55 protein-coding genes and 1 pseudogene (2 of these 56 only partly in view) are annotated in these 57,671 nt (G+C 40.3%); 6 read left to right on the forward strand and 50 right to left on the reverse strand.

All coding sequences use genetic code 11. The features are described 5' to 3' along the window. From MHI18_RS06545 to uxaC, 4 genes are all read right to left on the reverse strand, one after another. Positions 1-1,330 carry the 5' portion of a tagaturonate reductase gene (locus MHI18_RS06545; RefSeq protein WP_340846581.1) on the reverse strand. It extends 107 nt beyond the left edge of the window, so the window shows 1,330 of its 1,437 coding nt (coding positions 1-1,330); its start codon is at positions 1,328-1,330; its stop codon lies off the left edge, out of view. Between the two features lie 60 nt (positions 1,331-1,390). Then, positions 1,391-2,383, reverse strand: a complete 993-nt coding sequence (locus MHI18_RS06550) for a LacI family DNA-binding transcriptional regulator (RefSeq protein ID WP_340846582.1) — start codon at positions 2,381-2,383, stop codon at positions 1,391-1,393. 63 nt (positions 2,384-2,446) lie between these two features. Then, positions 2,447-3,832, reverse strand: a complete 1,386-nt coding sequence (locus MHI18_RS06555; protein WP_340846583.1) for an MFS transporter — start codon at positions 3,830-3,832, stop codon at positions 2,447-2,449. Between the two features lie 126 nt (positions 3,833-3,958). Next, positions 3,959-5,362: a glucuronate isomerase gene (uxaC, locus tag MHI18_RS06560; protein WP_340846584.1), complete on the reverse strand. Its 1,404-nt coding sequence runs from the start codon at positions 5,360-5,362 to the stop codon at positions 3,959-3,961. Positions 5,363-5,599: 237 nt separating this feature from the next. Between uxaC and MHI18_RS06565 the strand changes: the two genes are divergently transcribed. Further along, positions 5,600-5,956, forward strand: a complete 357-nt coding sequence (locus MHI18_RS06565) for a hypothetical protein (RefSeq protein WP_340846585.1) — start codon at positions 5,600-5,602, stop codon at positions 5,954-5,956. 2 nt (positions 5,957-5,958) lie between these two features. Here MHI18_RS06565 and MHI18_RS06570 read toward each other — a convergent pair whose 3' ends face one another. Beyond that, positions 5,959-6,096, reverse strand: a complete 138-nt coding sequence (locus MHI18_RS06570) for a hypothetical protein (protein WP_340846586.1) — start codon at positions 6,094-6,096, stop codon at positions 5,959-5,961. 325 nt (positions 6,097-6,421) lie between these two features. Here MHI18_RS06570 and MHI18_RS06575 point away from each other — a divergent pair, with 325 nt between their 5' ends. Continuing rightward, positions 6,422-7,054 (forward strand): DUF2238 domain-containing protein, encoded by a 633-nt coding sequence (locus MHI18_RS06575; RefSeq protein WP_340847600.1) that lies wholly within the window; start codon positions 6,422-6,424, stop codon positions 7,052-7,054. Positions 7,055-7,125: 71 nt separating this feature from the next. Then, positions 7,126-7,761 carry a formyltransferase family protein gene (locus MHI18_RS06580; RefSeq protein WP_340846587.1) on the forward strand — a complete coding sequence of 212 codons (636 nt, stop codon included), beginning with the start codon at positions 7,126-7,128 and terminating at the stop codon, positions 7,759-7,761. Positions 7,762-7,803: 42 nt separating this feature from the next. Here MHI18_RS06580 and MHI18_RS06585 read toward each other — a convergent pair whose 3' ends face one another. The 7 genes from MHI18_RS06585 to MHI18_RS06615 all read right to left on the reverse strand — a co-directional run bounded on the left by MHI18_RS06585 (position 7,804) and on the right by MHI18_RS06615 (position 15,450). Next, positions 7,804-8,865 (reverse strand): Gfo/Idh/MocA family protein, encoded by a 1,062-nt coding sequence (locus MHI18_RS06585; RefSeq protein WP_340846588.1) that lies wholly within the window; start codon positions 8,863-8,865, stop codon positions 7,804-7,806. Further along, positions 8,858-9,862 carry a Gfo/Idh/MocA family protein gene (locus MHI18_RS06590; RefSeq protein WP_340846589.1) on the reverse strand — a complete coding sequence of 335 codons (1,005 nt, stop codon included), beginning with the start codon at positions 9,860-9,862 and terminating at the stop codon, positions 8,858-8,860. Before MHI18_RS06590 ends, MHI18_RS06585 begins: the two co-directional genes overlap by 8 nt. Before the next feature lie 13 nt (positions 9,863-9,875). Further along, entirely contained in the window at positions 9,876-10,958 is a 1,083-nt protein-coding gene (locus tag MHI18_RS06595) for a Gfo/Idh/MocA family protein (RefSeq protein WP_340846590.1), read from the reverse strand. Positions 10,959-10,980: 22 nt separating this feature from the next. Then, complete coding sequence (locus MHI18_RS06600; protein ID WP_340846591.1) at positions 10,981-11,814, reverse strand: carbohydrate ABC transporter permease; 834 nt, start codon at positions 11,812-11,814, stop codon at positions 10,981-10,983. A gap of 10 nt (positions 11,815-11,824) precedes the next feature. Beyond that, on the reverse strand, positions 11,825-12,757 hold the full coding sequence (locus MHI18_RS06605) for a carbohydrate ABC transporter permease (RefSeq protein ID WP_445669956.1): 933 nt from the start codon (positions 12,755-12,757) through the stop codon (positions 11,825-11,827). A gap of 61 nt (positions 12,758-12,818) precedes the next feature. Then, on the reverse strand, positions 12,819-14,114 hold the full coding sequence (locus MHI18_RS06610) for an ABC transporter substrate-binding protein (RefSeq protein ID WP_340846592.1): 1,296 nt from the start codon (positions 14,112-14,114) through the stop codon (positions 12,819-12,821). Between the two features lie 352 nt (positions 14,115-14,466). Further along, positions 14,467-15,450, reverse strand: coding sequence for a LacI family DNA-binding transcriptional regulator (locus MHI18_RS06615; RefSeq protein WP_340846593.1), 984 nt, complete (start codon positions 15,448-15,450; stop codon positions 14,467-14,469). Between the two features lie 163 nt (positions 15,451-15,613). On the opposite strand from MHI18_RS06615, the gene MHI18_RS22130 reads away from it, so the two are divergent. Next, a complete protein-coding gene (locus MHI18_RS22130; protein ID WP_445669985.1) occupies positions 15,614-16,213 on the forward strand; it encodes a YesL family protein in 600 nt (199 codons plus the stop codon). Between the two features lie 28 nt (positions 16,214-16,241). Here the strand turns inward: MHI18_RS22130 and MHI18_RS06620 are convergent, their stop codons facing one another. The 14 genes and pseudogenes from MHI18_RS06620 to MHI18_RS06685 form a co-directional block, all read right to left on the reverse strand. Then, on the reverse strand, positions 16,242-17,009 hold the full coding sequence (locus tag MHI18_RS06620; RefSeq protein ID WP_340846594.1) for a toxic anion resistance protein: 768 nt from the start codon (positions 17,007-17,009) through the stop codon (positions 16,242-16,244). Continuing rightward, positions 17,006-17,644, reverse strand: a complete 639-nt coding sequence (locus MHI18_RS06625) for a 5-bromo-4-chloroindolyl phosphate hydrolysis family protein (protein ID WP_040373793.1) — start codon at positions 17,642-17,644, stop codon at positions 17,006-17,008. The genes MHI18_RS06620 and MHI18_RS06625 overlap by 4 nt, the downstream gene beginning before the upstream one ends. A 760-nt stretch (positions 17,645-18,404) precedes the next feature. Then, positions 18,405-18,908, reverse strand: coding sequence for a VanZ family protein (locus tag MHI18_RS06630; protein WP_340846595.1), 504 nt, complete (start codon positions 18,906-18,908; stop codon positions 18,405-18,407). 25 nt (positions 18,909-18,933) lie between these two features. Next, positions 18,934-19,908, reverse strand: a complete 975-nt coding sequence (gene galE / locus MHI18_RS06635; RefSeq protein ID WP_340846597.1) for a UDP-glucose 4-epimerase GalE — start codon at positions 19,906-19,908, stop codon at positions 18,934-18,936. A gap of 28 nt (positions 19,909-19,936) precedes the next feature. Then, positions 19,937-21,151: a polysaccharide pyruvyl transferase family protein gene (locus tag MHI18_RS06640; RefSeq protein WP_340846598.1), complete on the reverse strand. Its 1,215-nt coding sequence runs from the start codon at positions 21,149-21,151 to the stop codon at positions 19,937-19,939. Positions 21,152-21,153: 2 nt separating this feature from the next. Next, positions 21,154-22,698 (reverse strand): murein biosynthesis integral membrane protein MurJ, encoded by a 1,545-nt coding sequence (gene murJ, locus MHI18_RS06645; RefSeq protein ID WP_340846599.1) that lies wholly within the window; start codon positions 22,696-22,698, stop codon positions 21,154-21,156. A 3-nt stretch (positions 22,699-22,701) separates the two neighbouring features. Beyond that, positions 22,702-23,769 carry a glycosyltransferase family 4 protein gene (locus MHI18_RS06650; RefSeq protein ID WP_340846600.1) on the reverse strand — a complete coding sequence of 356 codons (1,068 nt, stop codon included), beginning with the start codon at positions 23,767-23,769 and terminating at the stop codon, positions 22,702-22,704. A 26-nt stretch (positions 23,770-23,795) separates the two neighbouring features. Further along, entirely contained in the window at positions 23,796-24,275 is a 480-nt protein-coding gene (gene pssE, locus MHI18_RS06655) for a PssE/Cps14G family polysaccharide biosynthesis glycosyltransferase (protein WP_340846601.1), read from the reverse strand. Continuing rightward, positions 24,272-24,727, reverse strand: coding sequence for a PssD/Cps14F family polysaccharide biosynthesis glycosyltransferase (pssD, locus tag MHI18_RS06660; RefSeq protein WP_340846602.1), 456 nt, complete (start codon positions 24,725-24,727; stop codon positions 24,272-24,274). Before pssD ends, pssE begins: the two co-directional genes overlap by 4 nt. Before the next feature lie 26 nt (positions 24,728-24,753). Further along, positions 24,754-26,073, reverse strand: a complete 1,320-nt coding sequence (locus tag MHI18_RS06665) for a UDP-glucose dehydrogenase family protein (RefSeq protein WP_340846603.1) — start codon at positions 26,071-26,073, stop codon at positions 24,754-24,756. Positions 26,074-26,124: 51 nt separating this feature from the next. Then, entirely contained in the window at positions 26,125-26,802 is a 678-nt protein-coding gene (locus MHI18_RS06670) for a sugar transferase (RefSeq protein WP_445669957.1), read from the reverse strand. A 14-nt stretch (positions 26,803-26,816) separates the two neighbouring features. Then, the gene (gene galU / locus MHI18_RS06675; RefSeq protein WP_040372326.1) at positions 26,817-27,710 is read right to left on the reverse strand and encodes a UTP--glucose-1-phosphate uridylyltransferase GalU; all 894 of its coding nucleotides are present in this window, start codon (positions 27,708-27,710) and stop codon (positions 26,817-26,819) included. A gap of 999 nt (positions 27,711-28,709) precedes the next feature. After that, positions 28,710-29,924 carry an acyltransferase family protein gene (locus tag MHI18_RS06680; protein WP_340846604.1) on the reverse strand — a complete coding sequence of 405 codons (1,215 nt, stop codon included), beginning with the start codon at positions 29,922-29,924 and terminating at the stop codon, positions 28,710-28,712. 368 nt (positions 29,925-30,292) lie between these two features. Next, a pseudogene (locus MHI18_RS06685) lies at positions 30,293-30,843 on the reverse strand (hypothetical protein). A gap of 829 nt (positions 30,844-31,672) precedes the next feature. On the opposite strand from MHI18_RS06685, the gene nagZ reads away from it, so the two are divergent. After that, on the forward strand, positions 31,673-32,926 hold the full coding sequence (nagZ, locus tag MHI18_RS06690) for a beta-N-acetylhexosaminidase (protein WP_340846605.1): 1,254 nt from the start codon (positions 31,673-31,675) through the stop codon (positions 32,924-32,926). 72 nt (positions 32,927-32,998) lie between these two features. On the opposite strand, the gene MHI18_RS06695 is transcribed toward nagZ, so the two are convergent. Both MHI18_RS06695 and manA read right to left on the reverse strand, forming a co-directional pair. Continuing rightward, positions 32,999-34,462, reverse strand: coding sequence for a hypothetical protein (locus MHI18_RS06695; protein ID WP_340846606.1), 1,464 nt, complete (start codon positions 34,460-34,462; stop codon positions 32,999-33,001). Positions 34,463-34,660: 198 nt separating this feature from the next. Then, on the reverse strand, positions 34,661-35,629 hold the full coding sequence (manA, locus tag MHI18_RS06700) for a mannose-6-phosphate isomerase, class I (protein ID WP_340846607.1): 969 nt from the start codon (positions 35,627-35,629) through the stop codon (positions 34,661-34,663). A 310-nt stretch (positions 35,630-35,939) separates the two neighbouring features. Between manA and MHI18_RS06705 the strand changes: the two genes are divergently transcribed. Then, positions 35,940-36,617: a hypothetical protein gene (locus tag MHI18_RS06705; protein WP_340846608.1), complete on the forward strand. Its 678-nt coding sequence runs from the start codon at positions 35,940-35,942 to the stop codon at positions 36,615-36,617. Positions 36,618-36,621: 4 nt separating this feature from the next. Here MHI18_RS06705 and MHI18_RS22135 read toward each other — a convergent pair whose 3' ends face one another. From MHI18_RS22135 to MHI18_RS06810, 22 genes are all read right to left on the reverse strand, one after another. Beyond that, positions 36,622-36,855, reverse strand: coding sequence for a Spo0E family sporulation regulatory protein-aspartic acid phosphatase (locus tag MHI18_RS22135; RefSeq protein WP_445669958.1), 234 nt, complete (start codon positions 36,853-36,855; stop codon positions 36,622-36,624). Positions 36,856-36,979: 124 nt separating this feature from the next. After that, positions 36,980-37,504, reverse strand: a complete 525-nt coding sequence (locus tag MHI18_RS06710; protein ID WP_340846609.1) for an FmdE family protein — start codon at positions 37,502-37,504, stop codon at positions 36,980-36,982. 12 nt (positions 37,505-37,516) lie between these two features. Next, the gene (locus MHI18_RS06715) at positions 37,517-38,311 is read right to left on the reverse strand and encodes an S-layer homology domain-containing protein (RefSeq protein ID WP_340846610.1); all 795 of its coding nucleotides are present in this window, start codon (positions 38,309-38,311) and stop codon (positions 37,517-37,519) included. Between the two features lie 15 nt (positions 38,312-38,326). Then, positions 38,327-39,262 carry a hypothetical protein gene (locus MHI18_RS06720; RefSeq protein ID WP_340846611.1) on the reverse strand — a complete coding sequence of 312 codons (936 nt, stop codon included), beginning with the start codon at positions 39,260-39,262 and terminating at the stop codon, positions 38,327-38,329. Further along, positions 39,255-40,118, reverse strand: coding sequence for a cell division protein FtsX (locus MHI18_RS06725; RefSeq protein WP_340846612.1), 864 nt, complete (start codon positions 40,116-40,118; stop codon positions 39,255-39,257). Before MHI18_RS06725 ends, MHI18_RS06720 begins: the two co-directional genes overlap by 8 nt. Further along, the gene (locus MHI18_RS06730) at positions 40,105-40,755 is read right to left on the reverse strand and encodes a cell division ATP-binding protein FtsE (protein ID WP_340846613.1); all 651 of its coding nucleotides are present in this window, start codon (positions 40,753-40,755) and stop codon (positions 40,105-40,107) included. The genes MHI18_RS06725 and MHI18_RS06730 overlap by 14 nt, the downstream gene beginning before the upstream one ends. Before the next feature lies 1 nt (position 40,756). Next, positions 40,757-41,365 carry a hypothetical protein gene (locus tag MHI18_RS06735; protein WP_340846614.1) on the reverse strand — a complete coding sequence of 203 codons (609 nt, stop codon included), beginning with the start codon at positions 41,363-41,365 and terminating at the stop codon, positions 40,757-40,759. Then, a complete protein-coding gene (locus MHI18_RS06740) occupies positions 41,362-41,994 on the reverse strand; it encodes a phosphate starvation-inducible protein PhoH (RefSeq protein WP_340846615.1) in 633 nt (210 codons plus the stop codon). The genes MHI18_RS06735 and MHI18_RS06740 overlap by 4 nt, the downstream gene beginning before the upstream one ends. Next, positions 41,994-42,782 (reverse strand): ABC transporter ATP-binding protein, encoded by a 789-nt coding sequence (locus MHI18_RS06745; RefSeq protein ID WP_340846617.1) that lies wholly within the window; start codon positions 42,780-42,782, stop codon positions 41,994-41,996. The genes MHI18_RS06740 and MHI18_RS06745 overlap by 1 nt, the downstream gene beginning before the upstream one ends. Next, a complete protein-coding gene (locus MHI18_RS06750; protein ID WP_340846618.1) occupies positions 42,779-44,470 on the reverse strand; it encodes a dipeptide/oligopeptide/nickel ABC transporter permease/ATP-binding protein in 1,692 nt (563 codons plus the stop codon). Before MHI18_RS06750 ends, MHI18_RS06745 begins: the two co-directional genes overlap by 4 nt. After that, the gene (locus tag MHI18_RS06755; RefSeq protein ID WP_340846619.1) at positions 44,463-45,479 is read right to left on the reverse strand and encodes an ABC transporter permease; all 1,017 of its coding nucleotides are present in this window, start codon (positions 45,477-45,479) and stop codon (positions 44,463-44,465) included. The genes MHI18_RS06750 and MHI18_RS06755 overlap by 8 nt, the downstream gene beginning before the upstream one ends. 15 nt (positions 45,480-45,494) lie before the next feature. Continuing rightward, positions 45,495-47,120, reverse strand: coding sequence for an ABC transporter substrate-binding protein (locus MHI18_RS06760; RefSeq protein WP_340846620.1), 1,626 nt, complete (start codon positions 47,118-47,120; stop codon positions 45,495-45,497). A 649-nt stretch (positions 47,121-47,769) separates the two neighbouring features. Further along, the gene (locus MHI18_RS06765; RefSeq protein WP_340846621.1) at positions 47,770-48,681 is read right to left on the reverse strand and encodes a LysR family transcriptional regulator; all 912 of its coding nucleotides are present in this window, start codon (positions 48,679-48,681) and stop codon (positions 47,770-47,772) included. A 127-nt stretch (positions 48,682-48,808) separates the two neighbouring features. Then, complete coding sequence (locus tag MHI18_RS06770; protein ID WP_340846622.1) at positions 48,809-49,516, reverse strand: ABC transporter ATP-binding protein; 708 nt, start codon at positions 49,514-49,516, stop codon at positions 48,809-48,811. Next, the gene (locus tag MHI18_RS06775) at positions 49,516-50,295 is read right to left on the reverse strand and encodes an ABC transporter ATP-binding protein (protein ID WP_340846623.1); all 780 of its coding nucleotides are present in this window, start codon (positions 50,293-50,295) and stop codon (positions 49,516-49,518) included. Before MHI18_RS06775 ends, MHI18_RS06770 begins: the two co-directional genes overlap by 1 nt. After that, the gene (locus MHI18_RS06780; RefSeq protein WP_340846624.1) at positions 50,270-51,238 is read right to left on the reverse strand and encodes a branched-chain amino acid ABC transporter permease; all 969 of its coding nucleotides are present in this window, start codon (positions 51,236-51,238) and stop codon (positions 50,270-50,272) included. Before MHI18_RS06780 ends, MHI18_RS06775 begins: the two co-directional genes overlap by 26 nt. A gap of 12 nt (positions 51,239-51,250) precedes the next feature. Beyond that, entirely contained in the window at positions 51,251-52,129 is an 879-nt protein-coding gene (locus MHI18_RS06785; RefSeq protein ID WP_340846625.1) for a branched-chain amino acid ABC transporter permease, read from the reverse strand. Positions 52,130-52,191: 62 nt separating this feature from the next. After that, complete coding sequence (locus MHI18_RS06790; RefSeq protein WP_340846626.1) at positions 52,192-53,364, reverse strand: ABC transporter substrate-binding protein; 1,173 nt, start codon at positions 53,362-53,364, stop codon at positions 52,192-52,194. A 345-nt stretch (positions 53,365-53,709) separates the two neighbouring features. Continuing rightward, positions 53,710-55,317 carry a thiamine pyrophosphate-binding protein gene (locus MHI18_RS06795; protein ID WP_340846627.1) on the reverse strand — a complete coding sequence of 536 codons (1,608 nt, stop codon included), beginning with the start codon at positions 55,315-55,317 and terminating at the stop codon, positions 53,710-53,712. A 444-nt stretch (positions 55,318-55,761) separates the two neighbouring features. After that, on the reverse strand, positions 55,762-56,523 hold the full coding sequence (locus MHI18_RS06800; protein WP_340846628.1) for a tRNA threonylcarbamoyladenosine dehydratase: 762 nt from the start codon (positions 56,521-56,523) through the stop codon (positions 55,762-55,764). 89 nt (positions 56,524-56,612) lie between these two features. Continuing rightward, positions 56,613-57,557 carry a right-handed parallel beta-helix repeat-containing protein gene (locus tag MHI18_RS06805; RefSeq protein WP_340846629.1) on the reverse strand — a complete coding sequence of 315 codons (945 nt, stop codon included), beginning with the start codon at positions 57,555-57,557 and terminating at the stop codon, positions 56,613-56,615. Beyond that, positions 57,554-57,671, reverse strand: partial view of a DUF6270 domain-containing protein gene (locus tag MHI18_RS06810; protein WP_340846630.1) — the 3' portion only. It continues 1,334 nt past the right edge of the window; only the last 118 of its 1,452 coding nucleotides appear in the window; its start codon lies beyond the right edge, outside the window; it ends in the stop codon at positions 57,554-57,556. The genes MHI18_RS06805 and MHI18_RS06810 overlap by 4 nt, the downstream gene beginning before the upstream one ends.

Here is a 57,671-nt window from a genome sequence, read left to right on the forward strand (position 1 = left end):
TTAAATTCATTCCCCAAATACCTTCGTTACTCAGACAGCTTTCGACAAATTGCTGGAGTGTCATCTTTTGCTCATCCACTGCTCTCCATGATGCGGCAAACCAGTCTAGCACAGCTGCATCGTCTTCTCTTTCCCCCCGATAAAAGCTTAATAAGGCGGCTAAGGAAAAAACGATTCGCTGCGGCAGTTCTTTTTTCTTCTCTAGGTAATCCAAGAGAGTTGGTAAAATCCTCGCTGTAAATTTAGAGGTTGAATTTAAGCTTATGCTTAGTAAATAATGCTTAAAGTATGGATTTCTAAACCGATTAATTACATCATTAGCGAACACCTTTACATCAGAGTTGAGCGTCGGCACAATTTCTTCATAAATCAGTTCATGAATATAACGGCCGACTTCCTCGTCCTCCACCGCTTCTGCTACCGTTTCCAATCCAGCTAAATAACCAATCGGGGTCATCGCTGTATGAGCCCCATTTAAAATCCTCACTTTTTGTGTACGGTAAGGCGTTAAATCATCGACAATAAACGTGTTTAAAGCCACTTGATCAATGGGGAATTCATCCTTAATCCACTGCGGACCTTCAATCACCCACTGATGGTACTGTTCGCCGACCACGACTAAATCGTCTTGATACCCTAACTCTTCTGTAATTTCATCAATATTGTCTTTTGGGAAACCAGGTACGATACGGTCTACTAAACTATTACAAAATGTGTTGTTTTGCATAATCCATGAAACAAACTCTTCACCCAGATTCCAGAGCTCTGCATATTGAAGAACGATTTCTCTCAACTTAATTCCGTTCTCTTCAATTAATTCACAAGGAATCACAATACAGCCTTTTTGCTGATCTCCGTTGAATGCTTGAAAACGGTGGTATAAGAACGCTGTTAGTTTTCCTGGAAAACTAATCTGCGGCCGGTCTTCTAACCTGTCCTTCGGTTCAAAATAAATCCCTGCTTCGGTTGTATTCGAAATAACGAATCGCAGCTCTTCACTGTGTGCTAATTCGATATATTGGTGATAATCAGTAAACAAATCAATGCCTCTGCTAATCGTATCAACGATCATATGTTCATTAACGGCTTTATTCTCTTTCATTCCTTGCAGGTATAAAGTAAATAAGCCCTCTTGTTCATTGAGTCCGACAATTTTATTCGTTCCCTTTGGCTGAACAACCACCACACTTCCGTTAAAATTGGTTTCCTTATTCAGAACATATAACTGCCAATCGACAAAGGCGCGTAAGAAATTCCCTTCTCCAAACTGAAGGACCTTTTCAGGATAGACAGGATAGTCTTTGCCTATTTTTCTACTTAATTTCTCCACTTTTATTTTTCCTCCTCTCAAAATGCACACGTTAACAATTTAGGTAACCCTAAACGGGTCTCATTCGTTCACGGAATTCCGAACTATTAATTCCGTATTAACAAAGATAAGTTCGCCGCGTTCACTCGGCTGCTCCATCAAATCTACTAATTTTTCAGCTCCAATAATACTAATCTCTTCAATCGGTCTCTTCACCGTGGTTAATTGCGGCGTGGTATATTGGGCAAAACCAATATCATCGAATCCGATAATTGATACATCATCTGGAACCTTTAACTGATGAGCAAAGACTGAATTCATTGCTCCGAGCGCCATATCATCGTTGGAACAAAATACAGCAGTCGGCGGCTTTTCCATCGAAAGCAGCTTTTCCATTGCCTGATACCCGCTCTGCATATCATAATTCCCTTTGACCATATACTCACTTTTAATCGGAATTTGATAATCAATCAACGCTTTTACGTACCCGTCTCTACGTTTGAGAGTTGAATTGAATCCTTCCTTCCCTTCAATAATCGCAATGTCTTGATGCCCTTTTTGTATCAAATGTTCAACCGCCTGATACGCACCTTCGCGATCATTCGATAAGATATTAATCAGTTTCTTTTCATCCACTTGCCGGTTTAAGACAACGAGCGGGATCTTTTTTTGAAGAACGTGGTAAATGAAGATATTATCCTCATCACTTTGACTCACTAAAATGATTCCATCGAACCGTCCGCTGTTAATGGTCGAAAAATCGTGGTAATCATCAATCCCCCGGACAAACAAATTTAACTGTTCATTAATCACACTGTTAACACCTTTTATCGTATCTGAAAAGAAGCTGGGTGACGTTCCGTTTGAAATGCTTGTAAAAAATAAACCGATTGTATGTGATTTCTTCAGCACGAGATTTTTCGCATTATAATTCGGCGTATAATCCAGTTGAGAAGCTAAATCCAGAATTTTTTTTCTTGTATCCTCTTTAATCAATGGACTATTATTTAACGCCCTTGATACCGTTGTATGCGATACATTTAATAAGCTAGCAATATCTTTTATCGTTACCATTCTACTCATCCTTTAAAGTCACGAAGTATACTTCTGATAAGCATACCATATTTAATTTCCCGGTTATACGTGTCTTGATTTAAGATCCAGGATGATTTCGGCATGTTTTTCGTCTGTTAATTTATACAATGTTCCAATAATAATCAAAGCAAACGTCAACGTTACGGCTGGATAAAGGGTCAGCAGCCCTTTAATGCCTAACAGAGTTCCGGCTGATTGGGCCACATTGGGGATATAACCGATCAAACTTAGACCAATACCAGAAATGAAACCTGCTAGCGATTGTGCTAATTTTCGTGAAAAATTAAATAATGAATACGTTGTTGCTTCTTTCCGCTCTCCTGACACCCATTCTCCATAATCAATGATATCGGAAACAAAGGCCCATGTAATGCCGTTTGGAATACTGATTCCAATGAAAGCAATTGCTGATAGAATCGTAAATGAATAGATATTTGTTGGAATACAGAAATTGATTAAATCGGCCACAATACAAATCGCGAATCCGAGCATCGCTGTATTCTTCTTTCCAAATCTTGCGACAAGTTTAGGCATCATGATGACACCTAAGAAAGAAGAACCAATAATGATGAAACTCATACTAGCAACTAGCGTAACACTGCCTAAATTATATTGAGCAAAATAGATTAATAACGCTGATTTAATATTATAAGCAGAGATTGAAAAAATAGTCATCAGCACGAGCGTTAACAGCGGTTTGTTTTGAACAAATGTTTTAAAAATAGACTTGAACGATAGTTTTTCAGTTGGAGGTGCTGTACATACATTCCTTTCCTTCGTATTGCGGAAACAAATATAGAAGCTGATAATCCCAATTACACACATAATGCCCATCGTAACAGGGAATCCGACACTTGGGTTTTCGAATTGAACGACCAACGGCATAACCACAATGCTTGTAATCAATAATGCGCCTAGTGAACCGATTTGTCTGAACGTTGCAAGCGATGTTCGATCTTCCGCATCCTGCGTCATCGCTGCTGCTAGTGATCCATAAGGAATATTGGTAAAGGAGTAGGCAACTCCCCAGATCATATAAATTCCATACGCATACACGAGTTTTCCTGTATAAGAAAAGTCAGGCGAAATGAACAGTAAAACGGTGATAAAGGCTAACGCCAAACTGCCAAATACTAAATACGGTCTGAACTTACCACGCTTCCCAATGTTTTTCCGATAATCAATCGATGAACCAACAATTGGATCGGCTACGGCTGCGAACAATTTACTGACTAAGAAAATCATTCCCGCCGCTGCTGCATGGATACCCGCGACATCCGTTAAGAATTTCAACAGGTACAACTGACCTAAGTCAAACATGAAACCGTTACCAAAATCACCGAAACCATACGATATTTTTTCTTTTAAACTTAGCTTTTCTTTAGGTGCCTCTATAATGGGTATGCTTGAAGCAAGATTTGTACTCATGGTATCCTCCCAAGGATATAGATTTATAATGTCTACACATTTTGTTATACTAAGTCTGACTATTTTTTTCTTAGGGACTCTCTATTCTACTTTTGGCGAAGGACGAATAGAGAGCTCTTTTTTTAGTTACTCAAATCCAAAATAGGTATTGGCATTATCATAAGAAATCCCTTGCACGATACTTCCCAATAGTTCCATATCATTTGGCACCTCTCCATTTTCAACCCATTCACCTATCAGCTGGCAAAGAATTCTTCTGAAATACTCATGTCTTGTATAAGAGAGAAAGCTTCTCGAATCCGTCAGCATCCCAAGAAAACGGGTAAAGAGACCTACATTCGCAAGTGCCTTCATTTGATCAATCATGCCTTCCTTCGAATCATTAAACCACCATGCTGGACCAAACTGGATCTTTCCAGGTGTCTTTCCATCTTGGAAACTATTAATAATACTTGCGATGATTGGATTATCATTTGGATTCAAGGAATAGAGAATCGTTTTTGGTAAGCTATTTTCTTTTTCCATAGCATTAAGAATGGAGACAAGCGGCTTCGCGATGCCATCATCATTCATCGAATCATAGCCTGTATCTGGCCCCAGCACATTAAACATCCGGTCATTATTATTACGAAGCGCATTGATATGGAATTGCATCGTCCATCCGAGCTCCGCATATAACCCGCCTAAGAAATTCAGGGTATACGTCCGATATTTTCTTTCTTCTTCTTTCGTGATTTCCCCGCCTTGCAGGACGTTAGCGAAAATCGAGGCAACCTCTTCTTTCGTCCCTTCTTCATACACAATGACATCGAGCGCATGATCGGATACTCTGCCGCCAACTTCATGGAAAAAGCGGACCCGAGATTCTAAAGCCTTCAGAAAATTATCGTAATCTTCAATTTGCTGTTCAGATACCTTTGCCAATTGATTGACCCACTCAAGATAACCTGGCAGATTAATGGCTAAGCCCTTATCTGGGCGGAAACTAGGGTAAACGCTTACATTAAAGTCTTGATCTTTTTGTAATAACTGATGATACTCTAGTGAATCGATTGGGTCGTCGGTTGTACAGACGACGTTAACATTTGATTTCACTATTAAATCTCTTGCACCAAAGTTCTCCCCTTGCAGCAAACCATTTACTTTTTCCCAAATCTCCGGAGCACTTTTTTCATTTAACAGTTCATGCACATCAAAAAAACGTTGTAACTCTAAGTGCGTCCAGTTATACAACGGATTTCCGATGGTCATTGGTACCGTTTTGGCCCATGCCAGAAACTTCTCATAATCATCGGCATTCCCTGTCACACATTCCTCAGAAATCCCATTTGCTCTCATTAACCGCCATTTATAATGATCTCCGTACAGCCAAGCTTCCGTGATGTTCTTGAATCTCTTATTCTCATAAATCTCTTTAGGGCTCAAGTGACAATGATAGTCAATAATCGGCATATCCTTTGCATAGGTATGGTAAAGTTCAACCGCAGTATCTGTGGATAGTAAAAAATTCTCTCCCATAAAGGCTTTCATATATTTCACCGCATCCTTTTCAATTTATGTTAGCGTTAACATTTTTCATAAAAAGAAATAACTAGACCTAATTTCCAACTACATTTAAATTATGTTAACGTTAACATTTAAATACATCTTACATAAATTTATCCACTATTACAATATTTTTTCTGTTAAAATATGACTTAATACTCCATTCCTCCTATTTTTGTCACAAAGAATCCACCTAAAAAAACGTAGAAAGAAGGCACTACATTGAAACGAATCATCGGAATTGTACTCGTAATCATCGTATTAATCAGTGCATGGGCACTCTTTAAAACAGACCCAACAGAAATGGATCTACTCTATATCAGCCGCACAAATTTTGAAGGTGAAACGCTGACTACGGATGGAAGTTTCAGTAGCGGAGCGATTAAATACAGCGGTTATGATTATAAGATTGAAGGGGACACCATGTATGTCACGATTAAGAATCGTCTGTTCATTGGTAAAAGCGGCGACTTCTCCATCGAAATAAAAGACGACAAATTACAACATGTGAAAAAGGTCTTATTACAAGGTAAAGAAACATCTGATACCTATCAAATCTGGCCGTACCTAGAAGAATAAACCTAAAAAACACCGCCAACCTCTACAGTTGGCAGTGCAGTTTGTAGACAAAAGAGGTTTGGAATGGTTTCATTCTGGATCTCTTTTGCATTTTTCGGACCAAATAGGCCTGGGGGAACAAGTTGGTCTTGTGTTACCATTTCAAAATGGTTTTCGAAAATACTCCTTATCACCTCGGAATTCTATATCATTTATAAATAGGCCTTTTACTTTTAAGTTTAGAAAGTCAGTTGATTGAAGTGAAAGGCGTGAAGACTCCTGCGGGAACAGCGGGACAGGTGAGACCCCGCAGGAGCGTAAGCGACGAGGAGGCTCACCGCCCGCCCGCGGAAAGCGAAGCGCCTGGAATGGAAATCAACATCTCGATTTTAAAGTACCCGAGTTTGTCTACAGTTGGCAGTGTTTTTTAATAAAAGCGGCATTTAAAGAAAATAATAGATAAAAACAATGAAATGAGTGAAAGAATTGCTTAAAGAAAAGGGTAGTAAGCTTCATTTATTATTGTTAGTGGTCGTACTTGCTGTTTTGATTTGGTCCCTTATTAAGCCACACGGTTACTTAATCTGGACAATGGAAGCACTCCCGGCGATTGTGGCACTCATTATTCTCCTGGCTACCTACAAGCGGTTTCGTCTCACGACATTATCCTATTTCATTATTGCATTACTTTCAATTACGACATTCATCGGTGCTCACTATACGTACACAAAAGTTCCGTTCTTTAATTGGCTTAAAGATCATTTTGAGTTAAACCGGAATCACTATGACCGGTTCGGACACTTTCTAAAAGGGTTACTCGCCATCGTACTTAGAGAAATCACCATCCGTAAAACACCACTTAAGAAAGGTCCGTGGTTAACCGCAATTACATTGAGTTATATCCTTGCTATCTCAGCACTGTATGAAATCATCGAATGGCTGGCGTCTGTCATTTCAAAAGGCGGGAAAGCTTCAGAAGAATTTTTAGGATCACAAGGCGACCGGTGGGATGCACAATGGGATATGTCCCTAACCTTCCTCGGCGCCATTCTCGCCCTGATTTTCCTCTCGAAACTCCATAATAAACTGTTAAAAAAAAAGAATGTGGATATCGATTAGGCTTACCTATTAATCACTTTGTGGACAATCATTCCATAGTATAAGGTATCTGAGGTAAAGGGAGCCGAAACATGAAGATAACACTTATTCTAGATTCTAAAGATAGCTGGTTTGTTGACCATGCCAAAAAACTTCAATTGATCTTGAAGAAAGAACATACTACCGAAATCATATACAACTTTAACGAAATGACGAAAGGTGATATCGCTTTTTTTCTAAGTGTGACTAAAATCTGCCCTCCTGAAAAGTTAGCATTACACACTCATAATATTGTCATCCATGCGAGTGATTTGCCAAAGGGAAAAGGCTGGTCCCCCATGCCATGGCAAATCATCGAGGGTAAAAATGAAATCGCACTTTCGTTATTTGAAGCAGCAGAAAAAGTGGACAGCGGGGTGATCTACATTAAGGATAAAGTGGTATATGAGGGACATGAATTAATTGATGAACTGCGAGAAAAAATGGCCGCTAAAATGAGCGAAATGGCAGTGAATTATGTCGAACACTATGACACCATAACTGGAGAAGAACAAATCGGCGAGGAGACCTTTTATCAAAAGAGAACCCCACATGATAGCGAGTTGGACATTACTCAATCCCTTCTCCAGCAATTCAATCTTTTAAGAACCATTGACAATGAAAGATACCCTGCCTTCTTTTACAAAGACGGGTTCAAATATCTATTGAAAATATCTAAAGAATCCTAATCTAAAAAAGAGCAATTCAATATAAATTGCTCTTTTAGATTCTCAATCCTCTGCTGGATTATTAAGTTTTATCGCTTCACCTTTATCAGCGGATTCATACAGTCCGTTAATGATTTTTTGTAGAATCACTCCCTGTTTCGGTGTACTGATAGGCGGTTCGCCTGCGATGCAGCTCTGTATAAACCGTTCCATCTGGAGCGGATGGTCGCGGTTTTTGGGAAGGTAGGTAGGGGTTACGTCTACGAGCGTATCATGTTTTTCCTGATAGATTTTCAAAGGAAATACGTCTGCCCCGCCCTTATCCCCCATTAGCACAACACTCATCTCTTCATGTTGTTGAATATTAGCCGCAAAAGCCGTTTCTATAATTATGGAAGAACCATTGGTAAACGTAATCATGCCGCGTACCATGTCTTCTACCGAGAATTTTTCCCAGTCCCACTCTCCAAATAGGCCTACACCCTTTTTGTTTCCAAGCTTTTGATAGGCAACCCCAAATACCGTGTCTGGTTCAGGGTAGTCCATTAAGTATAAAGCTGTATCCAGCATATGCACACCTATGTCAATAAGCGGACCGCCGCCCTGTAATTCTTTATTGGTAAAGACTCCCCATCCAGGAATGCCCCGTCTTCTGATGGCATGAACTCTTGCTGCATAAATCTCACCTAATTCATCGGCCTGAATATATTTCTTCAGTGCACTAACTTCTTCCGTGTGTCTGAAATTAAATCCATAGGTTAGGATTTTCCCCATCTTCTGAGCCGTATGAGCCATTAATTCAGCTTCTTCAACCGTCATCGCCGGCGGCTTTTCACAGATTACATGGCAGTCTGCTTCTAAGGCAGCGATAGTCGCAGCCGCATGAAATTTATTAGGAGTACAAATACTCACCGCATCTAGTTCGACGGTCTCCAACATTTCCTTATAATCACTAAAAACATGATCAATACCAAACTCAATAGCCAGTACCTCAGCATTTCCTCTTACGACATCTGTAATAGCCGCCACTTTTACTTTATCGTTGTGTTTCTTATAATTCGGGAGATGAACATTTCTTGCAATTCCCCCTGCCCCGATTATGCCAACTCGAAGGATATTACTCATCTGATTCCCCCACGATATCCTTAATTTCCACTCTACACTTCCGTTGATGTGATAAAGCAGCGGCTTCATTTATGACGGTCAAGTTAATCACATCTTCTTTAGTAATTGTTGAAGGTGTACCAGCCTTAATAAGTGCTCCCCATTGTTCAATCGGCATTGGTAATGAGTCCGATTTTTCTATAGACATCACCCCGCCGTCCTTTAGTAACCGAATCTCTTCATCTTCAATAAGCAGTGTTCCATGGGTGCCGTATAACTCTAATTGAAAAGGACTTCCCTGTGATAGAAAACTAGTTTCAATCACCCCAAGCGCACCCGATGTATATTCGAGTAAAACGACAGCGCTGTCATCCACGCCCAATTGTTTGGTTTGCTGTAACCGTGCATGAAGTGCGGACACAGGACCAGCTAAACGATTGGTTAAATAGATGGGATGTGCACCTAAATCGATTAATGAACCTCCCCCGCATAATTCCTTATCAAAAAACCGTTCTGGCAGCCACCCTGAGGTTTCTTGGTTAACCGGTACCGCTCCATTATGAGCAAGCCGACAGCGAATCATCGTTAACGTACCAAGCAGCCCTTCATCTACCACTTTTTGAGCATATAAGTAATAATCCTTCGTCAATCTAGGTAAAGAGACAACCAACTTTACTCCATGCTCTTCTACTGTTTGATAGATTTCCTGACAATCTTCTAGTGAAAAAGCCAATACCTTTTCAGTGAAAATATGTTTGTGATTCTTTGCTGCAGCTAGTATGACTTCCTTATGCATACTAGTAGGCGTATTAATCACGACAGCGTCAATAGAAGAATCCGTCAAAACCTTTTGTAAATCCTGTTCAAATCGGACACCCAGTTCTTCTGCCCACTTACTACCACGTTCCGCTTCTTCATCCCATACAACTTGAACGGAAAAATTTTCATTCTCCCGTATTTCTTTTTCATAATCATTGGCATGAACATGCCATCTGCTTAATAAAGCTACATTAATCATTTATCTTCCTCCTCTATTCAAAATAAACAGCTTTACCTGTTTTAGCTGATTCATAGATTGCTTCAAGAATTTGAGTGACTACCAGGGCTTGTTCTGGTTTGACGATAGGCTCTGTATCATTGATGAGGCACTCTATCCAGAGTCTTGCTTCTAGGTCAGCATCACTTTCTGACTTGCCGTCATAAAACGCTACACCGCCGGCATTTAATTCCACATTGGTTTGATATAATTTGCTGAACTTTTCTCCATTTATTCGCAATCCGCCCTTCATATCTGCACCACCTTCAGTGCCACTCAGGGAACATTTTGATTCATCAATATCCAGTGAATTCAATGCCCAGCTTGCCTCTAAAACAATTGTTGCGCCATTTTGCATCGTTATAAATCCAAATGCGGAATCTTCCACTGTAAACTTTTCTGGATCCCATGGACCCCAAGCATTGGCTGCGTCTTTCTTTTTCCCCAATTGATGATAGACATTTCCCATCACCGATTTTGGTTGGTAATTATCCATCATCCATAGAGTTAAATCGAGTGCATGTGTCCCAATATCAATCAGCGGGCCTCCACCCTGTTTCTCTTCATCTAAAAATACTCCCCAGGTTGGGACCGCGCGACGACGGATGGCATGTGCTTTAGCAAAATACACGTCCCCTAACTCACCCTGCTGACATACTTTGTATAAATGCTGGCTATCGGGTCTAAAGCGATTATTATAGCCAATGGTTAGTTTTTTACCTGTCCGTTCAGCTGTATCAGCCATTTGTTTCGCTTCTTGATACGTCTTCGCCATCGGTTTCTCACACATCACATGCTTGTCCGCTTCCAAAGCGTCAATTGAAATTTCAGCATGTGAAATATTAGGTGTCAAAACATGAACCACATCGATGGATGGATTGGCTAATAATTCCTTATAGTCTTCATAGACAGCTGCATCAGGGGTTCCATACTCCTTAGCGGCTTTTTCAGCTTTTGCTAAATCAATATCACAAAAGGCTACTAACTTTACATTCTCCAATTTTTTAAGACTTGGCAAATGCTTACCGTGGGCAATACCGCCGCACCCAATAATTCCTACACGTAATTTTCCTGTCATTCTGTCGACCTCCTTGAATTAACTATTTAATTCCGCTAAAGGTAATCCCTTTAATAAAGGTTTTTTGTAAAAAGAAGAATAAGATAATGATTGGAATCGTCATCATCGTGGCAACGGCCATCATCAACCCCCACTCTGTCCCCATTTGACTTTGGAACTGCTGAAGTCCTAATGAAAGTGTATATTGCGCTTCATCGGTTAAATAGAGTAATGGCCCCATAAAGTCTGTCCAGCTTCCCATGAATTGGAACAACCCCACAGCGAGGATGGCAGGCTTGGCTAACGGGAGCATAATTTGCCAATAAATACGAAACTCACTAGCACCGTCTATTTTGGCTGCATCTCTTAAGGTATCAGGCAGCCCCATGAAAAACTGTCTAAGTAAGAAAATAGAGAATGGAACCCCAAAGAAAGCAGGAACAATCAGCGGCAGTGGTGTGCCAACCCAGCCGATTTTATTAAATAGTAAAAACAAAGGAATCATGGTCACTTGAGAGGGAATCATCATTACTGCAATCGTGATGACGAATAACACGTTTTTGCCCCTCCACTCAAGCTTGGCAAAACTATAGGCAACAAGCGGACAAGAAATAATCACGCCCAATGTACTTAAGACCGTAATAACAACGGTATTTTTCAGATACGTAAAAAAAGGAATGTACTCGATTGCATCAAGATAATTCATCCATTGAAATGGATCTGGAATCCACTCAATTGGGAATGTGAAAACCTGCGTGATTGGTTTTAAGGAAGTAGATACCATCCATATAAACGGGAGAATGAATAACAATGAAACGATGATTAAAATGATATGGGTAAACGTAACGTTAACTCTTTTTTTAACTTTTGCATTCATCATTATCCCCCTATTCTCCTTGGTAGTGGACCCATCGTTTAGATGTACTGAATATGATGGCTGTTAGAATCATAATGATAACGAAAAGAATCCATGCCATCGCCGAACCATATCCCATTTTGAAATACTTAAAGGCATTATCATACATATGCATAACATAAAAGGTTAAGGAGTTAGCTGGAGTCCCTTGTCCCTGGGTCATCGTATACGGCAAAGTAAACTGTTGAAACGCGCCGATTAACCCCATAACCAAGTTATAAAAAATAACGGGTGTCAATAAGGGGAGGGTAATATGTCTAGTTTTTTGAAACCAACTAGCACCATCTACTTCGGCAGCTTCATAATATTCCTCTGAAATATCCCCAAGACCCGCAAGATAGATAATAACCGGCTGCCCTATGGTCCAAAGCGACATGAGAATAAGCGATGGTTTAGACCAGCTCATACTGCCCAGCCAATTAGGTCCCTGGATTCCAATCGAATCCAGCATGCCATTCACCAGACCAAATCCGGGATTAAGAAGCCACATCCATAAAACGGCTAATGCTACCTGTGGAACAAGGGTAGGCAGAAAGAAAATCGTCCGGTAAATGGCTAACCCCTTCACCTTCATATTTAGCATCATAGCCAGAGAGACACCGAACAAAATACTTAAAGGTACAAAAAATACCGCGAAATAAATCGTATTTGAAATAGATTTCCAAAATAAATCATCATGAAAAAGTTCGCCATAATTTTTAAAACCGACAAATTCACCTGCATCTAAAATGCTATAGGTGGTCAGGCTGTAATACATCGATGAGAGTAATGGATACGCATAGAATAGTAATAATCCAATTATCCAAGGAGAAGCAAAAAGCCACCCATTCAACGATGATTTTCTAAACGGTTTTCTTATTGTTGGTGGAATGGGCGTTTTTTTTCTTGTCGTTACTTGTGCCAAAGGTATCCCTCCCTTTTTTAAAGAGGAGGAGGAAGAATTTTCTCCTCTTCCTATTAGTTGTTTATTTCGCTAATGCATCTGTTACCGTTTTGTTCACTTTATCAAGATTCTCCTTAGGAGTACCTTTCCCCCTCGTCGAGTTTTCTACAGCCGTTTGTAATTCGTTCCAATAAAGCGATCCTTCTGTCATAACTGGCCGGCTTTTTGAATTGGGAAGTATATCAATGAACTCCTTGAAAATAGGATCATCTGCATACCCAAGATCAATATTTACAGATTCAATAGCCGAGAAATCTCTGCTTGATTCACTAAAAAGTTTCTGTCCCTCTTCTTCACCAAAAAACTTAAGAAACTTCCAAGCAGCTTCTTTTTTCTTCGCCCCTTTAGGAATAACCACTGACCAACCGCCAGACCAAGTTGTATGATCGGTTCCTGTAGGAGTTGGAATAGGGAACACTCCATAATTTAAATCAGGCTTGTACATATCAATGGACGCAACATTGAAGTTCCCGCTAACTTTCATACTGATTTGGCCTGTTAAAAAGGGATCCATTGCTCCTGACCCTTGAGAGTCAGTAACCCCAGAAATATCTTCAACATCATATTTTTTTGCAAAATCAGTGATCCATTCCAAAGCCTCAACGTTTTTGGGATCATTAGCGGTTACCGTTTTTGTTTCTTTATCATAGAAGTCTCCGCCATATGTCCAGCCCCAACCATAAAACCATCCTTGTGCATACCAAGGAATAAAGCCAATTCGCTTAAACCGTTTCCCATCTTTAATGGTTAGTTTAGCTGCAGCATCTTCTAATTCTTTGATTGTTTTCGGCGGGTTTTCAGGATCTAACCCGACCTCTTTAAAATGATCCTTATTATAAAATACTAATCTTGCATCTGTTGTCGTTGGTATCCCGTAAAGCTTCCCTTCATAACTTGCTTCATCCCACGTATAAGGATAATAATTCTCTTTTTTTATGCCATCTGCCGCCGCTAGTTCAGATAAATCTTCCAAAGAACCTTTGGCCGCCCATGAGGCTACTTCAAATCGATCAAAATAAGCAGCATCTGGTGGATTCCCTCCAGCGATTGATGTCAACAGCTTTTCATTGGAACCTTCACCTTGATTAGCAATATATACGGATTTAACTTTAATATCAGGATTCTGTTTTTCAAATGCTTTAATAACATTTGCCGTCCCTTTAGCCGTTTCAGAAGTGGTAGAATGCCAAAAGGTAATGGTTGTTTTTCCATCCTTATCTCCCTCAACTTTTTCATCAGAAGAACAACCCGCTAATACAAGAACAAAGACAAACATAAGACTAGATAATTTATAAAGAACGCGATGTTTAAACCCCATTTAAATTCCCCTTTCCTAATTGTTTACCAAAAAGAAAGCGCTTACTTTTTAGCTAATATGAATAACGTTTACTATCTTTTTCTTGTGTAATTATTGAATAGGTTGGTAGATTACATGAGGATAAACTTGGTCATTCTGTAGGAGTAGATGAGCAAAGAGGTCTAAAACTTCTGCAATAATGATATTGACTATTTTTGAAGTTACGGTAAGTTCCTCCCTTTTGTTTATTTTTATTTCTAAAGACTAAAATGTAATCGTTTACATTTCTCTTCCATATTAATACGGTTGTACCATTTAGTCAATTAAATTTCTGAAAATACAGATTATTTATTTTCTAGGTCTATTACCGAACTTATGTTGACTCACGAATGACTAAATCATGGTCCAAAATAATGCTTTCAACCTTTTTGCCTTGAATTTTATTGATGATCATATTAGCAGCCATGCATCCCATTTTAAACATTGGCTGCGAGATTGTCGTCAGCGTAGGATGGGTCATGGTAGAAAAGCTGATATTATCAAATCCCACTAAAGCAATATCGTTGGGAATGTGTAACCCACTGGCATGGATTTCATTTAGAGCGCCAATGGCAAGAATATCAGATACAGCGAAGACAGCCGTTGGCCTATTAGAATGGGTTAATAACTGCCTCATTGCTTGTTGTCCCCCTTCAAATCCTAAACTTTCAGCATTGTACATCCAGGACTGGTTTAATTCAATTCCGAATTCTCTTAACGCTCTTTCATATCCTTGACGTCGCTCACGTGCATACAAAAACTTTTCATCTGAGTTGAGTAAGGCAATTTTCGTATGACCTATTTTGATTAAGTACCGAATCGCATGATAGGCAGCTAATTCATTATTAATGGTCGTATAAGCAATGCTTCCATCTATGTCATACTCGCTGCACTGGATAATGGGGTGATTTTCTGCAAGATCCATTAAATTCTTTTTATTAACCGTCGGATCCATTGATATAATGCCGTCCGCCAAGTGATTCTTAATTAAATTAAAATAAATGGATTCCCTTTTTGGATTTGAATTGGTCTGACAAAGGAGGATATTATAGTCTAGATTAATGGCCGTGTCCTCAATCCCCTTAATCACATCTGTGTAAAAAGGATTAGAAATACTTGGAATCATGACAAGTAAGAGTCTGCTTTCTAACTTTCTAAGATTTCTACCTAGGGTGCTGGGCTCATAATTTAATTCGGTAATAGCCTGTTCAACTTTGATTTTTGTAGTAAACGATACGGCGGAACTCTTATTCAGTACCCTAGAGACCGTCGCAACAGAAACCTGTGCCTTTCGTGCTACGTCATGAATATTCGCCATCCTATCACCTTCTTCCCATCATTAATGTAATCGATTACATTAATAGTAAGTTAATCAGTCAAAAAAAACTACATAAATATCCAATTTAACCTATTTTTGATAGAATACTTGTAACAGAACATATTCAGAGTTGAGGTGTAATGAATTGAAGGAACTTTTCAGTATGGACCGTCCTATTTATCGCACCCTAGAAAGCTTTTCAAATTTAGTTATTCTTAATTTATTATGGATTCTGATGTGTCTTCCCATTATCACGATATTTCCAGCTACTATTGCCATGTTCGGTGTCATTAGACAGTGGATAATTAAAGATGATGACAGAGGGCTGACTCGATCTTTTTTCTACCTCTTCAAGCAGAACTTTAGGCAAGGATTGCTCGTAGGCGTTATTATCCTACTATTTGGAACGCTACTAGCTGTTAACTTTTCTTTAGCCCTCCAGTTGGAAAATCCACTCAAAATGATGTATGTAGTTTTCTTATCTTTTCTCAGCCTATTATATACGTTTACCTGTATTTACTTGTTTCCGCTACTAGTTACTTACAAAGATACTTGGAAAAACCTATTTAAAAATGCCCTGTTACTATCTATTATTAATTTGCCACTCACCATGATCTGTATATTAATTTTATGCCTAAGTAGTATTCTTATCGTTTTCATCCCCTTAACGTTTATCTTTCTGTTTAGCCTGACCGCCTACGTTACTTATTACTTTTGCAGTAAATCATTTGAAAAAGTTAAATTCGTTCATGAACTTCCATAAAAAAAAGACCGACTGCCCGCAGCCGGTCTTACTTCACGTTATCCAATTCCCTTACCATTACATCAATCTCTTCCAAACTATCAGCAAATTGTTGCGCTGCGTCAGTTTGTTTCCGACTCAAGGTTCGGACATCCGCAATTTGCTGTTTCCAGAGAGGAATAATGTTTTGGAGAGCATGATCAATTTTACCATCGATCAGCTGGGTATTTCTTTGGAGCATTTTGATCTGTTCTCCGGTCTGCAGCAAGATCGTTCGACTGGTCATCAGCTCATACTTCCGCTCTTCTGCAGCTTGATGGAGCATGGTCCCAGATTGTTCAGCCCTCAAATCAGCCAAACGTAAGTCTAACGCAGACAGGTAAAGCTCCACCTCTGCATAAGACTCAAATGTAAGATGCTCAAGCTTCTCCAGCATCTTCCCATCTTCACGAAACACCCGAGCCAGGTGTGTGAGCTTCACCGCCATCCGATCAAGCTCTGCTTCGCTGCGATGTAACCTGGCAAGTGCTTCACGCTCAGGAATAGTCCGTCTCCAAAATAGCAGCCTGCTCCAAATACTACTGCTTTTTTTCCGGCTTTCAACGCTCAACCTTGCTACCTGCGATTTCAACAATTGCAGCTGTTTGGTTAGTTCATGACTTTCATGCTTTTGTACATGACGGAGGAGATAATGATTCAAGTCTGTACAAGCTCCCTGCACAATCAGTCCAAACTCAGCCACTGTTGACGCGTCAATTTGACTAGCTAATTTGCCTGCTTGATCACTCGCTCTCTGACCAGATACATTTATATTCATTTAATCAACGGCTTTTTGTTTAAGGTTTGCTTAGCCATATCAAGCTCCATATGCAGCGTCTGAATATCACCTTCAAGCAAGATACCTAGGTCGCTGTCAATTTGTTTCTCAAGCAATTTAATCGCATCACGTGTTTCATTCAGCGATATAACCAGATCGACTGTGCGATGCGGCTGCTTATTCAAAAAAGCATGCTTTTCCGTTAATTCAACAAGCGAATTCAAATGATAGAAATAAAAGGACTCAGCTTGATAAAAGCGTTTCGGCTCATTTCGGACGAGCGAATCAATCCGCTTAACCTTCCGTAATACTTCATAATTCTGTTTCGAGGCCAACAAATCTTTAAAGGAGAACATTGACTTCTGCAGACGTTTGATCTTCTCTTTACCCTCGATTAGATTTTCTTTCACAAATTTATATTCACGTCCGCTCATCCCGATATTCTTAAGCATTTTATGTCTTCCTACAACCTTAAGTCCGGTAAAGACAACCGCAGCACCCGCAAGTGCATATACTGACGACAATAAGTAGGAGATATCCATACCAATCCAACTAACTGCCCAGATTGAAAAACCTGACAACGACGCAATCCCAAGTGACAACACCGTGTACATGATGGATAGAATAGGCTTCATTTCGTTCACTCCCCGCAATCTTCCTTATCTATAGTCTAACAAATTCCGTTCCAATGCGCATCTATAAACCGCCTATCTTTTCATACATATGACGACACCTGCTTGAACATAACCCTTAGCAGTCTTTCCTTTATTATCACTTATAAAACCCTCCGGCGAATCTGGCGGAGGGTTTAACATGACTAGGGCTTGAGACGTATTTCACAAAAAGTTTTCATAATTTATATAATGTTTGAAGATTTGACTTCTTGCCATAAGTCTTTTTTTCTTTATAAATTTAGAGCGATATGAAAAATAGCGGATATACCTAGTAGGCATATCCGCTATTTGCATTTATTTACAATTTACATATCGGCGAATTTTTTATCTCCGCGTTTTGCGGCTGACGTAATGCTAATTCCAAATATGGTTATGATTGAGCCTGTAAGTACTCCTGCGATAAATGTGATCAATAGTATCTCCTCCTACGTTGTCTTAATTCACGAAAATTGTTCGAGAGTGGACCAGTGGAGAAATAATGAAGGTCACTATGTTTGCAGGGCTAATCCAAGTGGCTATGCCCTATTCACGAATTAAGTTTATAGGTATATAATACCTCTTATATTAATTAGTTAAACGAGTCTAAAGTACTATCTTTTTTCATTTTTAGGTAAATTCATCTATTTTACTAATATTTTTAAGGTGTAAAGAACTAGTTTTTCACTTTATTCGCAGTTAATACCTCATTAAGGAATAAAGCCGTGAGCAATATGCCACGGCTTTATTCTAGATTATGTTTTTTTCTTTTCAATCTTAGCTTATGGATGATCAAGCACCCAGTAATCCCAACAATGCCGCCAATGGTGTCCAAGACCACATCCATTTTAAGGGGCGTTCGGTTGCCGGTTCTACTTTGATGATATTCATCCAGAACCGCATAAAGAATAACGAAAATTAGGGAGAGGAACCAGCGTGCTTTGTGATGTTTTTTCATAAACAACGTGAGTAAGCTGTAGGTTAGGAATCCCCAAACAAAGAAAATTAACAGATGCGCTGCCTTACGGATGAAGAATTCAACGAATGTATCAACACCTAAATTTTCGGTACTAATTTCCCGGCCCCCATACATAAAGGAAACAAAGGAGAGTTTCTCTTTAAGATGAAAATCACTCAGATAATCATGTAAAATGGGTGTAATGTCCTGATCCTGGTAAGGCTGGGAGGAAAAATAGAAGATGAGCAGGGCCCAGAACATGAATACCACTGCAATCAGGGTCTTTTTCATGATATATCTCCTGCCTTTCTACGCTTTAGCTGAGAGGACTGCGCTGATGCCAGTTCCAGGCGCTTTCAATGATTTCCTTGAGCGGATAGTTGGGAACCCAACCTAATTCTTGCTCGATTTTTGCGGAAGAAGCAATCAGTTGTGCCGGATCACCTGCACGGCGCTCACTATAATCAATGGTTGCTTTTCTACCGGTTACGTCTTCACAGGTTTGAATGATTTCGTTGACTGAATACCCTTTGCCATTCCCTAAGTTGTAGGTTGCTGTTTCTTTGTCACCGTTCAATAAGGCATTGAGTGCAAGAATATGGGCGTTAGCAAGATCCGTTACATGAATATAATCACGAATACAGGTACCGTCCTTCGTATCATAATCACTGCCGAACACCGAAATCTTTTCACGCTTTCCTTGTAAATGCTCCAGCACAATCGGAATTAAATGCGTTTCTGGATCGTGATTTTCACCGATTTCAGCGGATGTATGTGCACCGGCAGCGTTAAAGTAACGCAGGACAATATAATTCAATCCATATGCTTTGGAGAAATCAGCAAGGATTTGTTCGACCATTAATTTCGAGTGACCATATGGATTAATTGGCTGCGTTACCGACTTCTCTGTTAACACATCGTCTTCCGGAATCCCGTAGGTTGCTGCGGTTGAGGAGAAGATGAATTTCTTCACCTTATATTTCAGCATCGTCTGCAGCAGGGTAAGTGTCCCCGCTACATTATTCTGGTAATACTTACTTGGATTAACAACCGATTCGCCTACTAAACTATTCGCTGCAAAATGCATGACGGCTTCGATTTGATGTTCTTGAAAGATTTTCTCTACGTCCTGCTCATTTCCAAGGTCACCTTCAAATAAAACAGCTTGCTTATCGACTGCCTTTCGATGTCCAGTTGAAAAGTTATCGAGAACACCCACGTCTTGTGTTTCAACCAGTTCCTTTACTAAATGGCTTCCAATATAACCGGCCCCGCCTACTACTAATATCATGGAGGATGACTCTCCTTTCATGTCTACCTTAGATTTCTTCTTTAATATAAATGGCAGGTTTTTCGCTGCTTTTCACTAGATTCGGAATATTTTGCTCTAATTTCTTGCGTACGGCTTCCTTGTTAGCCCAACAGTGATCGACTTTTGAAATTAACTCATCCGGTGTAATCTCATTAATTTCTACTACGTTTTCTTCTAAATCGAGCATTTCCATAATGCCGCGAGTTTTATGTTCATAATTAATGGCAATCGTTGGAACAAAGGAAGATAGCGCAAAGATATTAGAATGCATCCGTGTACCAATAAACATGTCCACTTTTGAGTAGAGATATTTCAGTTCTCTCGGCGAAAAATCAACATCTAGTAACCCGCTGGTCGTGATTCCTTCATCTTGAAGAATTTCTTTACTGATCAACCGGTCATCATTAAAGGGATTCGGTCCCAAAACCTGAGGCATCAACAAGACTTTTGCTTGATACTTCTTCTCAACATGCTTAATCACTTCTTGGATGCTTTCCACATAAGAACGTCTTCTGAAGTCTTTGTCTTCCATCTCAGGAAAATTCCAATCTCTCGCCGTTAAGCCAATAATCGGTCCTTTGTGATTTTCTTTCGCTTTTGCTAGAATGGCATCCACAAGTCCAGACGGCTTCGGCTCTAAGCTAAAGGCTGCATCCGGTACGACATGAACATTTTGATTATTGCAGCCGATTGTATTCAGCCATTCTTTAGAAATTGTTTCTCTGATATAGATTTGATCCACTTGATCGAGAATTTTCTTACTCATCTTCTGCATATAGCTGTTATAGAACGGCCCAATCGATTGAGCGTAGATAATAACCGGTTTTTTATAGTCAAACGCAATCTTGATTTGCACCAAGTGCTGTAATAGTGCCGTACTAAATCGGTGAGACAGGAGAAATCCGCCGCCGCAGCTGACCACGACATCTGCCCATTCATAATCAGAATCGATTCGCTTATCACTTCCGCTTAACAGCTTTAACAGTTTTCTCGCTGATAAGATCTTAGAGAGCTTAGAATCCTTCGGGTCGACGGAGATATTGGCGACACTTTCCTCTACTGATACATTCTCATAAAATAAACGATCAATGTCAGGAAATCTCGTTTTTATTTTGATACTGGCGTTTGGGATATGTTTATTAAACGAATCCAGCATGGCCAAAATGATACCTGCATCCCCTTTGTTTTGAGATGAATGGGCATTTATGATTAGGATATTCAATGCTATTCTCCTTTTTTAGGCAAAAATTTCGTAAAGAAGCGGGTGATTTGCTTGTCTCGCATACCGAGCAAAACGCCCAGATACACGACTGTAAATAGTGCAAAATAGATGATAAGAATGATGAGCTTGAAAAGAATCGACTGATTAGACTCCCAAGCGAAAAGCGGTGAATAAATCAGGATTGCCTTGATGGCCATTGCTGCAATCAGCAAGGAAAGACTCACCTTCACACATGCTGCCACAAAGTCTTTGTCCCAAATATTCGGCAAGTAATTCTTCAATTTATTCGTTAGCATCCAGACACTAATGATAATCCCAACTGAGGATGACAAGCCGAGTCCATATAAACCAAACCAGCTCACAAATAAATAGCTGAGAATCATGTTAAGTACTAAGCTGATAATGAGAATGACCATCGGTGTTTTCGTATTACCTAATGCATAGAAATTCCGGAGCACAAGTTCTCGAACGCCGACGAATACTAAGCCTAAGGAATAATAGAAAAAGACACCGCCTGTAGCAAGCTTCGCTTCTTCCCCAAATGCCCCTCGCTGGAAAAGGATTTCAACAATCTCTGAACCAAATAACATTAGATAGGCACTGACGGGTCCGACAACAAGAAAGATTAAGAGAATATTCTCTTTCGTCAGCTCGATTAACTCTTTCCGTTTCAAGTTATTCGCAAGCTTTGACACCTTCGGAAAGGAAATCGTAATCAGTGCCGAAATGAAAATCCCAATGACCATGCTTTTCAGTCTGTAGGCATACATTAAGGAGGAAATACTTCCTTCACTGAGTGTGGAAGCTAATAATCGATCCACTACTGCATTTAACTGACTAAACAAACTGCTCACGATGACGGGCATCGCCAGCAGCATAAAGCCCTTGGTATTTTCGTCTAAGAATTTCTTCGTAAAACTGAACGAATATTTCTCCCGCCGGAGAAAGCTATATAATAGAAGGAACTGAACAATAAAGCTGATTAGCGTAACCACTGCAATTCCGATAATCCCTAAACTTTTTCCATAAACTAGCAAGTAAATGATGATAATCGCATTATTCGGCAGGATGCTTAATGCAGGAATGAGAAACTTCTCATAGCTGTTTAACATATCTGTGAACAGCTGTATACAGATTACGATAAAGACTAGCGGAAATAATACCTTAAGCAGCTGAATAGAAAGAGCCTCCGATTCAGGGGGAAGGCCTGGTGCCAGCAGCTTTATAATCGGACTATTATCCATGAATAACGAGAGATAGAGAATCCCCGTTACGATAAAGAACATCGTGATAATGTTATTCGTAAACCGATAGGCTTCTTTTTTATTGCTCATATATTTGACGAACAACGGCAGAAAGACACTGCTGAGGCTTAATGAAAAGGTAATCGCCAATGTTGAGGGTGTTAATGCAATGAAATACGCATCCGATTCATAGGACGTCCCATAATAATAAGCTAAAAATGTTTCACGAAGAAAGCCTAATAGTTTACTTACCGTAGACAATATAAATAGGAGTATCCCTGCTTTGACAAGATTCTTGGACATGTCTCACTTACCTACTTTTGTCTGCAAATCTCGAAAAATCACAAGAAGATCGTCGATTGATGAATAGATATTAAATCGCTGATTGATTTTTTCCCTATTATTCTTCGACATGGATGTCTGAACATCCCGATGATCCAGTATGTAGGTTATACTCTTGACCATTTCATCGATTTCTCCTGGCTGAACCAGAATCCCATTTTCCGCTTCTACGACGGTTTCAATGGAGCCGACTCTCGTCGAAATGATGGGAACCCCATAGCTCATTCCTTCTAAAACGGACATCGGCATTCCCTCATTATAGGAAGGAAGCATATAGATCGCACTCTTCTGATAGATTTCCTCAATTTTCGCTTGATCGGAAATCCAACCCGGAATAACAAATAGCTCTTCTAAATCTAGTTCCTTAATCTTCTTCTTAATAATCTCGACATCGCCATCACCTGCGATAAGAAATTTATACTTTTTATCTATTTTCCCTTTTAAACGCTTGCCAACCTCTAGTAAATCATACGACCCTTTCCGTTGAGACAAGACCCCCATTGTTGAGATATAGACCTTCTCTTGTTGAACTGCCTCTTCTTCTTTAGGGAATACCGCATTATCCAAGGAAATAACCTTCGCCGTACTGATACTTTCGTAGAATTGTTTCCATTGCTGACCTAGCGCTAGAATGACATCTACTGAATTCAAGGTATTCTTGATTTCCCTTTGTTGACTTTCAGAGCTGTTATGATAAAAGTCTTTGAACTGTGAGCCATGCATATGTAAGACCATCGGAATCTTTCTTTTCTTTAACAACGCGATAATCACTTTCTTCCGCAGGAAGCTTCCCTTATAAGACATATGGATATGTGCAGCATCATAGTCTTTGCGCAGAATGATTAGTTGAAAATAAAGAAGTAAATACCTTGTAAAGAAATACAAGATATTTACTAGATTGTTACTTCCATAATACGTTGGAAAATAGGTAAGGTTGGCTTTTTCATTCAAGCCTGCTTCCATATAATTTTTCACAACCCGGGTAATCCCACCATTGACACGTAAATGAGATCCAATCATTAAAACATTCATTTTTTTCACCTTTTCCGTCCATCATATTATGTATGCAGCGCTGTTTCTAAAAGTTCAATAATATGGTTTGTATTCGATTGATACGTTCTGAACGTCATATTGACAACCTTTGCAAGCGCGTCTTCAAGATCGGCAATCTCGTATACGGCATAGATTAGTTTCGTATTCTCAAATTCCTCGATAATCTCAAATTGATGATTATCCACATGTTCGCCAAAGGCCTCTTGTCTTGGAACACCAATCACTTTTTTTCCTAGTTTCACACTATTAATGATGGACCCTGTTCCTCCATGTGTAATAACGATTTCACTGTTGTTAATATGCGTTAGAAAATCATCTTTTGACATAAATTGTTCAAATTGAAAGTGTTTTGGTTCATACTGACAGTAACCCGTTTGAGCGACGATCTCAGAACCGTTCATCTTCCCTGTTTCGATTAACCGGTCAACTTCCTTTAGCAGCCGGTCAAACTGAAATTTCTGTGAACCTACCGTTATAAAAATCAATAGATGCCACCGCCATAGATTGCTTTAGGGTAATGCTTGATCATATCTTCCCATTGAACTATAAACTGGTCTGCAATCTTATACATGAGTTTTCCCGTAACCGTAGGCGAACTAATTTTTGAAAAGGACTCGATAAAAATGACCTTTTTCCGGAATATCTTAGCAATCGTACACATCGGTACGGTTGCTAAAGCGCCTGTTGAGATCACAACATCGGGTTTTTCTTTTAAAAAGATGAATAGGGTTTGAATACTCAATAGCAGAAATTTAAAGATAAACGTTTTTTCTCTTCTGTTTACTTGAGGTACCTTGACGATATTCAACCCTTTTTTATTCATTTCATAGTTTGTTTTCTCTGTTAGAACAAAACTGTCGTACTTGTTCATCATCGGTGTCAGCATCAGCAGCTGCTCGAGGTGTCCTCCCGACGAAGCGGCAAAACAGATTTTCATGCTAATCCCAGCTTTCTTTGTGTGTGTTAAACGAGAACTTCCTGTCTTTTCGCTGCCCGGCCGATTGAATAGTAGGATTGAAGATTTGATCGTTGAATATCCTTTTGGCTAAAGCAATTTCTGCCATCATAGACATTTGAATTCCTCATTTGATCTTCGAACGTTGATAATGGTAGGTCTTTGATATCTGCCCATTCCGTCAAAATGAAGACCAAATCCGTATCCGCTAGTGCAAGAGCTGGTGAATCGACATATGTCACTTCAGCTGGCAGTACTTTCTTAGCATTATCCATCGCTACAGGATCATACGCTTTAACGTTTGCACCCATTTTCACTAATTCAGGAATGATTTCAAGCGAGGCTGCTTCACGAATATCATCCGTATCTGGCTTAAAGGCTAACCCAAGAATGCCGATGTTCTTACCTGCTAAAGAATCAAAATCTAGTAAAGCTTGGTTTAATAGTTTCTTTCTTTGCTTATTATTAAACTCAATGACTGCATTAAGCAGGCCAAATTCATAATCGACTTCATCAGCAATTTGTTTCAAGGCCTTTGTATCTTTAGGGAAGCAAGAACCGCCATAGCCAATGCCTGCTTTAAGGAATTGACTGCCGATTCGATTATCTAATCCCATTCCAAGCGCTACTTCCTCAATATCTGCATTCACCTTTTCACATACATTCGCGATTTCGTTGATGAAGCTGATTTTGGTTGCTAGGAAGGCGTTTGAAGCATATTTAATCATTTCAGCACTGCAAATATCTGTTTTGAAAATTGGAATCCCAAATGGTTCGTTTACTTGATGCATCACTTCAGCCGCAGCTTCGCTGTCTGACCCGATGACAATCCGGCTTCCATGAAAGACGTCATAAACGGCCGATCCTTCACGTAGAAATTCTGGATTTGAGACTACATCAAAGGCCACATTTGGATTTAGTTTGGTCAATTTGTCTTTAATATAGTGATTGGTACCGACTGGAACCGTGCTTTTCGTTACGACGATGATTTCCTTCTTCGTATAGTAGGCAATCTGTTCAACTACTTTATCAATAAAGGTTAAGTTAGCTGTTCCGTCCTCGTTTTCTGGAGTTCCCACAGCAATATAAACGATATCAAGATTAAGGAAAGTATCTGCGTAATTCGTAGTGAAATGCAAACGATCGGCAAGGATGTTTTCCTTCATTAAGTCTTCTAGACCCGGCTCGAAAATCGGGGAAATTCCTTGTTTCATTTTATTCACTTTTTCTTCATCAATATCGATACAGGTAACATGATGACCAATAGCAGAAAGTCCTACTCCAGTAACAAGTCCAACATATCCAGTTCCAACTACTGCAATATTCAAATCAAACAGCTCCTAATTAGTGAAAAGTATTTATTCAGCAATCCGTCATTTTTAATAGGCATCTTTTGATCCAACCAGCAAAAACACGGTTCTAAACATGATGGTCAAATCAAACATAAACGATCTCTGTTCAATATACTGAAGATCTAGCTCTACCATTTGATGAAAGCTTAAGTGATTACGGCCGCTTACCTGCCATAATCCTGTGCATCCCGGGGTGACTAATAACCGCTGTCTATCATAATTCGTATAGACTTCAACTTCACGGGGAAGCGGCGGGCGCGGGCCCACCAGACTCATATCCCCTATAAGAATGTTGAAGAATTGCGGAAATTCATCAATACTTGTTTTGCGGATGAATTTACCAATCTTCGTGATACGGGGGTCATCTTTCATCTTAAACATGGCCCCATCGATTTCATTTTGTGCTAATAATTCAGCTAGACGCTCCTCCGCATCCGAAACCATGGAGCGGAATTTATACATATCGAATTCTTCGCCGTTTTTCCCAATTCGTTTTTGTGAAAAGAAAACGCTGCCCTTTGGATCTTCTAGTTTAATTAAGATAGCAATAATTAATAGCGGAATAAATAAGACCAGCAGTCCACAGGATGCGCCTATGATATCGAACAACCTCTTCGAATAGCTGTATGCTTTTCTTTCTTTTACGACGATGGTGGATAGCTTCGTCTCGGAAAGCAAGGCTTCCTGATTCGCAAGATTTGACACATAGAGCCCTCCTTTTATACTTGTGTAACTTTTACTTTAGCAGCAGACGTAACTTCTAATAGATACTCCATAACTTCCTCTTGCAGCTCTTTGTTTTGCAAAGCGAAGTCAACGGTTGTTTTAATGAAACCAATTTTCTCACCGACATCATAACGAATTCCTTCAAAGTCATATGCGAATACACGTTGAATTTGATTTAATTGTTGAATCGCGTCAGTCAGTTGGATTTCTCCGCCTGCCCCAGTTTCTTGGCGATCAAGGAAACGGAAGATTTCTGGTGTTAGTACATATCGGCCCATAATAGCAAGCGTTGATGGTGCGGTTCCAGGCTTTGGCTTCTCAACAAAGTTATTCACTTGGTAACGACGACCTTCTTGAGACTCAGGATCGATAATTCCATAACGGCTAGTCAAAGCTTCAGGTACAGTTTGAACACCAATAACAGAGGCTAAGGTTTCTTCGTATTGATCAATAAGTTGTTTTAAGCAAGGTGTGTCGCTCTGCACGATATCATCACCAAGCAAAACAGCAAATGGCTCATCTCCAATGAAATTCCTAGCGCACCAAACTGCATGTCCAAGTCCTTTTGGTTCTTTTTGACGGATGTAATGGATGTCAGCAAGATTAGTAGAGTAACGGACTTTATCAAGTAAATCTAATTTACCTTTCGCCTGTAAGCTTTGTTCAAGCTCCATAGCAACATCGAAGTGATCTTCAATAGCCCGCTTCCCTTTCCCTGTTACGATAATAATATCTTCAATTCCTGAAGCAACTGCTTCCTCAACAATGTATTGGATGGTTGGCTTATCAACAATTGGAAGCATTTCTTTCGGCATTGCTTTGGTAACTGGTAAGAACCTAGTTCCTAATCCTGCTGCTGGTATAATTGCTTTACGTACTTTTTTCATGTTTATTCCTCCCCATTCTTTAGCGGACATTTATTCGCTAAGTAAAATAAATATCTAATGATAAGGCATGCTAATTTGCATGAACTATCATTAACTATCTATTGATTGTTTCTCACAGCCATTCCACCTCGACGAATTATGCATTATTTTATGCATGACTATTTTCGCGGTTCTAATTATCTAAATATACTGAAATATAGTATTATAATAATAGTAGCCTATTCATTCTCAGTTGGAATACTAAATGTGATTGCTGTGATTTCTTCCACAACAGTAACATATTGACATAATGTTTGGAAGGTATTTCATGTATTTCTTATATATTTCCATCTAAGGTAATAGAAGCTATTCAATAATAGTTTTTGTCCCTATTCAAGGGCTTATTTACCCACAGATAATCCTTGAAACTTGTTGAAAACAATCGAATCTTGCAAACCCTTTCAATTTTTTATACAATATATTTTATGAATATACATTCAGTTATTGTGTTAACTATTACCAACTATTGAATTAATGAGAAAAGCCTTCAAATAGAGGTTTATCCGTGTTTAAAAAAGGGTATAGGAATAATCCACTTCCCTATTCCCTTCTATTTCAAGCTTCATTTATACTTATTGCGCTGGTTGTTTGCAGAAGTTATTTCCTATCCGAACAGAATTTCCCTTTATCTCCTTTTCATTTTGTCAAATGACATTTGACTTATTTGTGAGTAGAGTAATAGTACCGAAACGCTTGGAAGTGATACCTGCGACCCGTAATACTGATACAAATGACGCTTGTTTCATTTATCTACAAAAACGTAGTGACCTTTCAACAAATAAAGTCCGCTATTTGATGGATTTTTCTCCCGATAAATTGGGAATTAATTGATGTATACCTATATTTATGTAGTTTCAAGTGGGTTAATACAACTAGACTCAATGAAGAATATTGGTAAAAAAAGATAAAAAATAGGGTGCCGAGAAATTCTCGGCACCCTATTTTGTCAAGGATTCTTACTTAGACAGATTGCTTAGGTGTGATAACTAGTTTCTGATCCTTTTTAGAAGTTAAGTAGTTACCTAGTTTCTGTGCTGGCTTTTCAATATATGTATGTGTAACGGCGGCAACAGCAATTGATAGAAATGGAACAATCACTAATACGTAATAGTAGGGAATAATTTTCCCCAAGGTGTACATTAATGTAATCAATACCACCATATGAGTTAAATACAAACTATATGAAACCTTGCCCAGCCACATAAACACCCGCTTGGTTAACAAGTCTTTTACCCGCTTCGAATCAATGGCAAATAAAAAGATGATTAAAACGCCTATAGATGCGATCCAATCACTGCCTGCTTTTATCGGCATCGACAATATTCCATGGTCATTCTGCAGCGAGCTGAACACTTCATCAATATTGAATAAAACTAAAGCTAGAAGGAATAGAAGAATCTTCATAAAAGCAGGTATCTTCGTAAATGCTGGAATCACCTTTTTATAATTTTTCGCGAATACGGCTCCTATGATAAAGAATGTTGTATAAAAGAAAGTATCTTTAAACGAATTGACGATATCCTGATACATTGAATTTTCGACGAAGGTATTTCCTGCCGCTAACCCTGCTGATAGAGACATCGTAATCGCAAACCCAAAAATAATGGCTTTTTTCCAACTTAATTTTAAAACGAGAAGCATTAAGAATGGAAAGAAAAAGGAAATCCGCATTTCATGAACAAGACTCCATGTTGGTCCGTCTACGTTTGTATTGTCATATCCAAGCATTAGAAGATAAGATATGACCGCTTCCCATGAAATCGGGTGAGCCCATCTTCTTTCACTAAAAGAAGGAATTAACCCACTGTGCCCTTTATAATCTGCAAAGATGACCATGAGCAATACGGCAATGGCCATAACCGAAATATACGGAATATAAATTCGGCAGAATCTCTTGATCATATACACGGGATAGTTGAATGGTTTGGCGTGTATAAAGGGAAACGCTAACACAAAGCCGCTTAAAATAAAGAACAATAGTACGGCTTCACTACCCGCCCAAATGGTATGTAGGATGGTATTCGTAAATGCAGTTACCCACTCATTATCATACGGCTCATTGTAATGCGCCGCATGAAACAAAGGTGTCATTAATAGACAATGATGAACTAAAACAATGAGTGCAGCAATTCCTCTCAATGAATCAAGAGAATGTATTCGATTACTTTGTTGCAAAAGCCTAGCCCCCCTACTGTAAGTTGAATTTATCTTACAGGAATCAGAAAGCTTTGAATACGAGTTTACCAATTTTCGCTCAAAACAGTTATATAGTAGTAACCCCTTAATAAAACTAACGGCTCCCTTATAAAAAGCCGTCAATAGCCTCTCGTTTTTCGAGAATTTATTGACCATTGATTTATAAAATTACGCTCCACCGGCACTTCTTTGAACCCTTGTTCCCTCTGTCTTAATCCCTCTTCAACTACGTATTCTGTACCCGACTAACCATTTTAGTGTAATAGTCTATATGAACTTGTCTGAGTTTAGACTTTTGACACACACATAGAAAACCGGACCTCCCAAAAATAAGAGTCCGGCTCGTTTCAGATTTCCTTGCTTTGTTCATTCCTTCTCGGCCAGATAAAGTAGCTGCTCGATATGACGAGATCGATTCCGAGTGCAAGTGTCCAAATTCTGAGTATATTCCATAGGGCCTCAGTACGCGAGGGTTCATTGATGAGGTATATGATACCAAGCAATAATCCAGCTCCGATCAGATAGGCAAAGACATGACTAATCCAACCCTTCATTTGATGCTTGCATATTGAATGCCATAGCGTTTGATCGGTTTCGGTCCCGTTTTCGTAATATAGTATTGAAACCTTTCGTCTGCCCAGGCAATCATGCTTTTCCCAAAGGCGATTGAACTTCCTATGTAGATCGCTGCAATGCCATGCACGGTTGTTGCGGTAGCACCTTTTGCTAAATCCAGACTTGTTGCAACCAATAAAATCAAATCAATCACTGGTGTGAGGGCTAATAATAAGAAACCAAGTTTTTCTTTCTTCCATATGTAACGAGACACAAGCCCAACTATAATCACGATCCAGAAAGCAATCTCACAAGCTGCAATCAACCATCCAATCCCCGTCATTCAACCACCCCTTTACTAGTAAATTATACCATTTATTTATTTAAATTAAATCAACTGACATTATTTTATTCAAACGCATATATTTACCTAGTAAATACTCTAAATTCAGCTTAAACTTCCTTAACATCGTGATAACTTCCCCTATCACAAACTTCACCCAACAATTTACCCACTAAAGAGAATCAATCCTTATGTCTAGAAATCAATGGGAAACTGCAGAAGATATCTCTAAAAAAGAGTACTAAAAAAGAATTTCTAATGAGTTAATGAACATAAGGATGACTCTTAGAATAAGAATCCTTTCTAGCTGTCGAGAACCCTCGGCAGCTTTTTTGACTGCGCATAGGGATGGGAGACACCTTGATACTTCAAACAGGCTCGTCTGAAGATGGTCGCCTAGATGGACTAGTCCGCATATCAACAACCCCGACTCAGAAGATGCCTTGCGCACAAGAAAATGCCTGAAGCGCACTGACTTTGCTAGTTTCGCACATAAAGGAGCTCCAAGCGCACATACATTCAACCGTTCCGCACACTTTTCCATACCTTGCCCACAAAAGGAATACGGAGACACTTAAAAGAAACACTCAGCGCAGCAATTTTTGCTGTATAAAAAGCCATTTCCTTAAAAGTCTCTGGATGGTCAACTCAGATTTAACTAATAACCCGTTCTTCTATGTTTTATCCTGATCAATTAGGGTAGCAACTTCATATGGTGTACAATCATTACATATTCTTAAAGGAATAGGAGGTATTATGGTGAAACCATCTGGCGGGCAGAAGTGTGTATGAAGGCTTGCCGTTACTCAGAAATGGTTTCCCGAACAGAATGAAGAAAAAACTACTATATATACTCATACCGCTTGCCTTACTCTTCGTTGTTGTCGCTATGGTCCTTTCCCAGCCGGAAGAACAAAGCAAAGAGAAGACGTCAGGGATAGACGAAGAAAAAGACTCAAAAACACCGGTAGAGGAAATAAACGCAGATGAGCAGATTGATGCCATGCTTGCTGACATGACTCTTGAAGAAAAAGTGGGACAGCTTATGGTCGTTGGCTTTGACGGGAGTAAAATCTCAAGCAACGCAGTGGATATGATTAAAAATAAACATATCGGCGGCATTATTTACTTCGACCGCAACATGAAATCACCTAAACAAGTAGCTGAATTGTCAAATTCCCTACAGCAGACTGCGGCCGAAAGTAAGAATCAACTTCCCCTAATGATTGCGGTTGATCAAGAAGGCGGAGATATTCTCCGAATGCGCTCACAAGTCTCGCCTATTCCTTCTCAGCAAAAACTTGGAAAGCTAGGGTCCGCAGAGACTGTTTATGAATCAGCCAAAATAAATGCAAAAGAGCTACGTGCAATGGGTGTTAATCTAAACTTTGCACCTGTGCTCGATTTATCGAGGACAGACAGCCGTTCATTTGGAACAGACCCGAAAAAGGCAGCAGAATATGGGAATAAGGTAATTGAAGGGTTTCAAAGCTCATCGGTTACAGGGGCGTTGAAGCATTTCCCTGGTCACGGCCGCAGTTCGGTAGATCCCCATCTCGATTCATCATCGGTAGAAGCCAACCAGCTTGATCTGGAGAATTCAGACATCTATCCATTCACCCAGCTCATAAAAGAAGTCGATAACCAGAACTTTTTTGTGATGGTTACTCACATTAACTATCCTGCCTATGATAAAGAAAAACCAGCAAGCCTTTCAAAGGTCATTATCCAGGACCTGCTTCGGAAAAAACTCGGTTACGAAGGAATCGTCGTCACTGATGATTTAGAAATGGGTGCGGTGACGAAACATTACACCTATAAGGAATTAGGAAGCGAAGCGATTCAAGCAGGTGCAGACCTCTTGCTCGTGTGTCACGAATACAAGCATCAACTCGAGGTCTACAACGGAATTATAGAAGACGTCCGTTCCGGTGAGATCCCCGTAGAACAAATTAATGAAGCGGCTAAACGGGTTATATCATATAAAATGAATACGATGCAGCATGAAAACGTCGATCCTAAGCAAGCTGAATCAATCGTTAAAAGCGAGGATAGTTTAACGTATTTACAAAATTTGAAATAAAGATAGACTGCCGAGTTGTTTACTCAGCAGTCTTTTTTTTGGGAACGTACTATAAAAACCAAAAAAAGAGCCCTATTTTTCAATAGGACTCTGTATTCTTGAAACGGCAAACCCGCACAAAATGGTTAATATCCCAGTATAGTTTAAGCCCAATGTTGCTTCCTGAAAAAAGGAGACCGTCATCATTGAGAATATCAGACCAGAGTATAAAATATAATCAAACGAGATTTTACTTGTACTATAGGCGAATGTTAAAAGGTATTTAATCAATCCAATAAAGAATACTAGATATAAGATAAATCCTGGGTAGCCTAGTTGATAAATGAGACTTCCCATAAAACTTTCAGCACCCATATGGGTTATATCCCAAGCGACTACCTCGTTCATCATTGCATAATACACGCCGCCGTTCCCCACTCCAAACCCAATGGGATGTAGATAGGAATCTAACAGGGGTAAAATAAATCCATCAAAGTGGACAATAATACTCGATTTTATACCAATTCCTTTAATTACAAAAAAGGCGACAAAGATAAAACTGACAAAGAACGTAATAAATTGTTTTGGTTTCAGCTTAAAGTTATATAGGCAGACAATCCAAAAAGTTAGTATGGCTAAGATAGCGAGCGCACCCTTACCTAAAGTTAAGCCGATACCGATTAGCAAAAAGAATCTGACACCTACCATCATCTTCGATTTAATAAATAAGGTACAACAAAATGCTGCTAATACAAAATAACTTAGATTGATCGCATCAAAGAAAAAGGAGTACATCCTGTAAATATACATTGGACCAACCGATGTCCTGAAATCCGGGAAATCCGTATAGGCCGTCCCTTTAGCCTGCATAATATAGCCGAGGTGAAACCATTCTTTCCATATGTGTGAGTTATTATCAATCAAAAGAAAAACAATTCCGAAAATAACGGATAAAATTCCTAAAAAGACAACCATTTTTATCACATTATATATTTTATCCACAGACTGTCTGAGTGAATAGTAGAGAAGCCTCCCCAGGAAATAACTCACAAAGAGAATGCCAAAGGACCGCATATAATACAGTTTTCCTTCCATATTCGCACTGGAGATAAGAAAACTTATGCCAAGCCACAACACAAGCAGAGGAAAGGTTTTTTCAAACTTAAGGAGATGTAAGCTTTTTTGATAGCGTATGTATAAGAGTGAAACGAAGATAATCGCGAATACCTCTTTGAAGATCATCAGCATCTTAATGTTAAAGCCGCTCTCTTGGTTCTCAAATATCCCCATGCCAATTCCGACTAATACATTTTGAAACGTTAATAAAAACACCAGATGGTACAACAGATAGATGGTGGCATCAAAACGTTCGATAAATAAAAAAGTCATTAAGAACGTATAGAGAATTAAAAAGGCAAAACTAATCGTGACATTATGTAAGTTAGTAATTAATGAATAAAAAAGAATATGTGGGACTAAAAGAGCAAATAAATACACGATAAATAATTTACTTCGTTTATGGATGGGCAGTACCGAATTTTCCAGTGAATATTGCATAAACCTACTCCTTTTCTTAACTAAATATAATTATTGTGGAAAAAATGGAGGAATGCAACATCTTTCGGTATCACATTGTGAAATCAGGAACAAAGGATTAGATGGTAGAATTTAAATAAGGATTATTAGCTATTTTCCTGATAATAGCTTGGGTAATTAGAAAAATGCCGATCCGAATGAATCACGGACCGGCTCATATTACATATAACTAGTAACCCATTCCATCTCGCCGTTAGCTGTGATGTCTTCCGTGTCGCGGGTGATGATGAAGTGGTCGCCTTTTTTAAGTGATGTTGTTTCACCATCGGCTGTGATCGTTCCTTTGCCTTCAATGACGGTGACCAGTTGGAAGCGGTCTTGAGTTGCTAGTTTGTAGTTTGTCCCTTTAATCGCATGGTGCGTAACAGTAAATTCAGGGATGGAGATGAGTTCTTGTGTTTCTCCACTTTCAACGGTTTGTTTCTGAAGTGCAAGCGGGTCGGTCAGGTCTGGTGCATTAGTTACGGCAATTGCTTTTTCTAAATGAAGCTCACGCAGGTTTCCAGCCGCATCTTTCCGGTCGTAATCATAGACCCGGTAGGTTGTATCAGACGATTGCTGCGTTTCTAGAATCGTGATACCCTTTCCAATGGCGTGAACGGTGCCGCTTTTCACGAAGATGAAATCGCCGCGTTTGACTGGCATTTTCCGGAGTAGTTTTTCCCATTGTCCTTGATAAATATAACCTGCCACTTCTTCCTTCGTATCCGCATAATGACCAAGAATGATTTCAGCGCCCGGTTCTGCATCAAGGATGTACCAGCATTCGGTTTTGCCGTACGGCTCGCCTTCTAATTGACCTGCTTGCTCATCATTTGGATGAACCTGAACCGAAAGGTCGTCTCTTGCATCAAGAATTTTAATTAATAACGGAAATTCATTGAGCTCATAGTCGCCAAATAATTGGCTGCGTTCTTGATTCCACAGCTCGGACAACTTTTTGCCATCGTATTCTCCGCCGACAATGACGCTTTCACCAGCAGGATGAGCCGAAATTCCCCAACATTCCCCGATAGGTCCCTTTGGAATGGTGTAGCCGAATTCGGTTTCAAGCTTGCGTCCTCCCCAAATACGTTCTTGGAAAACTGGTTTCAGATGTAAGATACTCATACTCTCCACGCTCCTCATATTCACTGCTTCCTTGGTTTTCATGCTCAAACTATGTAAATCGCCAGGCTAAGCGGATCGAGTGTTCCTCCATGTCGCTCGCTTTCATGTATAATACTACCATACTTTTTAATAAAGATACTCTGTCCGTTTCATGACTTATTCAACAATAAAAACCCCACTTATCACGCGCGGGGTATTAGTAGGTATTAAGCCAGACTTGTCGTGGTTCGTTTTATCCTACTTATTATGGGTTTTATGTATGAATCTATTGAATTACTATATTCGTATGGTAATTAATAGTATAATTACCAAAGGAGGCGGTTACTATATGAACTTACGTAATAAGTTGAGCATTGCTGGTTGTGTCGTGATACTCGCGGGTACAATTATTATTGGGAACCAAACATATCAGAATAGACAAGATGCCGTGATTAAAAAGTCTGCGAATGATCTGAATATGCGGGCGCTTACTGTTGCTGCAAAAGATGATTCTACGAGTGAAGATAAAAAGAGTGAAGATCCTGATTCATCCAAAGTGGATGCAAAGGGTGACGACGTAGAAAAGAGTACTGTTTCTACCAAAAAAGCTGAGTCTAGTAAAACGGAAGCTGCGCAAGATACAAGCAGCAGCACTGCATCTACCAATAGTAATCAGACCAAACAGGATACTAGTAGTTCACCTGCAGCTGCACCTAAACAGGCTGATTCTTCGGTAAGTACACCTGCAAAAGACAAACCATCGTCAAGTACACCGGTTAAGAAGGATGAGTCTACCGGCACTACTCCTCCAAAAGACAAGGACAACACAAGTGGTTTACATTTTTCTTCTAGAGAAGAAGCGATTCAATATGGAACAAGCAGGCTTTCAGCTGAGGAGCTAGCGATTTATAAAAAAGCTTCTGCAAAAGGAATGACTGCCGAACAAGAAGCGTTAGCATTCCAAGTTGCTTCATCCCGGTTTTCTTCTGAAGAAATACAAGCTTTAAAAGAAGCGCTCAATAAGTAATACTTTACTCCGCCCTTGTTGGCGGTTTTATTATATCTATCATAAGATTTTGCCTTTTAAGCTTATGATTGTTTAACGCAAGGGTTTGATAGATTAGGATAAAATGATCAAGCTGCCTGCTTAATTCAATTGTTTCTACGCAATTACACCCATTTTTATTAGCCTTTTTAATCATCTCTATTCGAGTACGTTCTATTAATTGAGTTAAAAAAAGCATTTTTTCACCGGACTTACCCATGGATTCACACCTCTCCTTTATTAGGTATATTTTACCATTGTTTAATACTGGAATATACAAGAAAATTGTGAACTTTTTTCAGCACATTAGAAGAAGGGCTGTGCTCAAGCACAGCCCTTTTTCTTTACTTCAGTTTGGTCACTTCTACCAATTCATCGATGGGCATTTGCAGCGCTCGGTTACCTAGTTCTTGCTTCAACTGTTCATTATGAATGTATTCTTCTGGCGTAAATGAATCTTCACGCCCTTTTTTTAGGTACTCATAAAAGACAGCAGGTAAGAAGTTTTCCTTTAAAATCACTTCAACTGCTTCCCCTGTTTCGCGTGTAAACACATAGGCATACGCAGTTGGGCGGTAAGGATCGTATTGAGCTTTTGGATAATCTGTATCGACTGTGTAGGTCCCTCTTGTTTTGGCGCGAGTAACAAACTCGAACGCATCGCGGAAACCAGGTCCGCCATGACCGGATAAGATGGAGAGATCTTTACGATTTGGTATTTCCGCTCCATATAAGGAGTCAAAGGCGGCTTGAATCACTCGGAATCCCACCCCTATTGCCATATAAGCAGCTGTTCCGTGGTACTTACGAATATCCTCAAAACTAATTTCTAATAAGTCTTCTCGATCATAAATTTTAATGGTATTCATCTAGTACATCTCCTACCTTTTTTGATTACTTTTCTTTCTTCTTAGGAAGAAGAAAATGAACAGTAGTACTATAACACTTATCCCTACTACAAATGGGTTCCAACCACCAGCTTCTTCTGCTTTATCTGAGGTTGGTTTTATAAGTTCGCTCTCTATTTTTAAAAAGTGCAAAGCATTTTTTTCACTCGGTCCTGCCCAAGACTTGGTTAGCGACATTCCTTGCCATACGAGTGGATCGACCGATTCCGCTGCTACATATGGATGTTCACCAAGCTCGTACACGTTTCCATCAATCGTCAGTTCATAGGTCTCTTCTACTTGCTGAACTTTTTCTATTACACCAGTTGGCCCCGAAGCAAATCCCGACCGTTCAGCAAGGGTGTGACCGCCGATATCACGTTCCAAATTGGCTGCAATAAACTGGGCAAATTCTTCGCGTGTCATCGTTCCTTCCGGGTTTTCGACAGATAGTGCATTCTCGAAGAACGCCTGATTGACATCGGCATAGGTTGCCTCGCCTTTTGTAGAAGATAGATACCCCTTTTCGAGTGCTAATTTACCTTCAAAACCAAAGAACCCTCCAACAAACTCCCCGAGTTTCTCTCTTGTTAGTGGATCTTGCGGGCGAAAGGTCTGATTACCTGATTCAGCAGACAGCATTCCTAAAGCACTGATTAGGAGAATATCCTCTGCTGCTTCGGTATAGTGAATATCTTCAAAAACACTTTGACTGTTCATCACATGAGCCGATACATTTGTCGTAATCAATAAAAGAAATGAACAAATGCAGATCGCTTTTTTCCACATACTCCGTCTATCTCCTTACTTTGACTGGATTCGCAGCCCGCCATCTATTTGTTGAATATAAGGGGTAGTCATTCCGTCTAGATGTGTTAATGCATCATACGGAATCGTAAACGGAATTAATTCTTCCACTAATTCTTCCGGTAAGCGGAACCCATTATAAAAACCAGATTCTAATACTAGTTTTGCACTTTTCCCATTCTCATTCTGTAATACTTGACCGAGTAAGATAACGTGGCCGTCTTTCCGTTCATATACCACATACACATGATCGCTGCGGAAGAAATAACGCACATCACTGCCTTCATTAAAATGAGATTCACTCACTGCTCCTTTAACGGTCCACTTTTCTATGGAATTCTTAACTCGTTCGTTGTCTGCTTCAAGGGCTGCAATGAGGGGGTATTCAATCTCTGACGTCCAGTCAATATCCAAATAATTAGCCACTTGTTCTAAGTCTAGTCCTGCATTTTCACTTAAAAAAACAGCTCTTGCTCCGACATTTTTTTCAATCATTTGGAGTAGATCATGATGTCCCTCTAATGATGTCTTTGAGGACTCAACTTGCTTAAACTCCAAGTAGAGCGTATTTAATTCTTCCATATATGTTTGGATCCTTTTTTCCATTATCCATTGACTGCCCATTACATCAACGATCTCTTGACCATCTCGTACTAAAGCTAACCACGTATCAAGCCCTACGTCTGAGTAAAACTGTAGTCTTTCCGCCGCGATCTGTTGATGTTCTTCAAAGTTCTCTTCTAGTTCATCTACCTTGGGTGTTAACTCAGCGATTTCTTGCTCGGTAGCATTCATTTCTTCTTTTAACTGTTCAATCGTCGACTCATCGTACACAACTGTCAGAAAGTCAGCAAACGCACCCGTCAAATGTGCATATACCGGTGTCGCAAGAACGAGGCATAGCGCTAACATCAGCCCTGCTTTTTTATACATGCTTGATCAACTTCCTTGTGGATAAGTAGCTGGCACATACCCCAATCCCAACACCACAGACTAATTGGCATCCTCCTACAAGTAAGAATGTTGGTACATCCATTTTATTTAAGAAAGGAATCTCTTGAAAAACAAAATAAAACAGAACAAACGTCATTAAAATAGATAGTAAACTTCCTAAAAATCCAATCATGAAGCCTTCTACTAAAAATTGAAACCGAACGAATTTAGGGTTAGCGCCAATTAATAATTTCACACGAATTTCTTTTTCTCGCTGATATAATGCTAAGTGAAAAGCGATGTAGATCATCATAAACGCTATGGCAAAAAAGAAAAGTGACCCAAGTAACCCGAACCATTCTATATTTTTCAGAACACTTGCTAAGTATTCGGCCATTTGCTGCGGATAGACAACTTTCTCAATCCCTTTCATGGCACTTAACTGTTCGGCCATTTGCGGCATTAGCTGTACATCTTTCACCTGGAATTTCACGGCGTCTTGCATGGCACCATTCGTAAAGGAATCTAGTAAATAGTCTTTCCCCGCAAAAAATAAACCAAGTCGTTCAAGGAGTACTTCACCTGGCTCGATTTCTACTTTTTCAATAAAGCTGTTTTTCTCTAGTACTTGCGCAACATCCTCTGCCGCATATCCCTCTTCTATATACACTTTCATAGATAGTTGAGATTCCACATACGCAATACTATCTTGCATAGCGATACGGGCAAGCAGTAAGGAGCCAATCAGGAGCATCGCTGCAAAAATCAGTGCGATGGATGCAAGCGTTGCGCCTTTATTACGATACATCCCTTGTTTGACATCTTGCCACATATACCGCATATTATTGGCGTTCATATACGTTCCCCTTATCCAGCACCCATGACTTCGCTGAAAATGATTGCACTAATTGTTCCGAATGAGTAATAACGAGCATCGCTACTCCCTCCTCCTGCTGCAATTCCCGCAATAACCGTAGTACTTCACTTGCTGTCTCTGGATCCAAATTCCCGGTTGGCTCATCTGCTAAGATCAGCTTTGGTTTATTAAGTAGAGCCCGCACAATAGCGACACGCTGCTGTTGTCCTCCAGATAAGACAGTTGGCCGCACATTCGCTTTTTTCTCTAGCCCAACTCGTTTAAGTAAACGCAGTGCTTCTGCTTCGATTTCCTTGGCCTCTCTACCGATTACTTGACCAGCAAGCATGACATTTTCCAGTACTGTTTTTCGCTCAAGTAAGTCAAACGATTGGAAAATAACGCCCATTTTCCTACGCAATTCATATTTCGGATAGGTTTCAATCAGCACTCCATCGATCAGTATACTGCCCGTATCTCTCTCTATTTCCCGATAAAGCAGTTTTACTAAGGTACTTTTTCCAGAGCCTGAGCGCCCTTGGAGAAACGCAAATTCTCCAGGAGCTACATGTAGGTTCACATCACATAAAACAGACTCTTGCTCAAAACGTTTTGAAACATTTTCAAGATGTATCAACTTATAACTGACCTTCGACTAACCATGGTAAAAAGCCTCGTAAGAACCGTTCAGTTGCCGGCATAAAATATGAACCATAATGGAAATCCGGATCGAGCGTGGTATTGATCCACGTACCTTTCGTACTTTCTTTATCGATATAAAGAACGGCACCACCATCATCGGTTGAAACAAGCACTTCACAATGTTCTGGAGGCCAATACACGCCATGTTGATGCCAGGTAGCATCAGCAAGTGTTAAATAATTCGTAAACAAATCATGTTCCGGTGCAGCTAAAACTAACCCGCTTTTCGCATCCTTTTCAAGCCACCACCAAAAGTTTGTCGGACGGAATTCCCATTTATGACTTGGCAGCCAATCTATTCCCTGAGGCCCGAATGTCACAACTGTTCCACCTTCGTTGGCAAACTCATGAATTTTCGCTACATTTTTCTCAAGCAGCCCTAAATGGGTTTGAGAAGGGACAAGCAATACATCGACCCCTTCTAGAGAGGCTGCTTCTAATTCACGGATTGGAATCAACCGATGAATATACTTGGCAAACTCTGACGTTTTATATGTACGATGATGGTGTGAACTCCCACCATAAACGACGGCTATTTTTCTCATGCTGTTGTCACCTCTTCTTGTAATCTTGCATTCTCTTCCTCTACCCAAGTGAGTAATTGCGGTCCAATTAAATCCGTTGTTTTATTGATTTCTGGTTTCATATAACCAAATAAGTCCGAACCTGCATGTACAAAGATGGTTCCTTTTGTACTCACGCGGTCAATATACGTGATTGGAGCATCCCCTGGTAACGTTAAGAGAATTTCCGCTCCCTCTGGGACAGGATGATGTCCTCTCGCAAAAAAGCCAGAAACGCCTTTGTTATAGGTCATGTCATCTTCTACTACACCCTCGAATATGGCATGTGGTGTATGAATTGATACTTCATAATCTTTATGACTCGTAATCTCTTTGGGAATGAATAATTGACCACCCGGCAGCCATTCAGTCACTAAGTTTCCAGAGAAGATCAGGATTTTTCCCGCATTCACAAAATCATGAATCAGTTGGCGGTGTTCATATAAGAAATCTTGATCGGCAAAACCGCTTATCACTAAACAATCAAAGCGAGTTAAGTCTAGATCCGGTAATTCATATAGATCCACATTCGTAAACCCTTCTCTTTCTTTATTGAGACCACGTTGAGCAAAAATAGCTCCTGGATTGAGTTCTAGAAATCTTGTTTTCATTAGTAAGCTCCTTTATGATTTTCTAATATGAGCAGTGCATTAATTAACGATTGTGTATAAGGATGCTGCGGGTTTTCAATCAAATCGTTTGTTTTCCCTGCCTCCACAATTTCACCCTTTTGTAACACGATTAATCGATCACAAAATCCTCGTGTCAAAGCAATATCATGAGTAATAAAAACGTACGCAACTTGATTACATTCGTTCATTTTTTTCATTAATTCTACTAGTTCTAATCTTAGTGACGAATCTAACATGGACGTCGGTTCATCCGCAATAATCAGCTTTGGTGCACATACGAAAGCCCGCGCCAGACCAACCCGCTGCCGTTCACCACCAGATAATTCATGTGGATATCGATCCATATATTTATCCGGATCCAATGTCACACTGGTTAACGCATGACGTACCTTTTCTAAACGTTTTCCTTTTTCCAATCCTTGAATCACAAGCGGCTCCGCTACAAGCTGGCCAATCTTCATTCGTGATGATAGGGCTTCATAGGGATCTTGAAACACCATCTGAATATACTTGGCAAATGAGCGGCGTTCTTTGGCTTTTAGTGATAGAAGATCTTGATTTTCAAATATAATTTCACCTGCATCTGCCGTCTCAAGCCCCGCTATAATTTGGCCAATCGTACTTTTTCCTGCACCACTTGCCCCAATCAATCCAATAATTTCACCCTGCTTTAAAGAAAAAGAAACATCTTTTAGCACATCTACTTGTACTTCTTTAGAGCGGCCGAATGCTTTTTGCAAATTCTTAACTTCCAGTAAAGATGTCATGAACTCAGCACCGCCTCTTTCTCTATTTTTGGTTTCAATAACGGAATCGAATCGACTAACCGTCTTGTATATGGATGAGTAGAGTGTTCGGCCACTTCAAGTGACTTGCCGCCATCGACGATGTGGCCGTATTTCATAATGAGTAAGGTATCCGTAAGGGATAAGACGGCCGGCAAATCATGTGAGATGAAAATCATTGAGATATTTAACTCTCGCTGTAAGGTACAAAGCAGTTGGACAATTTCGACTTGAACCATTACATCGAGTCCCGTTGTCGGCTCATCTGCAATAATGAGTTTCGGCTCGTTGATTAAAGCCATCGCGATAATGACCCGCTGGCGCATCCCTCCGGATAACTCATGCGAAAAGGCAAATCGCCATTTTGCATCAAGGCCCACTTGTTTCATTACTTCTATTACCCGCTCATCCATTTTCTTTCCATCCATTTTCTGATGTTCGCTGATGGCTTCTTTTAACTGCTTATCAATCGTTATAACCGGGTTAATCGCGTTCATTGCCGCTTGTGCGATATAGCCGATCTCTTTTCCGCGTAATTGACGAATCTGCTCATCATCTAACGTTTCAAGGGCCTGTCCTTCAAAATAAACCGAACCGCTGCTTCTTCCCGGCAGCTTCAACTGTTGAATGATGCTAGCTGCTACCGTTGATTTACCACTTCCAGACTCACCGACGATTCCCAATACCTCGCCTCTTTGTAAGTCGAAACTAACATCGGAAACAACCGCTTGATATACGCCCTTACGAGGATACTCCACGGTTAACTGTTGAACGGATAACACAATATCCCGTTCTACAAGTGATTGATCGACCGCTATTTCCTGTTTTTTACGTTTCGGCGGCAACGCATAGGCACTTAATCTCGGATTCACTTTTTCTTCTAAGAAATAGCCTATTAAGGAAAAGGCTAATACAACCATGACGATACAAATACCAGGCGGAATAATCCACCAAACCCATGCCTCTGTTAAAAAGGCACTTCGGTTATTGGCATAATATAAAATACTTCCCCAACTCTTCACTAATGGATTACCCATCCCTAAAAAACTAAGGGAAGATTCGAGTAAAATAGCCGTATTTACGGCACCGACAAATTGAGGAATGAATAAGGGAAACACACCAGGAAAGATATGCTTACAAAAGATATAGACTGGATTGGCGCCCATCGTCTTAGCAGCAAGCACAGGGCCGGCATTTTTGATAGACAACGTTTGCGCGCGAATTTGTCTAGCTTTCCCTGCCCACATCACTAAGGTAATCACAAAGATTTGGGTAGCGATTCCCGGTCCCATATAGACCGCAATAACAATCATCAATGGTAAAAATGGCAGCGTAAGGACAACATCAATGACCCGCATGACGATTACTTCAAACCAGCCGCCAATATAACCGGCTAAAATTCCGATGCTTCCTCCAATAATCGTGGCAAACAAGGCCGTCAAAATGCCAATCGTTAATGACGTTCGTGCACCCTCAGCAAGCTCGGCCAGAATATCTTGGCCCATATCGTTCGTACCCAGCAAATGTTCACTGTTTGGTGCCATAAAAGAAGGACCTGATTGCTTATAGGCATCGTATGGGATCATAACAGGCCCAAGTACAGCAAAGAGGACGACCGCTATAAATAGAACGAACCCTGCACCGCCAATCACTTTCGTAGATCTACGCATGATTCACACCAGCTTCCTTTTTCTTTTTCAGCGGACGTGCGCGAGGATCAATGAGAGGATACGTTAAATCGGCAAATAAATTCGCTCCAATTACGCCTAGGGTAATGATTAAAAAGACACCTTGCATCATTGGAAAGTCACGGGCAATGACACTTTCATACAGTAGTCGACCTATACCTGGATAAGAAAAAACAGATTCCACCACGACAGCTCCGCCCACTAATGTTCCCAGTGTCATCGTAAAATGAGTATATATAGGAAGTAAGGCATTTCGTAAAGCATGATTAAAGATCAATCCTTTTTTCCGAACACCCTTTGCTTCTGCCATCGTAATATAGTCTTGACCAAGCGATTCCAACATGGACGAACGTGTCAGTAAATAGTTCGATCCTACTGTGGCAAGCGTAATTGTCGTTACGGGCAGTAACGCATGTTTGGCTACATCCGCTACATATCCCCAAACTGTCCCATCTTGCATCATCGATACCGCACCGTAAGTTGGAAGCCAGCCAAGCTGGACAGCAAAGATCGCTAAAAATAACAGTCCTACCCAAAATCCTGGAACAGCTTGTAAGGTCAACATCCCGACTAATAAGGAGATATCTCGGCCTTTCCCACGATTCCAAGCGGAATAGGCACCAAAGATCACACCGATTAGGGTACTCAGTAACATCGCCGGTACAACCAACAATAGTGTCCAAGGCAATCGATCACCGATGATCGTCATAACCGGCTCCGCATACTTAATCGACGATCCAAAATCAAATGTCACAATGCCTTTTACATACACAAAATACTGTTCCCATATCGAGCCGCCAAGCCCCATTGACTCTAGCGCCTGTTGTTTTTGTATGTCGGTTAATTCATTGAGCGTTGTTTCTCCAAAGAAATATAGCAATGGATCCCCCGGTGCCAGCCGCGGCAGAGCGAAATTAATCGTCAATGCCACGAATAACACCAGTCCATATTGAAACAATTTTTTCCCGTATCCTGAAAACCTATTATTCATAACTCACAAATCTCCTTATTCAATCAATTTGGGAGCCGTTGCCGAGACTGCTTTACGCGTTTCTTCTTGCAAGAATGAATATTTGTTTACAATGCCGTATCCTAAAGATTCTACATACTGGTCATACACGTCAGCGTTGTACGCATAAACTTCTTCAGGGTAATAAAGAGCCACAGCAGTAGGTTGATTATTGTATAACTCTTGCATATCAAATGAGATGGATTTACGTTCGTCAATCGTTGCAGCACTCATCCAATCCTCAATTAATGAATCCATTGCCGGATAAGGGACACCTTTCGTCCAAAGATAAGAGGCACGGTGAGACATGACAAATTGATCTGGATCCGCTACACCATGCGGCCCAATTAAACTAACATACGAATCATACTTATCTTCTGAAACGGACGCAGCATAGGTCGTTGCATCTAATACTTCCACTTCGAATTGTAAGCCGACTTCTTTTAACTGGTCTTTTACCATCTCTGCTACACGCACATAGACCGGTTCACCAGCAGAAACGATTGTATTCATGGTCAAGGTTTCACCTTCTGCTGATTCACGGAAACCATCATTATTTGTATCTTTAAACCCTAGTGAATCTAAGATTTCATTTGCTTGCTCTGCATCATAGGGTGTCGATAAATCAGGGTTCGTCCACGGAGAATCCGGGTGTGGATAACCAGATGTTCCAGCTCGTCCTTGACCCATTAAGACGGTATCGACAATACTTTGACGATCCACTGCAAGTGATACAGCTTGACGTACTTTTTCTGTATTAAATGGGGCACGCTCATAGTTTAGGCCCAGCTGGACAATCGATAATGGAGACGATTCTGCTAATTTCATAGACGTTGAATTCTTGAATGTATCTTGTAATTCAGCTGGTACTGTACGTGTAGACACATCAATTTCACCCGCACGTAAGGCATTGAACATAGCTGTTGCATCTTTGATTATGGGCATTTTCAATTTAGAAATAGTTGGCTTGCCCATAAAATAGTCATTATTGGCTTCAAATGTGTAATGCTGATCTGCTTTATAATCCTTTAATACATAAGGACCTGTTCCTACCGCTAAATCTGTATACTTACGTGGGTTTTCAACGTCTTTCCAGATATGCTCTGGTAAGATTGGTAAATCTGCAAAGGTAATGGTTGCAAGTGATGGACATGCATACGCACACTCAAATCGAACCGTTTTTTCATCTTCTTCGATTTCGATGACATCAATTTTCGGCACTTCACTCACATGATGTGTGTGACGGTTTGCCGGGCCATCGCGGAAATATTCATATGTAAATTTCACGTCTTCTGCCGTAAAGTCTTCTCCGTCATGCCACTTTATCCCGTCACGAATTTTTACAGTCCATGTTTTATCATCGATCTGTTCTGCTGACTCTGCTAACCAAGGAGTCGGTTCATCTACATACGGTGATGGCGAAAATAACTTGTCATAGACCAAATCAGTTAACCAGTCTACATTTCCTGTGTAAATATTTAATGGTCCCACATCTGTTGGGATTCCAATACTTAATTCCTCTGTTGATGTTGCTTCTGCTTTTGTTTGTTCCTCTTTTTTATTCGCTGAACATCCTGCAACTAAACAGACTAAAAGTAAAAGCGGTATAATCCTTTTATACAAAGTAATTCCTCCGTTATAAATTAGTTAATAGAATATTCTCTACTTGGTTTCTACTATAGCCGTAGTGATAATGATTATCAATGTCACAAAAAAGGACGAAACCGAAATTTCCTAGTGTACAGTAACACTGAGCTGCTCTCTATAAAATATCTAAATAGGTGTATTTAATAATCTGATAGTAGTAGACGAAAAAAAAAAAATCCCTAGCTTCAAGAGCTAGGGATTCAGTTTGTAGACAAACTCAGGTGAGATTTAAAATCGAGATGTTGATTTCCGTTCCAGGCGTTTCGCTTTCCGCGGGCGGGCGGTGAGCCTCCTCATCGCTTACGCTCCTGCGGGGTCTCACCTGTCCCGCTGTTCCCGCAGGAGTCTTCACGCCTTTCACTTCAATCAACCGTCTTTCTAAATTTAATCTGGATAAAACCTTGCAATTGAAAGGGTTATCCTAGAACAAATTCAACAGGACATAAGTGATTTAAAAAACGGATACTATGTCAATAAAGAACTATAAAATAACAGTAAGCCTATTAAAAGCCATGATCTACCTCGATAAGCAGGAAAACATCCATGAAATATGTTCAAAATATCAAAAGAGGTTCGGAATGAAACCATTCCGAACCTCTTTTGTCTACAAACTTAATCCCTAGCTTCAAGAGCTGGGGATTTTCTGGAGTAAAGGACACTCGTATGTATCAAATTGATTTTGAACATAGCGGCAAAAATGCTGTTCTTTTTGAGATAATTGTTTACCTGCATTCGATACAATTGCATTTTGACGTTTGATTGAACATCCGTGAATGGACTTCGCTACGATTTTACCCTCACCTAACAGCTTTTCAACTACTTTTACCGGTAAAAAAGCGACACCTAAATTAGACATGACAGCTTGCTTAATAATCTCAAAGTTCGTCATTTCCATATATTGAACAGTCGGGTTTTTTTGATTAATTTTTTCTTTAATCAAATCCTGTAAATAATGATTTTCAGGCAAAAGCAGAATTTGACTTTCTAGATCACGCGTATAGATTACTTTTCTTTCTGCTAAATGATGATTACAGGCCATGATTAACACTAATTCTTCTTCAAACAATAAATCAACGTTATACCCTTGTTGAAAGGTCCGGTCATTTTCATAGACTGGCATAATCGCAAATTTTGTTTTCTCTTGAAGCAAACTTTTCTTTAGGTTTTCGTAGCTATAGCCTTTTATTGAGAACGGTTGCAGTTGGAAGCTTTCTATATTCGGTAAAATCTTTGAAAAGTAGTTTTCTGCAATATAATGACTAACATAAACCGATAAGGAGGACTCTGCTTGATGCAGCTCTTTCTCCATCTGCTCATGTAACTGGACCATTTTCTTAGCATATTGTAAAAAAATCTTGCCTCTCTCAGTCAAGACGATTTGTTTGTTTTTCCGTTGAATGAATACGGTATTATATTTTTCTTCTAACTGTTTTATCTTATGACTAATTGTCGGCTGCGAACAAAACATTTTATTCGCCGTTTCCGTAAACGAAAGACATTCAGCGAACACAATATACATTTGCAGTTTATCGAGCATACAAACGACCCCTCATACTTCATTGTTGATAATGATTATCATTTGCATTAAATTCTATCATTTATCTCCGCAGATGTCGACGACAATTTATTTAAAAACCCCCGACACATACGTGTCGAGGGTTTTGTTAGTGTCCGCCTAAGTAGGCCATTTTTACTTTTTCGCTTGAAGTAAGTTCCTCGGCTGTCCCTGCCAAGACGATTCGTCCGGTTTCTACAACATAGGCTCGATCGGCGATAGAGAGTGCTAGATTCGCATTTTGTTCGACGAGCAAGATGGTCGTTCCGGTCGCATTAATTTCTTCGATAATCCGGAAGATCGTTTTAACCAGCAGCGGGGCAAGTCCCATTGAAGGTTCGTCGAGCAGAAGCAGCTTCGGTCTAGCCATCAAAGCACGTCCCATAGCAAGCATCTGCTGTTCACCGCCTGACAGTGTCCCTGCATGCTGCTTAAGCCGCTCAAGTAAACGCGGAAACAGCACATACACACGTTCCATATCTTCTTTGATCCCTGCTTTGTCTTTCCGTAAAAAAGCACCCAGTTCCAAGTTTTCTTGAACGGTCATATTGGCAAAGACCCGACGGCCCTCAGGTACATGTGAGATACCTTGTTTAACGATAGCCTGCGCCTGATTACCGCCAATTGACTTTCCTTCGTATAGTACCTGACCATTTTTGGGTTTTAGTAAGCCAGAGATGGTTTTTAACAGCGTACTCTTCCCAGCACCATTCGCCCCAATCAGGGTGACGATTTCACCTTGGTTAATTTCAAGCGTGACACCCTTCAGCGCCTGAATGTTTCCATAGTAAACGTTGATGTCTTCTACTTTCAGCATTATGAAACCTCCTCGCCGAGATACGCTTCGATGACTTTTGGATTGTTACGGATTTCATCAGGCGTTCCGTTAGCAATCAGCTGACCATGATCCAGCACATAAATCCGTTCACATACACCCATCACTAAGGGCATATCATGCTCAATCAACAGCACGGTCAGATTGAATTGTTTCCGAATCAACCCGATTAAGTCCATCAATTCATGTGTTTCCTTTGGATTCATCCCTGCAGCAGGTTCATCGAGCAGCAACAAACGCGGATTGGCGGCTAATGCTCTGGCAATCTCGAGCCGGCGCTGTTGTCCATAGGGCAGATTTTTTGCTTTTTCATCCATATATTGATCAAGGTTAAAAATCTTCAAAAACTCAATTGCTTTTTCATGCATGTCTTTCTCCCCGGAAAAATGTCCCGGCAGGCGTAAAATCGAACTCACCATCGTATGTTTCGCCTGTGAGTGATACGCCACTTTTACATTATCCAACACCGAAAGTTCACTGAATAAACGGATATTCTGAAACGTTCGGCTGATCCCTTTTCGTGTAATTTTAAACGGAGGCAGCCGGCGTAAATCTTCTCCCTCAAAGGAAATATTTCCTTCTGTCGGAACGTATACACCCGTTAACAGATTGAACAGCGTTGTTTTCCCGGCACCATTGGGACCAATCAGCCCAACCAATTCGCCTGGAAAGAGCTTAATATTCACATCAGCAACAGCTCTCAAGCCTCCAAAGCGGATTCCGACATGATCAATGTTAAGCAGTGGTGTGGTGGTTTCCATCCTTAGAACCTCCTTTTGTTTTACGCTTGAACAGCGACGTTAATTCCCGCGTACCCATTAAACCTTGTGGACGATAAATCATCATCACAATCAGGATCAGACTGTAGAACAGCATCCGTGTTTCCGGATAATCCTGCAGGAAGGTCGACACGATTGTCAGCAAAATGGCTGCAAGTACCGCACCAGATAAGCTGCCTAAACCGCCTAATACAACAAAGATCAAAATATCAAATGACTTCAAGAAACCGAAATTTGACGGTTGAATAATATAGAAATTATGTGCCCATAACCCTCCGGCTATCCCAGCAAAAAAGGCACCAATCACAAATGCAGCAACCTTATAATACGTGGTGTTAATCCCCATTGCATCTGCTGCTGTTTCGTCTTCTCGAATGGAAATACACGCACGTCCATGTGAGGAGTTCGTAAAGTTACGAATCACAAGGATTGTGATTAGGATACAGCCAAAAACCCAAGGCCAAGTCGTCAGATGGGTCACCTGCATTCCGCTTGCTCCGCCAATATAATCGATATTTAAGAAGACAATCCGAACAATTTCACCAAATCCAAGTGTCGCAATCGCTAGGTAGTCCCCTTTCAGCCTGAGCGTTGGAATCCCAATCAGCATTCCCGCTAATGCCGCGACGATCCCTCCGACAAGTAACCCGGCGAATAAGGGCATTTCAAGCTTCATCGTGATAACAGCCGATGCGAACGCACCTACGGCCAAGAAGCCAGCGTGGCCAATGGAAAATTGACCGGTAATGCCTATAATTAAGTGCAGACTTACTGCTAAGATAATATTAATGCCCATAAAGATAATCATATTTTCATAGTACGAATTTAGAATGCCCCCGGTTAAAAGCAGCTGTACCACAGTAAAAAGAATAAATGATAAAAGAACCGAGAGCCAAAACCCTTTTGATTGCTTAAAAATAGTCATCGCTTGTCTCCCCTATACTTTTTCTCGTTTATTTTTTCCGAATAAGCCCTGAGGTAAGAAAATTAAAATAAGGATTAAGACGACAAATGCTGCCGCATCCCGCCATAGTGAAAATCCAGCGGCACTGACTAGTGCTTCAATGAGACCGAGTAATAGACCGCCGACCATTGCACCGGGAATAATCCCAATTCCGCCAAGAACCGCAGCAACGAATGCCTTCAGTCCTGGAAGTACCCCCATTAAGGGCTCAATTTTTATGTAATAAGTTCCGAAAATAACGCCGGCTGCACCTGCTAGTGCTGAACCAATCGCGAAGGTAGCAGAAATCGTATTGTTTACATTAATGCCCATCAACTTCGCTGCTTCTGCATCATAAGAAACCGCACGCATTGCTTTCCCAATTTTTGTTTTATGAACAATAATCTGCAGAATCATCATGAGCACCAATGATACTCCTAAGATTAAGAGGGATTGACTTTTGATCGCTACGCCAAAAACGTTGATATTTTCTGATGGTAAAAGATTCGTTGGGTAGGCTTCAAGCTGCGCGCCACGAATAAAGATCATCCCGTTTTCAATCAAAAGTGATACCCCAATGGCCGTAATAAGTGCAGCAATTCTCGTTGCATTTCGCAAAGGCTTGTATGCAATTCTTTCAATGATAACCCCGAAAATAGCACAGGCCGCCATTGAAATGAGCAGGGCTGGAAAGAACGATAAATCTAAGATTGTAATCGAATAAAAACCGATAAATGCTCCCACCATGAACACATCGCCATGTGCAAAGTTTATCAACTTAACGATCCCATAAACCATCGTATACCCGAGTGCGATCAGGGCGTAGATACTGCCTAATGAAATTCCATTAACTAGCTGTTGAAACAGTTCCATATTCCGACTCCCCTTTTAAATGGCTAAAATAGGAGGCAGAGCGCCTCCTATTCATCTATTGCTTATGGGTTGACCTTTGTTTCAAATTTTTGCTCGCCATTTACATATTTCAAAATGGAAGCTGATTTAATTGGATTATGATTTTCATCCAATTTCATATTTCCAGATACAAGGGCAAGACCGTCTGTGCTTTCTAAAGCATCCTTGATTTTCTCTGGTGTCGCATCTCCGCCCGCACGTTTAATGGCATCCGCAATGAAGTACGCTGTATCATAGCCAAGTGCAGCAAATGCATCTGGTGATTTGTCTTTGTATTTTGCTTTGAACGCAGACACAAATCCTTGGATTTTTTCATCTGGATCTTCTGCAGAGTAATGATTTGTGATGAACGTATTTTCCAATGCTTCCGCACCAGCAATTTCAATTAATTTTGGAGAATCCCAGCCATCGCCTCCCATAAATGGAACGTCGATTCCTGATTCACGTGCTTGTTTTAGGATTAAGCCGACTTCTTCATAAAAGGCTGGAACAAAAACAAAATCAGGTTTTGCGCCTTTAATATTGGTTAAAGTCGCTTGGAAATCAGTGTCTTTTTGAACAAACGATTCTTCTTTAACAATCGTTCCCCCGCCCGCTGTGAAGGCTTCTTTAAATGCAGCTGCAAGTCCTTTTGAGTAATCACTCGAACTGTCAATGTAAATCGCCGCTGTTTTCGCCTTCAACGTATCCTTCGCAAAGTTAGCCGCTACAGTTCCTTGGAACGGATCGATGAAGCAAGTCCGGAAAACAAAGTCATTTAACTTACCGTCTTTTGACGTAATATCTGAGTTTGTTCCTGTCGGAGTAATTAAAGGTATTTTCTTATCATTGGCAATTTGCACCTGTGCCAATGTATTTGTGCTTGTTGCTGCGCCAACCATAACCGATACATTATCTTGACTGGTTAATTTCGTCGCGCCACCTGTAGCTTCAGCTGCATCGGACTTATTATCATATTTAACAAGTTTAAATTTCTTTCCATCAATACCTTCTTTATTTAGTTCTCCAATTGCCAATTCCATTCCTTCGACAACGGACTGTCCATATGAAGCACCACCGCCAGTCAACTCTAGGTTCGCACCAATTTTAATGGTATCTCCATCCGATCCTGATTTTTCTGAATCACTGCACCCGGCTAACGCACCTGCAGCTAATGACACGGATAGCAGAATTCCTGCTAACTTTTTCTTCTTCATGAATATACCCCCCTGGCTCTTTTAAATTGACATACTATTTTGAAATTAGTGTACATCAATCTGAACAACTCGTCTAGATGTCCTATTTTATTCAAATTAATGTAATTAACTGTAAAATAGTAGCCAAATATTATTCTGGACTAAGAGTTTTCTTTCACCAAGCGTGGAAGTCAGGATAAGAAAAGTTCGTTATTGATATACGAAAATTCGTAAACATATTTTAGATTATGAGTAAAAGCGTTATTCTAGGAAAATCAAAAACTCCCTCACTATAGTAAAATTCAATTTAAAAATATTTTTTATTCACAAAAAAAGAAGCCCAAAACTTGAGCTTCAGTGTATGTCTTATTCCGTTTCTGGGAAGAAAGTTTGATTGGTTTGAATGTCCACCAAGGACGGCGAATCTGTGTTCAATGCTTGTTGAATAACCTCTTCAATTGTGTCGCCTGAATCTGCGCGATATCCTTTCCATCCGCAGGCTTCCGCCATTTTAACAAAATCGGGATTCGTTAAATCGGTCCCCTCTCTCCGATCCCCAGAGGCATCTATTTTATCATTTTCCATTTGCAGAGCTTGATTGTTAAAAACAAGGACGGTGATATTGAGTCCATAACGTGTCGCCGTTAATAAATCAGCGAGTGTCATTTGAAGTCCGCCGTCACCTACAATCGCAACTACTTGTTGTTCAGGCATTTCAAGCTTTGCAGCTATGGCAGCGGGGAGACCGAAGCCCATCGTCCGCCAATAGCCGGAAAAGAGCACCTTTTGATTTTTCTGGCGGAAATTCCGGTTCATCCATACCGTCACATCCCCAGTATCAAGCGCGATAATTGCATCATCGGCAATTGTTTTTTCAATTGCTCGCACAATTTTGGAAGGGTGGATTGGCTGACTTTCCTGCTCGCCTTCCTGTTGATTTTGTTGGGCCCATTTTTCTTTCCCTTCCTGAATGGTCGTTTGCCATTTTTGGTTCGGCGTATGGGTTGTAAGACTTTCCTGTAAGAGTGGGATGATATCTTCTGTTTTTCCGCTGATTGCGAGCTCAACAGGAATCCCTTTTTTCGCATTATCTAGATTGATATCGATTTGAATAATTCTGGCGTTCTGCGGGACATATCCTTCTGGCCACCAGGTCACACCGGACAGGAGGACCACGTCTGCCTCTTTAAAGATTTCTTTCGCATACGGATTTCCGCCTTCGCCGATCCCTTGGAGGAGGTAGGGAGAGTTTTCTTCAAAGATACCCTTGCCGCCAAGACTGGTCAAAATGCCGGCACCCCAGCGTTCGGCAAGTGCTTCAAGATCGACCGAAGCTTTCGCAGAACCTGCACCGGCAAGAATCATCGGACGTTTGGCTGTTTTCATAATGGCTGCAGCCTGTTCGACACCTTCTTTTTCAAACGTTGAAATTCCTTCTATCACGACTGGTAACGGACGTGATTGAGCCGACGTCTTTTTATCGAATAAATCTTTTGGAATCGAAAGATGAGTAACCGCCCGTTGCTGCAGTGAAATCTGTGCTGCTTTTTGAAGCAATTCAACAATTGCCTCCTCACTGCCAAGATTCGCAGAATAGGCGGCGAATGGTTTGAACAGCTCCTGCTGGTCGACATATTGCTGATAGTCGGTTCCAATCTTGTTGGTCGGTGCTTGTCCAGTAAGCGCAAGGACAGGTGCCTTATCTGAATAGGCATCGCCCAATCCGTTTAGTAGATTCGTCGCTCCCGGACCCATCGTTGCTGTACAAACACCGAGTCTTCCCGTTAGCTTCGCTTCAGCAGAAGCCATCAACGCCGCACTCGATTCATGCTTCACAGCAATAAACTGAATACGATCCTGCTTTGCCAACGCATCAAGAAGACCAATAATCGTATCCCCTACCACCCCATAAATCCGCTTAACCCCAAACGCTGCTAATTGATCCAAAATCACTTCAGAAACCTTTTGCTTCATAAAAAAATCAACTCCTCATTGAAATATGTATCTTATTGGTATTTACACGGAATAAGTATTAGATAAACATGGGGAGGGGGAAAGGAAGCGGCCCTTTCTTTTATATTGTCCTTCTGGACCACCCCAATCCACAGAAAACGCCTCTATAGCTAATATGTCTTCTAAAGGCTCTTAAAAATGAGTATCTTTCTCTTTTTCTGTCTTGTTAAGCAGATTTTCATTGTATTCACTCTTTCTGAAGCACCCGGATTGGCTTAATATCTCTTGAACTTTAGTATTCGGCCCAAAGTGGGAAACATTCGGCCCATTCTGCAATTTATTCAGCCCAAACTCGAGATCATTCGGCCCTTTTTGCAAAACATTCGTCCCTATAGAAATACGCCTCGCCGTGCACTTACATCAAAAAAAGATTGCAGAGAAAGTGGTGCTTTCTCTGCAATCTTTTTAGTCGTTGACTCGTGCGATATGGATATCGGTAAGGATTTCTTGGACGACCCAGCTGGCGGCAATCAGGCCGGCAACGGATGGGACGAAGGCGTTTGAGGATGGCGGCATTTGGGCTTTGCGGATTTTTGCCGCATCGTTTCCGACTTCTTTGCGGATGTCTTCGCGAATCACAATCGGGCTTTCATCAGAAAAGACAACCATGACGCCTTTTTTAATGCCTTCCTTACGTAGTTTCGTCCGAATCACTTTAGCAAGCGGGTCGGTATGTGTCTTAGAAATATCAGCTATTTTAAAGCGGGTCGGATCCATTTTATTGGCAGCACCCATACTTGAAATAATCGGGATATTCCGTTTGAGGCATTCTTTCATTAAGTGAATTTTATAAATCACTGTATCGGAAGCATCAATGACATAGTCAATCCCGTAGTTAAAGAATTCCTCGTACGTTTCATCTGTGTAAAACATCTTCAGTGAAATGACTTCACAATCAGGATTAATATCCTTAATGCGTTCTTTCATCAAGTCTGCTTTTGGCTTTCCGACTGTCGATAACAATGCATGAAGCTGACGGTTAATATTCGTGATATCAATATCATCCTTATCAACCAAAATCAAACGGCCGACGCCTGAACGAGCCAACGCTTCCGTTGCAAACGAACCAACACCGCCGATTCCAAGTACGGCCACCGTTGAATTTTTCAACAATTCAACGCCTTCTTTACCTATTGCCAACTCATTACGTGAAAATTGATGCAGCATACCTTTTCAACTCCAACCTATATTCTATCTATCATGAATATATCATAAACCCCTGTAAAATATAAGTAAGATGATAGGTTTACCGGACCTTATTCGTTCGAATTATTTTCAATCGTAATATCTTGTTCTTTCAACTTGTTTCCTGGATGTTCAATCGTGATTACTTCATTGATTCCTGAGAAAGTATTCTCACTGATCTTTACATGGTTCCAATTATAAGCGCTGATTCCGGTATAGGTCATCCCCATAAACTTGTTGCCGGTTATCGTAATGTTTTCATTCCATTCGTCATTCTTCCCGCTATGGCTTCCAACTCCGACTGGCCACGTATTCATGTCTTTTGTATCACTATCACCAAAATAATTGTTTTTTATGACGACATCACGGCTTGGCGTCCCGTCCCAGTCACCGAAATGGGGAAATCCGTTCTTGGAGGAAAAATCAAGTTGAATCGCTTCCGATTTACTCCGGCTGCCATCCTTTGTCGGATCAAGGTAACCGAGGAACCGGCAATTTTCAATCACGACATTACGGGACGAATTAATTTCAATTCCATGGGAATAAACAATATCCTTTATGGTAAGATTCCGAATCTCAATGTGGTCGGCATGGGCAAATTCGATTCCGCCATAGCCATACTCCCCATATTCAACATCCTGAACATTACCGTCCAATGTGCCGCCTTCAATAATGATGCTGCCATTCCCTTTATAGCCGGTATACTGATCGCCGGCTTTTCCATTCGACATGAACGCACCCTCGTGCTTACGAACCAGCACCGTTTCCTCTTCCATGACTATTTTCGTATGATTATAAATAAGTAAGGTTTCGTTCATGCTGTAGTTCCCAGCTGGTATCAGGATTTCGACCTTACCGTCTGTTTTTGCCTTATTTAACCCTTTTTGAATGGCTTCTGAATCATGGCCATATTCCGAGATATCAATCACATCTGGTTGTTTATTTTGGATCATGATGAAAACAATGACTCCCAAAATCAGTAGGCCTATTGAGATATAATTTAGGTTTTTTTTCATGAATGGCCAATCTCCAAAGCCCTTTTGAATTTCGCTAAGAATTCATGGTAATACGAATCTATATAGTGGACATTAAATTTGCCCCATTTATGTTTTTCGTGTGAAAGAAGCTTT

Origin of the sequence: Peribacillus sp. FSL H8-0477, assembly GCF_038002765.1 — a bacterium.
GTDB lineage: Bacteria > Bacillota > Bacilli > Bacillales > DSM-1321 > Peribacillus.

What these genes read in the sequence shown, in the direction of transcription:
- MHI18_RS06550 (WP_340846582.1), bottom strand. Translation starts at nt 2,383, where the DNA reads ATGGTAACGATAAAAGATATTGCTAGCTTATTAAATGTATCGCATACA.
- MHI18_RS06555 (WP_340846583.1), bottom strand. Translation starts at nt 3,832, where the DNA reads ATGAGTACAAATCTTGCTTCAAGCATACCCATTATAGAGGCACCTAAA.
- uxaC (WP_340846584.1), bottom strand. Translation starts at nt 5,362, where the DNA reads ATGAAAGCCTTTATGGGAGAGAATTTTTTACTATCCACAGATACTGCG.
- MHI18_RS06570 (WP_340846586.1), bottom strand. Translation starts at nt 6,096, where the DNA reads ATGGTAACACAAGACCAACTTGTTCCCCCAGGCCTATTTGGTCCGAAA.
- MHI18_RS06580 (WP_340846587.1), top strand. Translation starts at nt 7,126, where the DNA reads ATGAAGATAACACTTATTCTAGATTCTAAAGATAGCTGGTTTGTTGAC.
- MHI18_RS06585 (WP_340846588.1), bottom strand. Translation starts at nt 8,865, where the DNA reads ATGAGTAATATCCTTCGAGTTGGCATAATCGGGGCAGGGGGAATTGCA.
- MHI18_RS06590 (WP_340846589.1), bottom strand. Translation starts at nt 9,862, where the DNA reads ATGATTAATGTAGCTTTATTAAGCAGATGGCATGTTCATGCCAATGAT.
- MHI18_RS06595 (WP_340846590.1), bottom strand. Translation starts at nt 10,958, where the DNA reads ATGACAGGAAAATTACGTGTAGGAATTATTGGGTGCGGCGGTATTGCC.
- MHI18_RS06600 (WP_340846591.1), bottom strand. Translation starts at nt 11,814, where the DNA reads ATGAATGCAAAAGTTAAAAAAAGAGTTAACGTTACGTTTACCCATATC.
- MHI18_RS06610 (WP_340846592.1), bottom strand. Translation starts at nt 14,114, where the DNA reads ATGGGGTTTAAACATCGCGTTCTTTATAAATTATCTAGTCTTATGTTT.
- MHI18_RS06615 (WP_340846593.1), bottom strand. Translation starts at nt 15,450, where the DNA reads ATGGCGAATATTCATGACGTAGCACGAAAGGCACAGGTTTCTGTTGCG.
- MHI18_RS22130 (WP_445669985.1), top strand. Translation starts at nt 15,614, where the DNA reads ATGGACCGTCCTATTTATCGCACCCTAGAAAGCTTTTCAAATTTAGTT.
- MHI18_RS06620 (WP_340846594.1), bottom strand. Translation starts at nt 17,009, where the DNA reads ATGAATATAAATGTATCTGGTCAGAGAGCGAGTGATCAAGCAGGCAAA.
- MHI18_RS06625 (WP_040373793.1), bottom strand. Translation starts at nt 17,644, where the DNA reads ATGAAGCCTATTCTATCCATCATGTACACGGTGTTGTCACTTGGGATT.
- MHI18_RS06630 (WP_340846595.1), bottom strand. Translation starts at nt 18,908, where the DNA reads ATGAAAAAGACCCTGATTGCAGTGGTATTCATGTTCTGGGCCCTGCTC.
- galE (WP_340846597.1), bottom strand. Translation starts at nt 19,908, where the DNA reads ATGATATTAGTAGTAGGCGGGGCCGGTTATATTGGAAGCCATTTAGTA.
- murJ (WP_340846599.1), bottom strand. Translation starts at nt 22,698, where the DNA reads ATGTCCAAGAATCTTGTCAAAGCAGGGATACTCCTATTTATATTGTCT.
- MHI18_RS06650 (WP_340846600.1), bottom strand. Translation starts at nt 23,769, where the DNA reads ATGAATGTTTTAATGATTGGATCTCATTTACGTGTCAATGGTGGGATT.
- pssD (WP_340846602.1), bottom strand. Translation starts at nt 24,727, where the DNA reads ATGAAAATCTGTTTTGCCGCTTCGTCGGGAGGACACCTCGAGCAGCTG.
- galU (WP_040372326.1), bottom strand. Translation starts at nt 27,710, where the DNA reads ATGAAAAAAGTACGTAAAGCAATTATACCAGCAGCAGGATTAGGAACT.
- nagZ (WP_340846605.1), top strand. Translation starts at nt 31,673, where the DNA reads ATGAAGAAAAAACTACTATATATACTCATACCGCTTGCCTTACTCTTC.
- MHI18_RS06695 (WP_340846606.1), bottom strand. Translation starts at nt 34,462, where the DNA reads ATGCAATATTCACTGGAAAATTCGGTACTGCCCATCCATAAACGAAGT.
- manA (WP_340846607.1), bottom strand. Translation starts at nt 35,629, where the DNA reads ATGAGGAGCGTGGAGAGTATGAGTATCTTACATCTGAAACCAGTTTTC.
- MHI18_RS06705 (WP_340846608.1), top strand. Translation starts at nt 35,940, where the DNA reads ATGAACTTACGTAATAAGTTGAGCATTGCTGGTTGTGTCGTGATACTC.
- MHI18_RS22135 (WP_445669958.1), bottom strand. Translation starts at nt 36,855, where the DNA reads ATGGGTAAGTCCGGTGAAAAAATGCTTTTTTTAACTCAATTAATAGAA.
- MHI18_RS06710 (WP_340846609.1), bottom strand. Translation starts at nt 37,504, where the DNA reads ATGAATACCATTAAAATTTATGATCGAGAAGACTTATTAGAAATTAGT.
- MHI18_RS06715 (WP_340846610.1), bottom strand. Translation starts at nt 38,311, where the DNA reads ATGTGGAAAAAAGCGATCTGCATTTGTTCATTTCTTTTATTGATTACG.
- MHI18_RS06720 (WP_340846611.1), bottom strand. Translation starts at nt 39,262, where the DNA reads ATGTATAAAAAAGCAGGGCTGATGTTAGCGCTATGCCTCGTTCTTGCG.
- MHI18_RS06725 (WP_340846612.1), bottom strand. Translation starts at nt 40,118, where the DNA reads ATGAACGCCAATAATATGCGGTATATGTGGCAAGATGTCAAACAAGGG.
- MHI18_RS06735 (WP_340846614.1), bottom strand. Translation starts at nt 41,365, where the DNA reads ATGAGAAAAATAGCCGTCGTTTATGGTGGGAGTTCACACCATCATCGT.
- MHI18_RS06740 (WP_340846615.1), bottom strand. Translation starts at nt 41,994, where the DNA reads ATGAAAACAAGATTTCTAGAACTCAATCCAGGAGCTATTTTTGCTCAA.
- MHI18_RS06745 (WP_340846617.1), bottom strand. Translation starts at nt 42,782, where the DNA reads ATGACATCTTTACTGGAAGTTAAGAATTTGCAAAAAGCATTCGGCCGC.
- MHI18_RS06750 (WP_340846618.1), bottom strand. Translation starts at nt 44,470, where the DNA reads ATGCGTAGATCTACGAAAGTGATTGGCGGTGCAGGGTTCGTTCTATTT.
- MHI18_RS06755 (WP_340846619.1), bottom strand. Translation starts at nt 45,479, where the DNA reads ATGAATAATAGGTTTTCAGGATACGGGAAAAAATTGTTTCAATATGGA.
- MHI18_RS06765 (WP_340846621.1), bottom strand. Translation starts at nt 48,681, where the DNA reads ATGCTCGATAAACTGCAAATGTATATTGTGTTCGCTGAATGTCTTTCG.
- MHI18_RS06770 (WP_340846622.1), bottom strand. Translation starts at nt 49,516, where the DNA reads ATGCTGAAAGTAGAAGACATCAACGTTTACTATGGAAACATTCAGGCG.
- MHI18_RS06775 (WP_340846623.1), bottom strand. Translation starts at nt 50,295, where the DNA reads ATGGAAACCACCACACCACTGCTTAACATTGATCATGTCGGAATCCGC.
- MHI18_RS06780 (WP_340846624.1), bottom strand. Translation starts at nt 51,238, where the DNA reads ATGACTATTTTTAAGCAATCAAAAGGGTTTTGGCTCTCGGTTCTTTTA.
- MHI18_RS06785 (WP_340846625.1), bottom strand. Translation starts at nt 52,129, where the DNA reads ATGGAACTGTTTCAACAGCTAGTTAATGGAATTTCATTAGGCAGTATC.
- MHI18_RS06790 (WP_340846626.1), bottom strand. Translation starts at nt 53,364, where the DNA reads ATGAAGAAGAAAAAGTTAGCAGGAATTCTGCTATCCGTGTCATTAGCT.
- MHI18_RS06795 (WP_340846627.1), bottom strand. Translation starts at nt 55,317, where the DNA reads ATGAAGCAAAAGGTTTCTGAAGTGATTTTGGATCAATTAGCAGCGTTT.
- MHI18_RS06800 (WP_340846628.1), bottom strand. Translation starts at nt 56,523, where the DNA reads ATGCTGCATCAATTTTCACGTAATGAGTTGGCAATAGGTAAAGAAGGC.
- MHI18_RS06805 (WP_340846629.1), bottom strand. Translation starts at nt 57,557, where the DNA reads ATGAAAAAAAACCTAAATTATATCTCAATAGGCCTACTGATTTTGGGA.